50 protein-coding genes are annotated in these 56452 nt (G+C 71.4%); 29 read left to right on the top strand and 21 right to left on the bottom strand.

The window, feature by feature from the left end; genetic code table 11:
- The first annotated feature begins 25 nt into the window (after window positions 1-25).
- Entirely contained in the window at window positions 26-2062 is a 2037-nt protein-coding gene (gene ftsH, locus K7G59_RS24350) for an ATP-dependent zinc metalloprotease FtsH (protein ID WP_225837787.1), read from the top strand.
- Between the two features lie 146 nt (window positions 2063-2208).
- On the top strand, window positions 2209-2814 hold the full coding sequence (gene folE / locus K7G59_RS24345) for a GTP cyclohydrolase I FolE (protein ID WP_225837667.1): 606 nt from the start codon (window positions 2209-2211) through the stop codon (window positions 2812-2814).
- Between the two features lie 22 nt (window positions 2815-2836).
- Here folE and K7G59_RS24340 read toward each other — a convergent pair whose 3' ends face one another.
- The 6 genes from K7G59_RS24340 to K7G59_RS24315 all read right to left on the bottom strand — a co-directional run bounded on the left by K7G59_RS24340 (window position 2837) and on the right by K7G59_RS24315 (window position 7983).
- Entirely contained in the window at window positions 2837-3325 is a 489-nt protein-coding gene (locus tag K7G59_RS24340) for a DUF3180 domain-containing protein (RefSeq protein WP_225837664.1), read from the bottom strand.
- Between the two features lie 95 nt (window positions 3326-3420).
- Window positions 3421-4032, bottom strand: a complete 612-nt coding sequence (folK, locus tag K7G59_RS24335; protein WP_225837662.1) for a 2-amino-4-hydroxy-6-hydroxymethyldihydropteridine diphosphokinase — start codon at window positions 4030-4032, stop codon at window positions 3421-3423.
- A complete protein-coding gene (folB, locus tag K7G59_RS24330; RefSeq protein ID WP_225837660.1) occupies window positions 4029-4388 on the bottom strand; it encodes a dihydroneopterin aldolase in 360 nt (119 codons plus the stop codon). The genes folK and folB overlap by 4 nt, the downstream gene beginning before the upstream one ends.
- Before the next feature lie 265 nt (window positions 4389-4653).
- Window positions 4654-5193 carry a nuclear transport factor 2 family protein gene (locus tag K7G59_RS24325; RefSeq protein ID WP_225837658.1) on the bottom strand — a complete coding sequence of 180 codons (540 nt, stop codon included), beginning with the start codon at window positions 5191-5193 and terminating at the stop codon, window positions 4654-4656.
- Window positions 5190-6113 (bottom strand): dihydropteroate synthase, encoded by a 924-nt coding sequence (folP, locus tag K7G59_RS24320; protein ID WP_225837656.1) that lies wholly within the window; start codon window positions 6111-6113, stop codon window positions 5190-5192. Before folP ends, K7G59_RS24325 begins: the two co-directional genes overlap by 4 nt.
- A 55-nt stretch (window positions 6114-6168) precedes the next feature.
- Window positions 6169-7983, bottom strand: coding sequence for a phosphatidylglycerol lysyltransferase domain-containing protein (locus K7G59_RS24315; RefSeq protein ID WP_225837653.1), 1815 nt, complete (start codon window positions 7981-7983; stop codon window positions 6169-6171).
- 239 nt (window positions 7984-8222) lie between these two features.
- On the opposite strand from K7G59_RS24315, the gene K7G59_RS24310 reads away from it, so the two are divergent.
- The 3 genes from K7G59_RS24310 (at window position 8223) to K7G59_RS24300 (ending at window position 11950) form a co-directional block, all read left to right on the top strand.
- Window positions 8223-9350, top strand: coding sequence for an esterase family protein (locus tag K7G59_RS24310; protein ID WP_225837651.1), 1128 nt, complete (start codon window positions 8223-8225; stop codon window positions 9348-9350).
- 95 nt (window positions 9351-9445) lie between these two features.
- Window positions 9446-10639 (top strand): hypothetical protein, encoded by a 1194-nt coding sequence (locus K7G59_RS24305; protein ID WP_225837650.1) that lies wholly within the window; start codon window positions 9446-9448, stop codon window positions 10637-10639.
- A gap of 159 nt (window positions 10640-10798) precedes the next feature.
- A complete protein-coding gene (locus tag K7G59_RS24300) occupies window positions 10799-11950 on the top strand; it encodes an NADH-quinone oxidoreductase subunit D (protein WP_225837648.1) in 1152 nt (383 codons plus the stop codon).
- A gap of 27 nt (window positions 11951-11977) precedes the next feature.
- Here the strand turns inward: K7G59_RS24300 and K7G59_RS24295 are convergent, their stop codons facing one another.
- Window positions 11978-12985: an SAM-dependent methyltransferase gene (locus tag K7G59_RS24295; protein ID WP_225837785.1), complete on the bottom strand. Its 1008-nt coding sequence runs from the start codon at window positions 12983-12985 to the stop codon at window positions 11978-11980.
- 184 nt (window positions 12986-13169) lie between these two features.
- Here K7G59_RS24295 and K7G59_RS24290 point away from each other — a divergent pair, with 184 nt between their 5' ends.
- Together K7G59_RS24290 and K7G59_RS24285 are read left to right on the top strand one after the other, a co-directional pair.
- On the top strand, window positions 13170-14375 hold the full coding sequence (locus K7G59_RS24290; protein ID WP_225837646.1) for a sensor histidine kinase: 1206 nt from the start codon (window positions 13170-13172) through the stop codon (window positions 14373-14375).
- A gap of 72 nt (window positions 14376-14447) precedes the next feature.
- A complete protein-coding gene (locus tag K7G59_RS24285) occupies window positions 14448-15122 on the top strand; it encodes a response regulator transcription factor (protein ID WP_225837643.1) in 675 nt (224 codons plus the stop codon).
- A 257-nt stretch (window positions 15123-15379) separates the two neighbouring features.
- Here the strand turns inward: K7G59_RS24285 and K7G59_RS24280 are convergent, their stop codons facing one another.
- A complete protein-coding gene (locus tag K7G59_RS24280) occupies window positions 15380-16588 on the bottom strand; it encodes a low specificity L-threonine aldolase (protein ID WP_374114273.1) in 1209 nt (402 codons plus the stop codon).
- A 195-nt stretch (window positions 16589-16783) separates the two neighbouring features.
- Between K7G59_RS24280 and K7G59_RS24275 the strand changes: the two genes are divergently transcribed.
- The 10 genes from K7G59_RS24275 (at window position 16784) to K7G59_RS24230 (ending at window position 25168) form a co-directional block, all read left to right on the top strand.
- Window positions 16784-17767 (top strand): Rossmann-like and DUF2520 domain-containing protein, encoded by a 984-nt coding sequence (locus K7G59_RS24275; RefSeq protein WP_225837641.1) that lies wholly within the window; start codon window positions 16784-16786, stop codon window positions 17765-17767.
- The gene (gene panC / locus K7G59_RS24270) at window positions 17767-18768 is read left to right on the top strand and encodes a pantoate--beta-alanine ligase (RefSeq protein WP_225837639.1); all 1002 of its coding nucleotides are present in this window, start codon (window positions 17767-17769) and stop codon (window positions 18766-18768) included. The genes K7G59_RS24275 and panC overlap by 1 nt, the downstream gene beginning before the upstream one ends.
- The gene (locus K7G59_RS24265) at window positions 18765-20510 is read left to right on the top strand and encodes an L-aspartate oxidase (RefSeq protein WP_225837637.1); all 1746 of its coding nucleotides are present in this window, start codon (window positions 18765-18767) and stop codon (window positions 20508-20510) included. Before panC ends, K7G59_RS24265 begins: the two co-directional genes overlap by 4 nt.
- A 5-nt stretch (window positions 20511-20515) precedes the next feature.
- Window positions 20516-21493 carry a carboxylating nicotinate-nucleotide diphosphorylase gene (gene nadC, locus K7G59_RS24260; protein WP_225837635.1) on the top strand — a complete coding sequence of 326 codons (978 nt, stop codon included), beginning with the start codon at window positions 20516-20518 and terminating at the stop codon, window positions 21491-21493.
- 5 nt (window positions 21494-21498) lie between these two features.
- The gene (locus K7G59_RS24255) at window positions 21499-22296 is read left to right on the top strand and encodes a type III pantothenate kinase (protein ID WP_225837634.1); all 798 of its coding nucleotides are present in this window, start codon (window positions 21499-21501) and stop codon (window positions 22294-22296) included.
- A 198-nt stretch (window positions 22297-22494) separates the two neighbouring features.
- Complete coding sequence (locus K7G59_RS24250; protein ID WP_225837781.1) at window positions 22495-23193, top strand: hypothetical protein; 699 nt, start codon at window positions 22495-22497, stop codon at window positions 23191-23193.
- Between the two features lie 113 nt (window positions 23194-23306).
- Window positions 23307-23486: a hypothetical protein gene (locus K7G59_RS24245; RefSeq protein WP_225837632.1), complete on the top strand. Its 180-nt coding sequence runs from the start codon at window positions 23307-23309 to the stop codon at window positions 23484-23486.
- A 168-nt stretch (window positions 23487-23654) separates the two neighbouring features.
- A complete protein-coding gene (locus K7G59_RS24240) occupies window positions 23655-24083 on the top strand; it encodes a BlaI/MecI/CopY family transcriptional regulator (protein WP_374114272.1) in 429 nt (142 codons plus the stop codon).
- A 9-nt stretch (window positions 24084-24092) separates the two neighbouring features.
- On the top strand, window positions 24093-24626 hold the full coding sequence (locus K7G59_RS24235) for an amino-acid N-acetyltransferase (RefSeq protein ID WP_225837629.1): 534 nt from the start codon (window positions 24093-24095) through the stop codon (window positions 24624-24626).
- Between the two features lie 203 nt (window positions 24627-24829).
- Window positions 24830-25168, top strand: a complete 339-nt coding sequence (locus K7G59_RS24230) for an Lsr2 family protein (RefSeq protein ID WP_225837627.1) — start codon at window positions 24830-24832, stop codon at window positions 25166-25168.
- Here K7G59_RS24230 and K7G59_RS24225 read toward each other — a convergent pair.
- Entirely contained in the window at window positions 25147-25824 is a 678-nt protein-coding gene (locus K7G59_RS24225) for an SCO3374 family protein (protein WP_225837625.1), read from the bottom strand. The two genes, K7G59_RS24230 and K7G59_RS24225, sit on opposite strands and share 22 nt — an antisense overlap.
- Window positions 25825-26254: 430 nt before the next feature.
- On the opposite strand from K7G59_RS24225, the gene K7G59_RS24220 reads away from it, so the two are divergent.
- The gene (locus K7G59_RS24220; protein WP_225837624.1) at window positions 26255-28780 is read left to right on the top strand and encodes an ATP-dependent Clp protease ATP-binding subunit; all 2526 of its coding nucleotides are present in this window, start codon (window positions 26255-26257) and stop codon (window positions 28778-28780) included.
- 63 nt (window positions 28781-28843) lie between these two features.
- Here the strand turns inward: K7G59_RS24220 and K7G59_RS24215 are convergent, their stop codons facing one another.
- Together K7G59_RS24215 and K7G59_RS24210 are read right to left on the bottom strand one after the other, a co-directional pair.
- On the bottom strand, window positions 28844-31888 hold the full coding sequence (locus K7G59_RS24215) for an NACHT domain-containing NTPase (protein WP_225837623.1): 3045 nt from the start codon (window positions 31886-31888) through the stop codon (window positions 28844-28846).
- 61 nt (window positions 31889-31949) lie between these two features.
- The gene (locus K7G59_RS24210; RefSeq protein ID WP_225837622.1) at window positions 31950-32573 is read right to left on the bottom strand and encodes an HAD family acid phosphatase; all 624 of its coding nucleotides are present in this window, start codon (window positions 32571-32573) and stop codon (window positions 31950-31952) included.
- A gap of 412 nt (window positions 32574-32985) precedes the next feature.
- Between K7G59_RS24210 and K7G59_RS24205 the strand changes: the two genes are divergently transcribed.
- Entirely contained in the window at window positions 32986-33537 is a 552-nt protein-coding gene (locus K7G59_RS24205) for a M23 family metallopeptidase (RefSeq protein WP_225837621.1), read from the top strand.
- A 10-nt stretch (window positions 33538-33547) separates the two neighbouring features.
- Here K7G59_RS24205 and K7G59_RS24200 read toward each other — a convergent pair whose 3' ends face one another.
- Window positions 33548-34147 (bottom strand): TetR/AcrR family transcriptional regulator, encoded by a 600-nt coding sequence (locus K7G59_RS24200; RefSeq protein ID WP_225837620.1) that lies wholly within the window; start codon window positions 34145-34147, stop codon window positions 33548-33550.
- A gap of 142 nt (window positions 34148-34289) precedes the next feature.
- On the opposite strand from K7G59_RS24200, the gene K7G59_RS24195 reads away from it, so the two are divergent.
- Window positions 34290-35909, top strand: coding sequence for an MDR family MFS transporter (locus tag K7G59_RS24195; protein WP_263976706.1), 1620 nt, complete (start codon window positions 34290-34292; stop codon window positions 35907-35909).
- Window positions 35910-36132: 223 nt separating this feature from the next.
- On the opposite strand, the gene cseC is transcribed toward K7G59_RS24195, so the two are convergent.
- From cseC to K7G59_RS24170, 5 genes are all read right to left on the bottom strand, one after another.
- Window positions 36133-37491 (bottom strand): two-component system sensor histidine kinase CseC, encoded by a 1359-nt coding sequence (gene cseC, locus K7G59_RS24190; protein WP_225837619.1) that lies wholly within the window; start codon window positions 37489-37491, stop codon window positions 36133-36135.
- Between the two features lie 13 nt (window positions 37492-37504).
- A complete protein-coding gene (gene cseB / locus K7G59_RS24185) occupies window positions 37505-38209 on the bottom strand; it encodes a two-component system response regulator CseB (RefSeq protein ID WP_225837618.1) in 705 nt (234 codons plus the stop codon).
- A gap of 135 nt (window positions 38210-38344) precedes the next feature.
- Window positions 38345-39004, bottom strand: a complete 660-nt coding sequence (locus tag K7G59_RS24180; RefSeq protein WP_225837616.1) for a hypothetical protein — start codon at window positions 39002-39004, stop codon at window positions 38345-38347.
- A complete protein-coding gene (locus tag K7G59_RS24175; RefSeq protein ID WP_225837614.1) occupies window positions 38992-39531 on the bottom strand; it encodes a SigE family RNA polymerase sigma factor in 540 nt (179 codons plus the stop codon). Before K7G59_RS24175 ends, K7G59_RS24180 begins: the two co-directional genes overlap by 13 nt.
- Before the next feature lie 309 nt (window positions 39532-39840).
- Window positions 39841-40746, bottom strand: a complete 906-nt coding sequence (locus K7G59_RS24170; RefSeq protein WP_225837611.1) for an A/G-specific adenine glycosylase — start codon at window positions 40744-40746, stop codon at window positions 39841-39843.
- 262 nt (window positions 40747-41008) lie between these two features.
- Here K7G59_RS24170 and K7G59_RS24165 point away from each other — a divergent pair, with 262 nt between their 5' ends.
- Window positions 41009-41815, top strand: a complete 807-nt coding sequence (locus K7G59_RS24165) for a hypothetical protein (protein WP_225837609.1) — start codon at window positions 41009-41011, stop codon at window positions 41813-41815.
- Between the two features lie 102 nt (window positions 41816-41917).
- On the opposite strand, the gene disA is transcribed toward K7G59_RS24165, so the two are convergent.
- A complete protein-coding gene (disA, locus tag K7G59_RS24160; RefSeq protein ID WP_225837606.1) occupies window positions 41918-43042 on the bottom strand; it encodes a DNA integrity scanning diadenylate cyclase DisA in 1125 nt (374 codons plus the stop codon).
- An 80-nt stretch (window positions 43043-43122) separates the two neighbouring features.
- Window positions 43123-44532: a DNA repair protein RadA gene (radA, locus tag K7G59_RS24155; protein ID WP_225837603.1), complete on the bottom strand. Its 1410-nt coding sequence runs from the start codon at window positions 44530-44532 to the stop codon at window positions 43123-43125.
- Window positions 44533-44900: 368 nt separating this feature from the next.
- Between radA and K7G59_RS24150 the strand changes: the two genes are divergently transcribed.
- A complete protein-coding gene (locus K7G59_RS24150; RefSeq protein WP_225837601.1) occupies window positions 44901-46592 on the top strand; it encodes a hypothetical protein in 1692 nt (563 codons plus the stop codon).
- 73 nt (window positions 46593-46665) lie between these two features.
- On the opposite strand, the gene K7G59_RS24145 is transcribed toward K7G59_RS24150, so the two are convergent.
- Window positions 46666-47514, bottom strand: a complete 849-nt coding sequence (locus tag K7G59_RS24145) for a hypothetical protein (RefSeq protein WP_225837599.1) — start codon at window positions 47512-47514, stop codon at window positions 46666-46668.
- A gap of 71 nt (window positions 47515-47585) precedes the next feature.
- Here K7G59_RS24145 and K7G59_RS24140 point away from each other — a divergent pair, with 71 nt between their 5' ends.
- The 3 genes from K7G59_RS24140 to ilvD all read left to right on the top strand — a co-directional run bounded on the left by K7G59_RS24140 (window position 47586) and on the right by ilvD (window position 51643).
- Window positions 47586-48518: a Ppx/GppA phosphatase family protein gene (locus tag K7G59_RS24140; RefSeq protein WP_225837597.1), complete on the top strand. Its 933-nt coding sequence runs from the start codon at window positions 47586-47588 to the stop codon at window positions 48516-48518.
- Between the two features lie 113 nt (window positions 48519-48631).
- Window positions 48632-49459, top strand: coding sequence for a sugar phosphate isomerase/epimerase family protein (locus tag K7G59_RS24135; protein WP_374114271.1), 828 nt, complete (start codon window positions 48632-48634; stop codon window positions 49457-49459).
- 330 nt (window positions 49460-49789) lie between these two features.
- Window positions 49790-51643 (top strand): dihydroxy-acid dehydratase, encoded by a 1854-nt coding sequence (gene ilvD / locus K7G59_RS24130; protein ID WP_225837593.1) that lies wholly within the window; start codon window positions 49790-49792, stop codon window positions 51641-51643.
- Window positions 51644-51713: 70 nt separating this feature from the next.
- Here ilvD and K7G59_RS24125 read toward each other — a convergent pair whose 3' ends face one another.
- The gene (locus tag K7G59_RS24125) at window positions 51714-53813 is read right to left on the bottom strand and encodes a serine/threonine-protein kinase (RefSeq protein ID WP_225837591.1); all 2100 of its coding nucleotides are present in this window, start codon (window positions 53811-53813) and stop codon (window positions 51714-51716) included.
- 179 nt (window positions 53814-53992) lie between these two features.
- Here K7G59_RS24125 and K7G59_RS24120 point away from each other — a divergent pair, with 179 nt between their 5' ends.
- From K7G59_RS24120 to proC, 4 genes are all read left to right on the top strand, one after another.
- Window positions 53993-54322, top strand: a complete 330-nt coding sequence (locus K7G59_RS24120; RefSeq protein ID WP_374114270.1) for an SH3 domain-containing protein — start codon at window positions 53993-53995, stop codon at window positions 54320-54322.
- A complete protein-coding gene (locus K7G59_RS24115) occupies window positions 54313-54600 on the top strand; it encodes a peptidase (RefSeq protein WP_225837775.1) in 288 nt (95 codons plus the stop codon). The genes K7G59_RS24120 and K7G59_RS24115 overlap by 10 nt, the downstream gene beginning before the upstream one ends.
- 44 nt (window positions 54601-54644) lie before the next feature.
- Complete coding sequence (locus tag K7G59_RS24110) at window positions 54645-55166, top strand: EamA/RhaT family transporter (RefSeq protein ID WP_225837587.1); 522 nt, start codon at window positions 54645-54647, stop codon at window positions 55164-55166.
- A gap of 107 nt (window positions 55167-55273) precedes the next feature.
- Entirely contained in the window at window positions 55274-56086 is an 813-nt protein-coding gene (gene proC / locus K7G59_RS24105; RefSeq protein ID WP_225837584.1) for a pyrroline-5-carboxylate reductase, read from the top strand.
- Window positions 56087-56452: the final 366 nt, after the last annotated feature.

Genomic DNA, 56452 nt, shown 5'->3' with positions numbered 1-56452 from the left:
GACGGGGCGGCACCGCTCCGTATGGATGGACGTGAAGCGATACTTCCGTGGGCCGGTCATGTGGATCGTGCTGGCCGTCCTTGCCGTGGTCGTGTTGATGCAGGTCGTCGGCTCGTCCGGCGGCTACAAGACGGTGGACACCGGCCAGGTCGTGGCGGCGATCAACGCCAACAAGGTCGATTCGGCCAAGCTCACCACCGGTGACGAGCAGAGCATCAAGGTCACGCTCAAGGACGGTTACAAGGTCGAGGGCAGCTCGAAGATCCAGGCGAGCTACATCGGCGACCAGGGCGTGACGCTCGCCGGCACGCTGCAGACCAAATACCAGGACAAGCAGATTCCGGACGGCTACACGGTTTCGCCGTCCAAGCAGAACCCGTTCGTCGGCGTCCTGCTCTCCCTGCTCCCCTTCGTTCTGATCGTGGTCGTTTTCCTGTTCCTGATGAACCAGATGCAGGGCGGCGGCTCCCGGGTCATGAACTTCGGCAAGTCCAAGGCCAAGCTCATCACCAAGGACACCCCGAAGACGACCTTCGCCGACGTCGCCGGCTGCGACGAGGCCGTCGAGGAACTCCAGGAGATCAAGGAGTTCCTGCAGGAGCCGGCCAAGTTCCAGGCCGTCGGCGCCAAGATCCCCAAGGGTGTGCTGCTCTACGGCCGCCCCGGTACCGGCAAGACGCTCCTCGCGCGCGCCGTGGCCGGCGAGGCAGGGGTCCCCTTCTACTCGATCTCCGGCTCGGACTTCGTCGAGATGTTCGTCGGTGTCGGTGCCTCCCGTGTCCGTGACCTGTTCGAGCAGGCCAAGGCGAACGCCCCGGCGATCGTCTTCGTGGACGAGATCGACGCGGTCGGCCGCCACCGCGGCGCCGGCCTCGGCGGTGGTCACGACGAGCGCGAGCAGACCCTGAACCAGCTGCTCGTCGAGATGGACGGCTTCGACGTCAAGGGCGGCGTGATCCTGATCGCCGCCACCAACCGTCCCGACATCCTCGACCCGGCGCTGCTGCGCCCCGGCCGCTTCGACCGGCAGATCGCCGTCGACCCGCCGGACCTGCAGGGCCGTCTGGAGATCCTCAAGGTCCACCAGAAGGGCAAGCCGGTCCAGCCGGACGTCGACCTGGCCGCCGTGGCCCGGCGCACCCCGGGCATGACGGGTGCGGACCTGGCCAACGTGCTCAACGAGGCCGCCCTGCTGACGGCCCGCAGCGACCAGAAGCTGATCGACAACAAGGCGCTGGACGAGGCGATCGACCGCGTGGTCGCGGGCCCGCAGAAGCGGACCCGGATCATGTCGGACAAGGAGAAGAAGATCACCGCGTACCACGAGGGCGGCCACGCCCTGGTCGCGGCGGCCTCGCCGAACTCCGACCCGGTCCACAAGATCACGATCCTGTCCCGCGGCCGGGCCCTCGGCTACACGATGGTCCTGCCCGACGAGGACAAGTACTCGACCACGCGCAACGAGATGCTCGACCAGCTCGCCTACATGCTGGGCGGTCGCGCGGCCGAGGAACTGGTCTTCCACGACCCGACCACCGGCGCCGCCAACGACATCGAGAAGGCCACCAACCTGGCCCGCGCGATGGTCACGCAGTACGGCATGACCGAGCGGCTCGGTGCGATCAAGTTCGGCAGCGACAACAGCGAGCCCTTCCTCGGCCGTGAGATGGCTCACCAGCGCGACTACTCGGAAGAGGTCGCCGCGCTGGTCGACGAAGAGGTCAAGAAGCTCATCGAGACCGCGCACAACGAGGCCTGGGAGATCCTGGTCGAGAACCGCGACGTGCTCGACAACCTCGTTCTCCAGCTGCTGGAGAAGGAGACCCTGGGCAAGGAGGAGATCGCCGAGATCTTCGCCCCCATCGTCAAGCGCCCGCCGCGGCCCGCCTGGACCGGCTCCTCCCGCCGCACCCCGTCCACCCGTCCGCCGGTGCTCTCCCCGAAGGAGCTGGCACTGACCAACGGCGCGAACGGCGCGACGGCGGCGATCAGCACGGCCAAGTCCACGGCCATGGAGTCCGCCCCGGTGACGGAGTCCCCCGAGGACCGCACGGAGCCCTGACGGGTTCCGGCCAACCGGACCGGAATGAATGCCGCGTCCCCCGGGTTCTAGCCTGGGGGCGCGGCATTCGTATGTCCGCACACGAGACGCCGTGGCCGCGAGACGCCGTGGCCGCACGCGCGCAAGGCAGAGGAACGAGGAACCAGATGACCGACCCCGTGACGCTGGACGGCGAGGGCCCGATCGGCGAGTTCGACGAGAAGCGCGCCGAGAACGCCGTGCGCGAGCTGCTGATCGCGGTCGGCGAGGACCCGGACCGCGAGGGCCTCCGGGAGACGCCGGCGCGGGTGGCGCGGGCGTACAAGGAGATCTTCGCCGGCCTGTGGCAGCAGCCCGAGGACGTCCTGACGACGACCTTCGACCTCGGCCACGACGAGATGGTGCTGGTGAAGGACATCGAGGTCTACAGCACCTGTGAGCATCATCTGGTGCCGTTCCGCGGTGTCGCCCACGTCGGCTACATCCCGTCCGAGGCGGGGAAGATCACCGGGCTGTCCAAGCTGGCCCGTCTCGTGGACGTCTACGCGCGCCGTCCCCAGGTGCAGGAGCGTCTCACCACGCAGATCGCGGACTCCTTGATGGAGATCCTGGAGCCGCGGGGCGTCATCGTGGTCGTCCAGTGCGAGCACATGTGCATGTCCATGCGCGGTATCCGCAAGCCCGGCGCGAAGACCATAACGTCGGCGGTGCGCGGACAGCTGAGGGACGCGGCTACGCGGAACGAGGCGATGAGCCTCATCATGGCCCGCTGAACGACCCCTGGAAGGTCGGCGGTCAGGCCACCGGCTCCGCGCCCTGGTGGTTCTGGTCGTCGTCCTCGGGGAGTTTGCAGACTCGTTCCAGGAACAGGGCTGCCGCTATCACGGCGAGGCCGGACAGGACCGAGAAGCCTGCGTAGATGGCCTGGTCGCGGCGGGCGGGGATGTCGAGGAGTTCCAGGAGGAAGACCCCGGTGCCGCCGTACATGCCGGCGACGAGGGCGGCGACCAGAGCGCTGGCCTGACCGAAGACGACCGCGCGGGCGGCCATCAGCGGGTCGACACCCTTTGCGCCGGGGCGGCGCTCGCGCTGGGCCTTGAGACGGGCGCGCAGCGAGAGCGCCGTCGAGAGAAGGACCGCGGCGATCAGGGCCAGGACGACGGGGGCGGCCAGGGGGACGCTCGGCAGTGTCCCGACCGAGTTCCACAGACGGGCGCCCGCCCAGGACAGGACGCCGGCCACGACGAACACGCCGACCAGCACCCTGATGCGCAGCTCTCTCACGGTGTCCCTTCAGCTTCCCCGGAACGCTCCCGGACTGTGCCGGACCCGGGGTCGTCTCGGCCTGTCGGTCGTCTTGACCGTCTTGACCTTAACGACTACTCGGGCAGTCGGAGTTCCAGATCCCCGCGGGGTTCGACGCCGTCGCGGGTGACGGCGGAGAGCAGTTCGGCCACCGTTCCGCGGCCGGGCAGCTGGGCCTGCGGGTCCACGTCGTGCCAGGGCGCCAGCACGAAGGCGCGTTCGTGGGCGCGCGGGTGGGGGAGGGTGAGGTGCGGGTCGTCGGAGGTGACGTCGGCATAGGAGACGATGTCGACGTCGAGGGTGCGCGGGCCCCAGCGCTCGTCGCGGACGCGGTTGAACGCCTCCTCGACGGCGTGCGCCCGCTCCAGGAGAGAGGACGGGGGGAGCGTGGTCTTCAGGACCACGACCGCGTTGTAGTACGACGGCTGGCTGCCCGGCTCCACGCCCCACGGCTCGGTCTCGTACACCGGGGAGACGGCCTTCACGCGGACGCCCGGGGTGTCCTCCAGGGCGTCGACGGCTCCCTGGAGCGTCTCCAGGCGGTTGCCGAGGTTCGAGCCGAGGGAGATCACGGCCCATTTCGGGTTCTGGAGGGTCGTGTCGGCGGCGTCGACCCGCTCGACGACCGAGGCGGGCACCGGCTGTACGGTCGGGTCGCTCTGACCCTGTGCGAAAGGTCGGGTCATACTCGGCTCCGGGTGATGGTGACGGTCACATCGTCGAAGGGGACGGTGATGGGGGCGTCCGGCTTGTGGACGCAGACCTCGACCTCCCGGACCCCTTCGTGCTTGAGGCAGGTCTGTGCGATGCGTTCGGCGAGCGTCTCGATGAGGTTCACCGGTTCACCCTCGACCACGGCCACGACCTCCTCGGCGACGATGCCGTAGTGCACGGTCTTCGCCAGGTCGTCGTCGGCAGCGGCCGGTCGGGTGTCGAGGCCAAGGACGAGGTCGACGATGAACGTCTGGCCCTCCTCGCGCTCCTTGGGGAACACACCGTGGTGCCCGCGGGCCTTCAGGCCGCGCAGCGCGACACGATCCACGCGAATCACTCCTGCAATCGTCGGGAACGGCCAGTGCCGCGTGCGGGCGGCACACCGGCCTCAGACGAATCTACCTGCGGGCGCTGACACGGCCGGGCCACGGGGGCGCGGGCCCGGCGTGGAGCCGGAAGGGTTCACCGCCCGTTTCCCCTGGCGAGCCGGGCCGTGTCATGGGCTGGTAGCCGCTCCTACCCCGAGGGCCGTGATTCCAACCACTTCGTGCGACGGGCCCCGTCCCCGTCCTGCCCGGTGGGGGTCCGCCCGGTCAGGCGAGGGGGTTTCCGTCCGGATGTATGCCGTTCGTGCCGTTCTGGTCGTCTTCGTCGCTTTCGTTGGTCTCCGCCAGGACGGGCGAGGCGTGGTGCGACCACATCTTCCAGCCGGAGGGTGTGCGCCGGAACACGTTCGTGGCGACGACGAGCTGGCCGACCAGGGGGCCGAGTTCCGCGCCGTCCTCGGGGGCCGGGCCCCCGCTGAGGATGTTCTCGGTGCAGGTCACGAGGGCGGTATCGCCGGTGACGGAGACGTGGACGTCGGTGAGGAAGAACTGGATGTAGTCGGTGTTCGCCATGATCAGCGCGTACGACCGGAGAACCTCGCCGCGGCCGGTGAGCACCGGCCAGCCGGGGTGCACGCAGGAGACCACGCCGGTGTCCGCCGGGTCGTGGTACTCCTCGTCGACGCCCAGGTCGGACGGGGTGAGCCAGAGCGAGGACAGTTCTTCGAAGTCGCCGCGTTCCATCGCCTCGTAGAAGGCGGTGTTGGCTGCCTCTACTTGTTCGACGTCGGTGTGGGGGGCGCTCACCGGGCTCCTTCCGGCGCGCCTCCGGCCGTACCCGACTCGTCACGCTCCCCTCCCGCAGCGGTACGCGCCCCTTCCACGGCCCGCGCAACCCGCACGGCGTCCGCGGTGGCGCGGACCTCGTGCACGCGCACCGCCCACGCGCCGGCCTGCGCCGCCAGCGCGGAGACGGCGGCCGTGGCGGCGTCGCGTTCCCGGGCCGGCGGGGGCGCGCCCTCGGGGCCGGCGAGGACACGGCCGAGGAAGCGCTTGCGGGAGGCGGCGACCAACAGGGGGCGGCCGAGGGCGTGCAGACGGTCGAGGTGGGCGAGCAGGGCGAGATCGTGCTCTGCCTCCTTGGAGAAGCCCAGGCCGGGGTCGACGACGAGGCGCTCGGGAGCGATGCCGCCTTCCAGTACGGCCTCCACACGCGCGCGCAGCTCGTCCACGACCTCGGTGACGACGTCCTCGTAGACGCCCCTGACGTTGCCGCCCTCCAGGAAGCCGCGCCAGTGCATGACGACGAAGGGGGCGCCGGCGTCGGCGACCACCGGGATCATCGCGGGGTCGGCGAGGCCGCCGCTGACGTCGTTGACGAGGGCGGCGCCGGCCGCGAGGGACTGCTCGGCGACCGAGGCGCGCACGGTGTCGACGGAGACGACGACGCCTTCGGCGGCCAGGCCGCGGATGACGGGGATCACACGCCGCAGTTCCTCGTCCTCGTCGACACGGGTGGCGCCGGGGCGGGTGGACTCACCGCCGACGTCGACCAGGTCGGCGCCCTGGGCGACCAGGTCGAGCCCGTGTTTGACGGCGGTGGTCGTGTCGAACCAGCGGCCACCGTCGGAGAAGGAGTCGGGGGTCACGTTGACGACACCCATGACCGCGCACCGGTCCCATGCCGGAAGGCCCGCCACGTGGCCGCGCCCGCTGAGGTTGTTCATACGTTCAGCGTAGGCCCAGGAGGGGGCCGCGAACGCGCTGCGGATGCCGCGCGGCTCAGGCGGCCCGGACGTCCCCCTCCGTCAGCGTGTGCGTGCAGGGGCGCTCGGCGGCTGCCCTGCGCCGCCGCAGGAAGCGCGGGAGCGGGAGGGCGAGGTCGACGAAGCCCTCGGCCTGCATGGCGGCGAAGCCGATGCGTGGCAGGTCGGCGGAGGCGCGGTAGACCACGAAGCGCGGTTCCCAGCGCGGCTGGAACTTGGCGTTGAACTTGTACAGCGACTCGATCTGGAACCACCGTGAGAGGAACACCAGCAGTCCGCGCCAGGCGCGCAGCACCGGGCCGGCGCCGATCTTCTCCCCGCGGGCGAGGGCCGAGCGGAACATCGCGAAGTTGAGCGAGATCCGGGTGATGCCGAACTTCGGGGCGGCCTGCAGGGCGGCGACGATCAGCAGTTCGTTCATGCCGGGGTCGGCGCCGCGGTCGCGGCGCATGAGGTCCAGGGAGACGCCGTCGGTGCCCCAGGGCACGAAGTGCAGGATCGCCTTCAGGTCGCCGTACTCGCCGGGTTCCTCGTCCTGCTTGTGGGCGGTGGCGATCAGACAGTCGCCGTCGGCGGGGTCGCCGATACGGCCGAGCGCCATGGAGAAGCCGCGCTCGGTGTCGGTGCCGCGCCAGTCCTCCGCCGCCCGCCGGATCCGCTCCAACTCGGTTGCGCCGAGGTCACGAACGCGCCGTACCCGGGTCTCGTAGCCGGCCCGCTCGATGCGCTTGACCATCTGGCGCACGTTGCGCATCGCGCGTCCGGCGAGCGAGAAATCCGCGACGTCCACCACCGCCTCGTCGCCCAGTTCGAGGGCGTCGAGGCCGGTTTCGCGGGTCCACACCTCGCCGCCGGTCTCCGAGCAGCCCATGACCGCGGGGGTCCAGGAGTGTGCCCTGGCCTCGTCCATGAAGCGTTCGATGGCGCCCGGCCAGGCCTCGACGTCGCCGATCGGGTCGCCACTGGCGAGCATCACACCGGAGACCACGCGGTAGGTGACGGCGGCCTTGCCGCTGGGCGAGAAGACGACCGCCTTGTCGCGGCGCAGCGCGAAGTGGCCGAGGGAGTCACGGCCGCCGTGTTTGGCGAGCAGGGCGCGCAGTCTGCTCTCGTCCTCCTCGGTGAGCCGGGCGGCCGGGTGTTCGGGGCGGAAGGCCAGGTAGATGGTGGTGACCGCGGTGAGCCAGCCGAGGGCGCCGAGGGAGAAGGCGACCGTCCAGGACGTGTTGCCGGAGTAGTCGACGGGACCTTCGAAGCCGAACAGGCCGTACAGCACGTGCGTCAGCCGGTCGGCCAGGCTCGGGTCACCGATCTCCCGGTCGGGGTGGACGCTGACGATGACCAGTCCGAGGGCCAGGGAACCGGCACTCATGAGGATGAAGTTCGCGAGCGCGCGCCACCGGCTGCGCGGATCGGGCAGCGCCGCGAACTCGTGGCGGTGGCGCAGCAGGGGTGCGAGGAGGGCCACCGCGATGAGCACGCCGATGAGCGAGTGCCGGTACGCGAACTGGGCCGCCGCGCCCGCCGGCAGCAGCGCGACCGCGGCGCGCCACGCCCGGCGCTTGCGCCGCCTGAGCCCGTGCGCGAGCAGCAGCAACAGCACACCGGCGCTGAGCGAGAGCGCCGCGGCGAAGGGACCGAAGGAGCCCGGCAGCACTTCGGCCAGGGCGTGCATACGGCTGTGACGGAACTCCGGGAACACACCCGCGGCAATGTCCAGGACGCCCACAAGGGCGCACGCCCTGCCGATCACGGTGGGGACGGCCTCGGGGCGCGGGCCGCGCAGTACGCGCCGCGCCCGGCTTGATCGGCCCGGAACCCCGCCCGACATTTCCCCATCTATCCTGACAGACATCGCATCCCGTAGTTCTGCGAGAGACCTTGAACCCGGTGCCGATCGGGGCATCCGGCGACATTGCGCCCTCTAGGACGGTGTCTCGGAGGGAGAGGTTCACTCCCCTGCGGAAAGTCGGGTCAAAGGCCAAGGAAAGCCCCGGGCAAGCTCTCGCAACGAACGTCGGGCGGTCACGGGAGTACGCGCGGACAGGAAGCGCAGACAGGAAGCAGCCGATGGGTCTCACGAGCAACAAACTGCTGGGGCTGGCGATTCTCTTCGCGGCGGTGCTGTTCATCGGCACCGTGTGGCTCTGGCCGCGGCTGGCACGCCAGAACTGGCGGACCGTCAGTGGCCGCATCGGCCTGCTGTTCGCGACCCAGCTGGCGCTCTGCGCCTCCCTGGGAATCGCCGTCAACCAGTCGTTCGGTTTCTATGCCAGTTGGGCGGACCTTTTCGGGCAGGAGACCGACCAGGGCGTGGTCGTCGACCACTCGGCCAACGGCAGCACCGGCGGCCCGCTCCAGGTGGTCTCCACCTCGGAGGTGCCGGGGACGGGCGGGGGCCGGCCCGAGACGGCCGGGCAGATCCAGAAGGTCGACATCGTGGGCCGCACGACCCACATCGCCACCCCGGCCTTCGTCTACCTGCCGCCGGAGTACTTCCAGCCCCAGTACCGCACACGAACGTTCCCGGCGGCCGTGGTGCTGACCGGCTACCCGGGTACGGCGCAGGCGCTGGTGAACAAGCTGAACTACCCGCACACGGCGCAGGAGCTGGCCAAGGACGGGCGGATGCAGCCGATGGTCCTGGTGATGATGCGGCCGACGCTGGCCCCGCCGCGCGACACGGAGTGCGTGGACATTCCGGGCGGACCGCAGACGGAGTCCTTCTTCGCCAAGGATCTGCCCGAGGCGGTCGACGCCCACTACCGGGTGGGCAAGCGGCCGGAGAGCTGGGGCATCCTCGGCGACTCCACCGGCGGCTACTGCGCGCTGAAGCTCGCCATGCACCACCCGAAGGTGTACGCGGCAGGTGCGGGCCTGTCGCCGTACTACAACGCGCCGATCGACCCCACGACCGGCGATCTCTTCCGTGGCGACAAGGCCCTGCGCAACCGTTCCAACCTGTTCTGGCTGCTCAACCACGAGCCGGCGCCCGACACCTCACTGCTCGTCACCAGCAGCAGGATCGGCGAGCACGACTACAAGAACACCCTCAAGTTCGTCCAGCGTGTGCAGGCCACGAACCTGACCCGCATCTCGTCGATCATCCTGGCCAGCGGCGGGCACAACTTCAACACCTGGCGCCGGGAGATCCCGGCGACGCTGCAGTGGCTGAGCGGACGGCTGACCGATCGCTGAGGCCGAGGCCGCCGTACCCGGGAAAGCCCGCGGTGTCGCTGCGTTTTTACGGGGCGGGGGTCCGCGATTCGCCTGCACCCGGTAAGTTTCTGGCCATGCCACGTGGACGCCACCGCCATTCCCCGCCTCTGCACCGGCTGTTGCCGCCGTCGGCGATCGCCGGTGTCTCCGTCGTCTGCGCGCTGGGTCCCTGGGTGTTCTCCGAGGCCACGGTGTTGCGCGCGCTGGCCGCCGCCGCGGCGGCCACGGCGGCCGTCGGCGCGGTCGTGATGCGCCGCTGGGACGCTCATGCGGGCAAGCAGGTCGCCGACCTCGTGCGCGCGCGTGCCGGCGACGAGTGGCGGTACGAGGAACGGGTCGCCGAACTGGAGACCGACCTGGAGGAGTCGCGCGAACTGCGCGCCCGTCTGGAGCAGCGGCTGCGCGCCAAGCGGGCCGAGCTGGCAGGCCTGCGCAACGAACACGCGGCCCTGCTGCGCCGCTACGCCACCGCGGAGACCGAGCGCGCGAGCGCCCTGGAGGGACGCCGGCTGCTGGAGGTCGAGTCGGCGGCACCCTCGTCCGCGCCCGCGTTGCCGCCCGCGCGCAGCGCCGAGCCGGAGCCTGCGAAGCCCGGTGCGGACGCGGAGGCGTCCGGCACCGAGGTCCCGAAGACGGCCGCCGTGTTCTCGCCCGAGGGCGCCCGGCTGTACCAGCGGGCCCTGTCGGCGCTGGGCCGCCTCGACCGCGACGGCGGCGCCGGGCCGAAGGCTCTGGGACCCGCGGGGCCTGCCGCCAAAGGGGCCGGAGGAGAGCGCGCCGCGGCCGGTGTGATGGACAGGACCGAGGCGCCGCGTGCCCTGGCCGGTGCGCAGCCTGCCCGGGAGGAGGAGGCGCAGGGGCAGTCCGAGGCGGCCGAGGCGCACGCGCGCGAGGCCGCCGCCCCGACGGCGCCGGTCCGGCCCGAGTTGCCCGCGGGGCAGCAGCCCGCCGGGCAGTTCATGGTGCCGGCCGCCGTGGCCGTGGTCCCGGCCGTGTCCGCGCGGCGCCCGGTGGTCCAGGGCGGGTTCGACTTCTTCGGGACCCAGAAGCACACCTCGTCCGCCGCGCTGGACTCCGTGCAGAACGAGGACCTCGCCGACGTCGTCGGCCAGGAGGCGCTCGCGCTGCACAAGGCCGAGACCGAGGCCGCGTTCAAGCCGGCCGGCGACCGCGACCCTGCGGAGCACGTGGGCCAGGTCATCGATCTGACCACGCACGACGAGACCGAGCAGATCGACGTCCAGGGGCTGCGCAGCGCGGCTTCCTGAGACCGGCGGGCGCCCCCGCCGGACACGACGTGGATCCGGCGGATACGACACCGAGCCCGGCTCACCCCGAGGGGTGAGCCGGGCTCATGTCGTCCAGCGGCCCCTCCTGGGGGGCTCCCCGTCTCCATGGGGTCGGCGTACGTAGGGGAAACTGGGTCCATGACTGCTACGACCGAGACCACGATCGGGATCGGCGGTGCCGCCGAGAGCACCGACATGGTGCTCAACATCGGCCCTCAGCACCCGTCCACGCACGGCGTGCTGCGGCTCAGGCTGGTGCTGGACGGGGAGCGCATCCGGCACGCGGAGCCGGTGATCGGCTATATGCACCGGGGCGCGGAGAAGCTTTTCGAGGCGCGCGACTACCGGCAGATCATCATGCTCGCCAACCGCCACGACTGGCTGTCGGCGTTCTCGAACGAGCTGGGCGTGGTCCTCGCCGTGGAGCGGATGCTCGGCATGGAGGTGCCGGAGCGCGCGGTGTGGACGCGCACGCTGCTCGCCGAGCTGAACCGGGTGCTCAACCACCTGATGTTCCTCGGTTCGTATCCGCTGGAGCTGGGCGGTATCACCCCGGTCTTCTACGCGTTCCGGGAGCGCGAGGTGCTCCAGAACGTCATGGAGGAGGTCTCCGGCGGGCGCATGCACTACATGTTCAACCGCGTCGGTGGCCTCAAGGAGGACCTGCCGGCCGGCTGGACCGCACGCGCGCGTGCCGCCGTCGCCGCCGTGCGCTCGCGCATGGACGTCTTCGACGACCTGGTGCTCGGCAACGAGATCTTCCGGGGGCGTACGCGGGGTGTGGGGGCGCTCACCGCGCAGGCCGTGCACGCCTACGGTGTGAGCGGACCCATCGCGCGCGCCTCGGGCGTCGACTTCGACCTGCGCCGCGACGAGCCCTACCTGGCCTACGGCGAGCTGCAGGACACCCTGAAGGTCGTCACCCGCGGTGAGGGGGACTGCCTCGCCCGCTTCGAGTGCCTCCTGGAGCAGACCCACAACGCGCTGGACCTGGCCGACGCCTGCCTGGACCGGTTCGCCGAGCTGCCGCCCGGTCCGATCAACCAGCGGCTGCCGAAGGTGCTGAAGGCCCCGGAGGGCCACACGTACGCGTGGACCGAGAACCCGCTCGGCATCAACGGCTACTACCTCGTGAGCAAGGGCGAGAAGACGCCGTACCGGCTGAAGCTGCGCTCGGCGTCGTACAACAACATCCAGGCGCTGACGGAACTGCTGCCGGGCACGCTGGTGGCGGACATGGTGGCGATCCTGGGGTCGATGTTCTTCGTGGTCGGGGACATCGACAAGTAGGCGGCCCCTGCGCCGACTGCCGGCCTCTCAGGCGAGCGGGTCCGGAATTCCCACCGGCTGGAGCAGCCAGCCGAAGTCGCCGAGGCCGCCCGGTGCGGTGAGTTCGGCAGCCTCACCGGCGCCCGCGAGAGCGCGCACATACGCCGAGGGGTCCGTGGAAGCCAGCGCGAGCGGGGGGCGTGCGCCGGTTACGCCGAGAGCGCGCAGGGCGTCGCGTTGCGTGAGCAGGCGCGCGGCCGAGAGCGTACGCGCCGGGGCTGAGGCCATAGGCGTGGCACCGGGGAGCGCGTACGCCGTGGACGCCGCCGCGCACGCGTCCAGTGCCACGTGCGCCGTGATGTCGCACGACCCGTCCGGCACGGGCGCCGTCCCGCGGCCCTCCCGGAAGCCGGTGAGCGTGCCGAACGGGGGGCGCGCGTCGAGGGTGTGCGCGTAGTCGACGGCCACCGCGAGCCCCCGCGCCACCCGGTCCACCGCGGAAGCCCACGCCAGGTCCCGGGGCAGGCCGACCTCCGCCCGCAGTCCCTCCCGCGCGGGCAGCGGCCACCAGCGTGCCAGCCAGTCCGCGTCCGGGCCGGTCACCGCCTCGCCGAGCCGCTCGGTGCCGTCGTCCGCGACGAGCACCAGCCGGGGCACGCCCGCTGCGTCCACTTCGGCGACGTCCACGGGTACGTTGTCCAGCCACTCGTTGGCGAACAGCAGCCCGGTGACCGCCTCCGGCGGTTCGCTCAGCCAGGTGATCCGCTCGTCCAGGACCGCCGGGCGGTCGGCGATCTCGACGGCACACCCGCGGGTGCGGGCGGCCACCGCGGCCGGCAGGGCGGCGAGCACTCCGGTCACCAGTTCCCCCCGTCCGGCCCCCATGTCGACGAAGTCCAGCGCCGCGGGCCGCCCGAGCGCCTCGTCGACCCGGCACAGCAACCCGGCCACCGCCCGCGCGAACAGCGGTGACGCGTGCACAGACGTACGGAAATGGCCGGCCGGGCCCTCCGGGAGCCGGTAGAAGCCACTGGGCCCGTACAGCGCCTCCCGCATCGCCGCCCGCCAGCCCCGGGCGCCCTCGGGGACGGGTTCCGTTTTCCCTGCCGTCTCGTCCGTCACCGGGCCAGACTAGGCGCACAGATGATCAACTCCTCCACCTTGCGGAGTATGCGTGCCGGACGTGGATCGACCCTCCGGTTGACCCCCGCACCCTGCGGGTTTCCCTACGCTGGGTTGCGTGCAGCGCCTCTATGACTTCCTCCGCCGCCACCCGACCTGGGTCGACACCGCTTGGGCCGTCGTCCTGTTCGGGCTGTCCGGCGTGAGCGTGGTCAATATGAACGGGATGCCCGATCATCACGGCACGATCGCCTCCGGACTGTCCGTGTCCGCGGTGCTGTGCCTGGTCGTCGCGCTGCGCCGCCGGTTCCCGGAGCCGATGCTGCTGCTCGCCCTCGGGACCGGACTGGCCCAGCTGATCGTCGATGTCGAGACGACCGTCGCCGACTTCGCCATGCTGGTGATCACCTACACGGTGGCCACGGTCGGCGCGCGCTGGGCCTCCCGGATCGCCCTCGCCGCCAGCCTCGTGGCGGCGACAGTGGCACAGATACGCTGGCCGGCCGGGCACAGCAGCTTCTTCGGGCATGTCGCCCTCGCGGTGTTCCAGACGGTGCCCTTCGCGCTGGCCTGGGTGCTCGGCGACTCCATGCGCACCCGGCGCGCCTACTTCGCCCAGCTGGAGGAGCGCGCCGCCCGCCTGGAGAAGGAGCGCGAGGCGCAGGCCAAGGTGGCCGTCGCCGCTGAGCGTGCCCGGATCGCGCGCGAGCTGCACGACGTCGTCGCGCACAACGTGTCGGTCATGGTGGTGCAGGCCGACGGCGCCGCCTACGTCCTCGACGCCGCCCCCGACCAGGCGAAGAAGGCCCTGGAGACGATCTCCTCCACCGGCCGCCAGGCCCTGGCCGAGATGCGCCGCCTGCTGGGCGTGCTGCGCACCGGGGAGCACCAGGAGAGCGGGGAGTACGTCCCGCAGCCCGACGTCGAGCAGATCGAGGATCTGGTCGAGCAGTGCCGTGACGCCGGCCTGCCCGTCGACTTCAAGGTCGAGGGCACCCCGCGCCCGCTGCCCAGCGGCGTGGAGCTGACCGCGTACCGGATCGTGCAGGAGGCGCTGACCAACACCCGCAAGCACGGCGGGCCCAACGCCGGCGCGAGCGTCCGGCTGGTCTACTTCGACGACGGGCTGGGCCTGCTCGTCGAGGACGACGGCAAGGGCGCCCCGCACGAGATGTACGAGGAGGGCGGCGCCGACGGGCAGGGACACGGTCTGATCGGCATGCGTGAGCGGGTCGGCATGGTCGGCGGCACCCTGGACGCCGGGCCGCGCCCGGGCGGAGGGTTCCGCATCAGCGTGCTGCTGCCGCTCAAACCGGCGCGCTGAGCGCCGGCACTGACCCGCACTGTTCAAAACGACCGGAAACACCGAAAACAAACGGAAACAGAAGAGGACCCGATGACGATCCGCGTGATGCTCGTCGACGATCAGGTGCTGCTGCGCACCGGTTTCCGGATGGTGCTCGCCGCCCAGCCGGACATGGAGGTCGTCGCGGAGGCGGGCGACGGCGTCGAGGCCCTCCAGGTGCTGCGCTCCACCGCTGTCGACGTCGTCCTGATGGACGTGCGCATGCCCAAGCTGGACGGTGTGGAGGCCACCCGGCGGATCTGCGTCGAGCCCGACCCGCCGAAGGTACTGATCCTGACCACCTTCGACCTGGACGAATACGCCTTCTCCGGGCTGAAGGCGGGCGCCTCCGGGTTCATGCTCAAGGACGTGCCGCCCGGTGAGCTGCTGACCGCCATCCGCGCGGTGCACAGCGGCGACGCGGTGGTCGCGCCCTCCACGACCCGGCGGCTGCTGGATCGTTTCGCCCCCATGCTGCCCTCCGCGAACAGTCAGCCCCAGCACCAGGAGCTGGGGCGGCTCACCGAGCGGGAGCGCGAGGTGATGGTGCTGGTCGCGCAGGGCCTGTCCAACGGGGAGATCGCGGCCCGGCTGGTGCTGTCCGAGGCGACCGTGAAGACCCACGTGGGCCGCATCCTCACCAAGCTCGGCCTGCGGGACCGGGTGCAGGTGGTGGTACTGGCGTACGAGACCGGCCTGGTCCGGGCGGGCGGCGGCTCCGTCTGAGCGGCGCCCCGCATCCTCCGGCCCGGCGACGGCGCGCGGCCCCTGCCCGCTCAGCGCTGACGCCTCCGGGCCCCACGCGACGAGCGCGCACCGCCCGGTCCGGGCGACACGGCCCGGACCGGCCCTGCGAGCGGCGCGAGCCGCGCGCCTGCCACCGGCTGCACCGCAGGCGCACCACCGGCTGCACCGCAGGCGCACCACCGGCTGCACCGCAGGCGCGTCACCGGCGGCACCGCGCGCCGCACCTGCCGCGTCGGCTAGCCCCGGTTCGGCAGGCGGCTCGCGAAGTCCCGGGCCGCTGCGCGGACCTCGTCGGCCGTCCACTCCAGGCCCGCCGCGCGGACCGTGACCTCGGTGCAGGCCATGCCGGGGCCCCTGCCGTCCCAGGCGTCCTGGAAGAGCATCACCGAGGTTTCCTCGGCCTGGCGTACGGCCGCCTCCGCCGTCACGTCGGGCTCGTACGGCAGCCAGAGCTGGAACTCGTGGGTGTGCGGCACCTCGGGGTGCACCCGTGCCCACGGCAGCCCGGCCTCCGCGAACCCCTCGCGCAGCGCGGCGGCCACCACGCGCGCGTGCCGCACGTACTCAGGCAGCCGGGGCAGCTCACGCTCCAGCCCGACGAACGCGGACAGGGCCGTCGGGAACTGCTGGAAGACCATGCCGCCGTACCGGTGCCGCCAGGTCTTCGCCTCCTCGACCAGCGTGCGCGGACCGGCCAGCGCGGCGCCGCCGAAGCCGGCGAGGGACTTGTAGAACGACACGTAGACGCTGTCGGCCAGGCCCGCGATCTCCTCCAGGGAGCGGCCGAAGTGGTCCGTGCTCTCCCACAGCCGGGCGCCGTCGAAGTGCACGACCGCGTCGCGCTCCCGCGCCGCCTCGACGACCTCGGTCAGCTCCTCCCAGGAAGGCAGCACGAAACCGGCGTCCCGCAGAGGCAGTTCCAGCATCAGCGTTCCGAAGGGCTCGGGGAAGTCGCGTATCTCCTCGGCCGTGGGCAACCTCGGCTCGCTGGTCACGCGGACCGGGCGCAGGCCGCTGACCTGGCTGAACGCATGCCGTTCATGCACCTCGGGGTGAGCGAGGGCGTGCAGGGCCACCCTGGGGTCGCCGGTGCGGGCCGCCCAGCAGCGCAGGGCCACCTGCTGGGCCATCGTGCCGGTCGGGAAGAACGCGGCGGCCTCCGTGCCCAGCAGCGCGGCGACCCGCTTCTCCAGGGAGGCCACGATCCCGTCGCCGTAGACGTCCGTCGGCTCCTCCAGGTCGTACACCTCGGGTGCCGCCTCCACCAGCTGCGCGAGCCGTTCGCGGAGCGGATCCCGCCAGGACGCGTGCGACAGGACCCGCCGCGCCGCCCGGTTGGCGGCCATGCGCCGCTCCCGCATCCGCTCCGGCGCCGACCGCTCGTCGGCCGGCTGCTCGTCGCACCGTTCACCCATGCCGCTCATGACCTCGTCCGTCTCGCTCATGGCGGCGATCCTTCCGTGCCGGCGCCGCGCGGGCAGCCGGTTTTCCGCACGGCGTACACCTGGACGGGCCGGGAGCGGGAACGTGGGGAAGCCCACAGCCTGTGGACAGCCGAATGCCGCCGAACCGGATAGCGTTAACATGACGAGAAATCGTCCGGTACCCAGAGCGGACTGGAACGGGAAGGCCACCGTCGCGTGAGTACAGTCCACCAACCAGACCTCAAGGACCGCCCCGCGCGGCTCACCGTCGGCGTCGTCGGCGCCGGTCGCGTGGGCCCCGCGCTGGCTGCGTCCCTCCAGCTCGCAGGGCACCGCCCGGTGGCCGTGTCCGCCGTCTCCGACGCCTCCCGCAGGCGGGCCGAGACCATGCTCCCCGACGTGCCGGTCGTGCCGCCCGCCGAGGTCCTGCAACGTGCCGACCTGGTGCTGCTCACCGTCCCCGACGACACCCTGCCGGGGCTCGTCGCCGGGCTCGCCGAGACCGGGGCCGTACGGCCGGGCCAGCTGCTCGTGCACACCTCCGGCCGGTACGGTGCCCGCGTCCTCGACCCGGCCCTGCGCGCGGGCGCGCTGCCGCTGGCCCTGCACCCGGCGATGACCTTCACCGGCACCCCCGTGGACATCCAGCGCCTGGCGGGCTGCTCCTTCGGGGTCACCGCGCCCGAGGAACTGCGCCTGGCCGCCGAGGCCCTGGTCATCGAGATGGGCGGGGAGCCCGAGTGGATCAGCGAGGAGAACCGCCCGCTGTACCACGCGGCCCTCGCGCTCGGCGCCAACCACCTGGTCACCCTGGTCGCCCAGTCCATGGAGCTGCTGCGCACGGCGGGTGTCGAGGCGCCCGACCGGATGCTCGGCCCGCTGCTCGGCGCCGCTCTGGACAACGCGCTGCGCTCCGGCGACGCGGCACTGACCGGACCCGTCGCGCGCGGGGACGCCGGTACGGTCGCCGCGCACGTCACCGAGCTGAGCAAGCACGCCCCGCAGACCGTCGCGGGCTATCTGGCGATGGCCCGCGCCACCGCCGACCGGGCCCTGGCGCACGGCCTGCTGAAGCCGGAACTCGCCGAGGACCTGCTCGGCGTGCTCGCCGACGGCGGCGCCGGCGCGAGCCCCGGCTACGGCCCGGGCCCCGGCACGAACGGCACCGACGGCACGAACGGCCCCGAGGGGAACGCCTGATGACCACCGCCCTGCTCAGCACCGCCGAAGAGCTGCACACGCGCGTGCGCGTCGGCCGCCGTGCCGTCGTGATGACCATGGGCGCCCTGCACGAGGGCCACGCCACGCTGATCCGCACCGCACGCGAGATCGCCGGACCGGACGGCGAGGTCGTCGTCACGGTCTTCGTCAACCCGCTGCAGTTCGGCGCGGGCGAGGACCTGGACCGCTACCCGCGCACCCTCGAAGCCGACCTGAAGATCGCCGAGCAGTCCGGCGCCGACGCCGTGTTCGCGCCCTCCGTGGACGAGGTCTACCCGGGCGGCGAACCCCAGGTGCGCATCACCGCGGGCCCCATGGGCGAACGCCTGGAAGGTGCCTCGCGGCCCGGCCACTTCGACGGCATGCTCACCGTCGTCGCCAAGCTGCTCCACCTCACCCGGCCCGACGTGGCCCTGTACGGGCAGAAGGACGCCCAGCAGCTGGCCCTGATCCGGCGCATGGTGCGGGACCTGAACTTCGGCGTCGAGATCGTCGCCGTACCGACCGTGCGCGAGGAGGACGGGCTCGCCCTCTCCAGCCGCAACCGCTACCTGTCACCCGCCGAGCGCCGTACCGCGCTCGCCCTGTCCCGCGCGCTCTTCGCCGGCCGCGACCGGCACGCCGCGCAGGAGGCACTGCGGGCCCGGGCCCGCGAAGTGCCCTCCACGCGCGCGCGTGCCGAGGCGCTGAGCGCCATAGGGGAGTCCCGCGCGGCAGCCGACGCGCATGCCGTGGCCGCCTCGGCGCCGGGCTTCCCGGGGGCCGTCCGTGCCGCCGCCCGGCAGGTACTGGACGAGGCCGCCCGCCTCGACCCGCCGCTGCGGCTGGACTACCTCGCCCTGGTCGACCCGTCCGACTTCACCGAGATCGGCGACGACTTCACCGGTGAGGCCGTGCTCGCCGTCGCCGCCCGGGTCGGCGCGACCCGGCTGATCGACAACCTCCCGCTCACCTTCGGATCCCTCGGAGCCGCCTCGTGACCAGCACAGGCATACGACTGCACGCGCCCGCCCCCGGCTGGGCCATCTCCGCGGACGTGGTCGTCGTCGGCTCCGGGGTGGCCGGCCTCACCGCGGCGCTGCGCTGCCAGGCCGCGGGCCTGACGACGGTCGTCGTCACCAAGGCCCGCCTGGACGACGGCTCCACCCGCTGGGCGCAGGGCGGCATCGCCGCCGCCCTGGGCGAGGGCGACACCCCCGAGCAGCATCTGGCCGACACCCTGGTGGCGGGTGCGGGCCTGTGCGACGAGGAGGCCGTGCGCATCCTCGTCACCGAGGGTCCCGACGCCGTCCGGCGGCTGATCTCCACCGGCGCCCACTTCGACACCGACGACGAGGGCGACATCCACCTCACCCGTGAGGGCGGCCACCACCGCCGCCGGATCGCGCACGCGGGCGGCGACGCGACCGGCGCGGAGGTATCCCGGGCGCTCGTGGAGGCCGTACACGCGCGCGGGCTGCGCACGATCGAGAACGCGCTCGTCCTGGACCTGCTCACCGATGCCGACGGCCGCACGGCCGGCGTCACCCTGCACGTGATGGGCGAGGGCCAGCACGACGGCGTGGGCGCCGTGCACGCCCCCGCGGTCGTCCTCGCGACCGGCGGCATGGGCCAGGTCTTCTCGGCGACCACCAACCCGTCGGTGTCCACCGGCGACGGCGTGGCGCTGGCGCTGCGCGCGGGCGCGGAGGTCAGCGACCTGGAGTTCGTCCAGTTCCACCCGACCGTGCTGTACCTCGGCACCGACGCGGAGGGCCAGCAGCCGCTCGTCTCCGAGGCGGTGCGCGGCGAGGGCGCCCACCTGGTCGACGGCGACGGCGTGCGCTTCATGGTGGGCCAGCACGAGCTGGCGGAGCTGGCGCCGCGCGACATCGTCGCCAAGGGCATCCTGCGGCGGATGCTGGAGCAGGACGCCGAGCACATGTTCCTCGACGCCCGGCACTTCGGGGCCACGATGTGGGAGCACCGCTTCCCGACCATCCTGGCCGCCTGCCGCGCCAACGGCATCGACCCGGTCACCGAGCCCATCCCGATCGCCCCGGCCGCCCACTACGCCTCCGGAGGCGTGCGCACCGACGCCCACGGCCGGACCACCGTGCCCGGTCTGTACGCGTGCGGCGAGGTGGCCTGTACCGGCGTGCACGGCGCCAACCGGCTCGCCTCCAACTCCCTCCTCGAGGGCCTGGTCTACGCCGAGCGCATCGCCGCCGACATCGCCGCGACCCACGCGGAAAGCGGCCTGCACGCGCGCGTGCCGGTGCCGGTCCCCGACCCGGAGAAGCCCGCGCACCCGCTGCTCGCCCCCGAGGCCCGGTTCGCCATCCAGCGGATCATGACCGACGGCGCCGGAGTGCTGCGCTCGGCCGAGTCGCTGCAGAAGGCCGCCGACCAGCTCCAGCGGCTGCACGCCGAGGCCCGTGACGCCCTGGAGGAGAACGGCAAGACCGCCGAGCCCGGTGTCGACACCTGGGAGGCCACCAATCTCCTGTGCGTGGCCCGCGCCCTGGTGGCCGCCGCCCGGCTGCGCGAGGAGACCCGCGGCTGCCACTGGCGCGAGGACCGCGCCGACCGCGACGACAACGACTGGCGGCGCCACATCGTCGTACGGCTGAATCCGGACCGGTCGCTGGCCGTACGCACCACGGACACCGCAGAATTCCCCCCTACCGTCCCCCGAGCGGCAGCGGGCACCCCCATCCACCAGCGCCCCCAGGAGCAGTGACAGACGTGAGCACCGACGACCTTCCCCTCGTCCCGAACGGCGGCTGCGGCGACGGCTGCGCCTGCGGCGCGGAGGGCGACGAGGAGTACCTGGAGTGCGGTCTCGACCCCGCGCTCGCCCAGCTCCTGGCCGAGGCCGGACTCGACCCCGTCGAGGTGGAGGACATCGCCACCGTGGCCATCCAGGAGGACCTGGCCGGCGGCGTGGACGTGACGAGCGTCGCGACCATCCCCGAGGAAGCGGTGGCCACCGGCGACTTCACCGCGCGCGAGGCGGGCGTCGTGGCGGGCCTGCGGGTCGCCGAGGCCGTGCTCTCCGTGGTCTGCACCGACGAGTTCGAGGTCGAGCGGCACGTCGAGGACGGCGACCGCGTCGAGGCCGGGCAGAAGCTGCTGTCGGTCACCACGCGCACCCGTGACCTGCTCACCGCCGAGCGCAGCGCGCTGAACATCCTGTGCCGCCTGTCCGGCATCGCGACCGCCACGCGCGCGTGGGCGGACGTCCTGGAGGGCAGCCGGGCCCGGGTCCGTGACACCCGCAAGACCACCCCGGGCCTCCGGTCCCTGGAGAAGTTCGCGGTGCGCTGCGGCGGGGGCGTCAACCACCGCATGTCGCTGTCGGACGCGGCCCTGGTCAAGGACAACCACGTGGTCGCCGCCGGCGGTGTCACGCAGGCCTTCAAGGCCGTACGGGAAGCGTTCCCGGACCTGCCGATCGAGGTCGAGGTCGACACCCTGCACCAGCTGCGCGAGGTGGTCGACGCGGGCGCCGACCTGATCCTGCTGGACAACTTCACGCCCGGGGAATGCGAGGAGGCCGTCGCGCTCGTGGGCGGGCGGGCCCTGCTGGAGGCCTCCGGCCGGCTCACGCTCGGCAACGCGCGCGCGTACGCCGAGACCGGCGTGGACTTCCTGGCCGTCGGCGCCCTCACCCACTCCTCGCCGATCCTGGACATCGGCCTGGACCTGCGCGAGGCGGAGTAAGGCCGATGCTCCTCACGATCGACGTCGGCAACACGCACACCGTCCTCGGGCTGTTCGACGGCGAGGACATCGTGGAGCACTGGCGCATCTCCACGGATGCCCGCCGCACCGCGGACGAGCTGGCGGTGCTGCTCCAGGGCCTGATGGGCATGCACCCGCTGCTCGGTGAGGAGCTGGGCGACGGCATCGACGGCATCGCGATCTGCGCGACCGTGCCCTCGGTGCTGCACGAACTGCGCGAGGTGACCCGGCGGTACTACGGGGACGTCCCCGCGGTGCTGGTCGAGCCGGGCGTGAAGACGGGCGTGCCGATCCTCACGGACAACCCCAAGGAGGTCGGCGCGGACCGGATCATCAACGCGGTCGCGGCCGTCGAGATGTACGGCGGCCCGGCGATCGTCGTGGACTTCGGTACGGCGACGACGTTCGACGCGGTCTCCGCGCGCGGGGAGTACGTCGGCGGTGTCATCGCGCCCGGTATCGAGATCTCCGTGGAGGCGCTCGGCGTCAAGGGCGCCCAGCTGCGGAAGATCGAGGTGGCCCGGCCGCGCCACGTGATCGGCAAGAACACGGTGGAGGCCATGCAGGCGGGCATCGTGTACGGCTTCGCCGGGCAGGTCGACGGGGTCGTCAGCCGGATGGCGCGGGAGCTGGCCGACGACCCGGACGACGTGACGGTGATCGCCACGGGCGGGCTCGCGCCGATGGTGCTGGGAGAGTCCTCGGTGATCGACGAGCACCAGCCGTGGCTGACGCTGATCGGGCTGCGCCTGGTGTACGAGCGCAACATGTCCCGCATGTGAGGCGCACGCCCCGCGCACACCCGGAGTGAGGCGCACGCCCCGAAGGTGAGGTGTGCGCATGGCCCCGGCCAGGGGAAGGCGGCCCCGGTCGGGGGAAAGCCGTGGCGACACGCGGCGACACGGCGGTCCGATCCGTCACTTTTGTCCGATTAGCGGTAGCGTCGCCGCATGCCCACGCCATACGGATCCCGCGGCGGCATGGCGTTCGGCGTGGAGGAGCTGCGTGTGCTCCGCCGCGCTCTCGCCCTAGCCGTTCACCCAGGCCCCGCGTCCGCCGAGGACGTCCAGGACTGCTTCCGGCTCGCCGAGTCGCTCGACGATGCGATGCGCGAGGGCGCCCGGCTGCGCGCCTTCCTCGTGGCCGACCTCGGCCGCTACCGCGCCGCCCTGCCGGGCACCGCCGTCGGCTACCTCGCCCTCCTGGAGGAGGTCCTGGGCGCCGGGTACCGGCCGGCCCCGGACGATCTCGCCGCGCTCCGCGCCCTGCGGGGGAACCCGGTGGCCGCCGCGCTGCTGGACCGCTGCCAGGTGCTCGCCGAGCAGGATGTGCGGGCCCGGTTCGCCCAGGGCGCGCGCAGGGGTTCCGTGCCCGCCGTACCCCCGTCCAGAACCCGCCTGCTGGCCCTTCCCGGCGGTGCGGCCGAGTCGGTGGCGGAGCAGGCCGACGACCCCGGGAAATCCCCGCAGAGCCCGGCCCAGGACCCTTCCCGCAACCCCGAACGGAAGCCCGCGCCCAAGCCCGGACAGACCCCTGCGACGCGCCCCGCCGAGCGCCCGGCCGGCGAACCGGAACGCCCCAAGCGCCCCATCCCGACGCCGGGCGAGGTCTTCCCCCGCCGCAAGCCGCCCGCGCCGCCGGCCCCGCCGGCCGAGACGCGGCAACTGGTGGCGGGCTGAGCGTCCGGCCACCCAGCCTGCCCCCGGCCGTCCTGCCCACCCCACCCCACCCCGTCCCTCTCCCCTCCCCACCCCTCCCCATTCGTCCGTTCCCGCATGGCTACTCTGGACGCATGGACTACGTCTCCGCGCTCGTGCCCCCGGTCGTCATGGCCGTGTTCTTCGTCGGTTTGGTCCGGGTGATCGTGAAGACCCAGGGCGGTGCCGCCAAGGCCAAGGAGGATGCGGCCGTCGACGCCGCCCTCGCGCGCACGGAGAGCGCGCGTCAGGCCTCCGCCGCCGGCGACGCCTGACCAGGACCACCCGCACCCGAGGGCGTACGACTCCCCGCACTTCGCGAGTCGTACGCCCTTTTTGTCCCCACTTGTTGCCATAGAGCACGCCTGGCACGCCATTGCTCAGATTTAGCACTATTATTGTGAGCTGTGCCTCGCCCATTGGGAGAACTCGAAGACGCGGTCATGACGCGGGTGTGGAAGTGGAACCGCCCGGTGACCGTTCGAGAAGTCCTGGAAGACCTTCAGCAGGAACGCTCCATCGCGTACACCACCGTGATGACCGTTTTGGACAATCTCCATCACAAGGGCTGGGTCCGCCGTGAGGCGGAAGGGCGGGCCTATCGATATGAAGCCGTGTCGACACGAGCCGCCTACGCGGCTGCCCTGATGAACGACGCGTGGTCGCAGAGCGACAACCCGGCCGCCGCTCTCGTGGCCTTCTTCGGGATGATGAGCGAGGAACAGCGCCAGGCGCTCAGCGATGCCGTACGGATCGTCCAGGGACCGGAACTCCAGTCGCCGGAAACCCGGGAAGCGCCGGAAGCCCGGCAGGTCCGGGAAGCCCCGCAAGAGGAGAACCCCGGCTCGGCCGGGGAGGCCACCGGGCGATAGCGTCCGCTCATGTCAGCAGAGCATCCCGAAGTCCCCGCAAAAGCCATCACTGTCCGGCGGGCCCGGACCAGCGATGTCCCGGCCGTGCGCGCGCTCCTCGACGCCTACGTCCGAGACCGCATCCTGCTCGACAAAGCCACGGTCACGCTTTACGAGGACATCCAGGAGTTCTGGGTCGCGGAACGCGACGACAACGCCGAGGTGGTCGGCTGCGGTGCGCTGCACGTCATGTGGGAAGACCTGGCGGAAGTCCGCACTCTGGCGGTGAAGCCCGGGCTCAAGGGTGCCGGCGTGGGCCACCAGTTGTTGGAGAAGTTGCTGCAGACCGCGCGCTGGCTCGGCGTTCGCCGGGTATTCTGCCTGACCTTCCAAGTCGACTTCTTCGGGAAGCACGGCTTCGTGGAGATCGGTGAGACGCCCGTCGACACCGATGTGTACGCCGAGCTGTTGCGTTCCTATGACGAGGGCGTCGCGGAGTTCCTCGGTCTCGAACGAGTGAAACCGAACACCTTGGGCAACAGCCGGATGCTTCTGCATCTGTGATCGCCATTGCCCCGGTTCCCTATGTCCGAAACGCGCATGTTTCCGGACGGGAGCGGTCCCCGAGGTCTCTCCCGGGGGTTTGTGTTTTTCCGGCAAAAGCGGTTTGCTTTCCGACGTACTGCAGTACTGCATATAACAGGGGGCGGCGAAACGGGTGGACGCCGTACACCCCGGTCCTCACGTTATCGATGAAAGGAAAAGCCGTGGCACAGAAGGTTCAGGTCCTTCTTGTCGACGACCTCGACGGCGGCGAGGCGGACGAGACCGTCACGTTCGCCCTGGACGGCAAGACGTACGAGATCGATCTCACGACCGCCAATGCTGACAAGCTGCGCGGCCTTCTCGAGCCCTATGTGAAGGGTGGCCGTCGTACCGGAGGCCGTGCCGCGGGCGGGCGTGGGAAGGCGCGTGTCGCCCCCTCCGCCGGCAGCCAGGACACCGCGGCGATCCGTGCCTGGGCCAAGGAGAACGGTCTCGAGGTCAATGACCGCGGCCGTGTTCCCGCGTCCATCCGCGAGGCCTACGAGAAGGCCAACGGCTGATTTCGCCGACCGGCGGACGGCCCGGCGCAGGCGCGCCGCAGCCGGATCCGGTGGCACCGCGCTGCCACCGTGTCGACCAGCCGTACCAGATCGGGGGCGCTGCCCACGCGCCCCGCACCCCCCAGCGCCGACAGTGCCGGCAGCGAGGCCTCGACCTCGCACCCCGGCTCGGGGGGCCGCAGCCATACGGCGGCCCCCTCCACGCAACCAGCACCGTCGCGAGGGCATCGGCCGGGCGGGGCAGGAGCCTCGATCAGGCCGCCCGCGCCCAGGACCCGCAGGTCGAGCGCCAGCACGCTCCACTCCAGCCAGTCCAGCAGCCCCGGCAGTTCCTCCGCGCTGCCCGCGGCCACCAGCAGCCGCATCCGGTCCCCGCACAGGGCCACCGGAGAGCCCGGCGCGAGATGCCTCAGCGCCCCGGCACCCGCCTCGACCGGCACGTCCAGCACGTCGAACCGCACCCCCGTGAGCAGCCGCGGCGGCTGTCCGACGGGTCCGGGCACCATCGCCCAGCCCAGCTCGTTCTCGTACCAGCGCCGGGCCTCGGCCCAGCGCCGGGCCGCAGCCTCCGGGGCGTCCTGCGGGCCGCAGAAGTCGAGAGGCTGCCGGGGAAGGGGGACGATGGGAGTCGGGGGCGTGGAGACCGAGCCAACCATGACAAGTGCAACAGGTGAAGAGACCTACAAGTTACGGTGGGTGCCCGAACGGATACGCACAGCGCCCAGGAGGGGGGCGTGCGGCGCTCGGGGGAGGCGCAAGGTTGTTCGCCCATAGCGGAGGGAACCGGTGCGCGCCGCATGGAGTGTCAGTCCCTGCGGGTAAGACATGCCTAGTGGGAGGGGGCGACACGCAGAACGGGCCGTCTCACGTTCGCCATCGGCGTACTGGCGACTGGGATAACTGCCTGGCCTGCGGGAACATCGTCTCGCACCATCGGGTTGGAGCAGATGTCGGCGTTCGGGGTCAGGAGGCCAAGGACGGTGTCGGCAGTTGGAATGAGCGGTCCCCGCTTGCGGGACTAAGCTGCGGAAGGACAGGGAGGGGAAGTTCCCCCCACTGCCTGACCGCTCTGAGGAGCGATTAACGATGTTCGAGAGGTTCACCGACCGCGCGCGGCGGGTTGTCGTCCTGGCTCAGGAAGAAGCCCGGATGCTCAACCACAACTACATCGGCACCGAGCACATCCTCCTGGGTCTCATCCACGAGGGTGAAGGTGTCGCCGCTAAGGCCCTGGAGAGCCTCGGCATTTCGCTTGAGGCGGTCCGCCAGCAGGTGGAGGAGATCATCGGCCAGGGCCAGCAGGCCCCGTCCGGGCACATCCCCTTCACTCCCCGTGCCAAGAAGGTCCTGGAGCTGTCGCTCCGCGAGGCCCTTCAGCTGGGCCACAACTACATCGGCACGGAGCACATCCTGCTCGGCCTGATCCGAGAGGGCGAGGGCGTCGCCGCCCAGGTCCTGGTCAAGCTGGGCGCAGACCTCAACCGGGTGCGGCAGCAGGTCATCCAGCTGCTCTCCGGTTACCAGGGCAAGGAGACCGCCACGGCCGGCGGGCCGGCCGAGGGCACGCCCTCGACCTCCCTCGTCCTGGACCAGTTCGGCCGGAACCTCACCCAGGCGGCTCGTGAGTCCAAGCTCGACCCGGTCATCGGGCGCGAGAAGGAGATCGAGCGGGTCATGCAGGTGCTGTCCCGCCGGACCAAGAACAACCCGGTGCTGATCGGTGAGCCCGGCGTCGGCAAGACCGCCGTCGTGGAGGGCCTCGCCCAGGCCATCGTCAAGGGCGAGGTGCCCGAGACCCTCAAGGACAAGCACCTCTACACCCTCGACCTGGGCGCGCTGGTCGCCGGCTCCCGCTACCGCGGTGACTTCGAGGAGCGCCTGAAGAAGGTCCTCAAGGAGATCCGCACCCGCGGCGACATCATCCTGTTCATCGACGAGCTGCACACGCTGGTCGGTGCGGGTGCCGCCGAGGGCGCGATCGACGCCGCGTCCATCCTGAAGCCGATGCTCGCCCGCGGTGAGCTGCAGACCATCGGTGCGACCACGCTGGACGAGTACCGCAAGCACCTGGAGAAGGACGCGGCCCTGGAGCGCCGCTTCCAGCCCATCCAGGTCGCCGAGCCGTCCCTGCCGCACACGATCGAGATCCTCAAGGGCCTGCGTGACCGGTACGAGGCGCACCACCGCGTCTCCATCACCGACGAGGCCCTGGTCCAGGCCGCCACCCTGGCCGACCGCTACATCTCGGACCGCTTCCTGCCGGACAAGGCGATCGACCTGATCGACGAGGCCGGTTCCCGGATGCGCATCCGCCGGATGACCGCTCCGCCGGACCTGCGCGAGTTCGACGAGAAGATCGCCGCCGTCCGCCGGGACAAGGAGTCCGCGATCGACTCGCAGGACTTCGAGAAGGCCGCCTCCCTGCGCGACAAGGAGAAGCAGCTCCTGGCCGCCAAGGCGAAGCGGGAGAAGGAGTGGAAGGCCGGCGACATGGACGTCGTCGCCGAGGTCGACGGCGAGCTGATCGCCGAGGTCCTCGCCACGGCCACCGGCATCCCGGTCTTCAAGCTGACCGAGGAGGAGTCCTCCCGCCTGCTGCGCATGGAGGACGAGCTCCACAAGCGGGTCATCGGCCAGAACGACGCCGTCAAGGCGCTGTCGAAGGCGATCCGCCGTACGCGTGCGGGCCTGAAGGACCCGAAGCGCCCGGGTGGTTCGTTCATCTTCGCCGGCCCCTCCGGTGTCGGTAAGACGGAGCTGTCCAAGGCGCTCGCCGAGTTCCTCTTCGGCGACGAGGACGCGCTGATCTCCCTCGACATGTCGGAGTTCAGCGAGAAGCACACGGTCTCCCGTCTCTTCGGTTCCCCGCCCGGATACGTGGGCTACGAAGAGGGCGGCCAGCTGACGGAGAAGGTGCGCCGCAAGCCGTTCTCGGTCGTCCTCTTCGACGAGGTCGAGAAGGCCCACCCCGACATCTTCAACTCGCTGCTGCAGATCCTGGAGGACGGTCGCCTGACCGACTCCCAGGGCCGGGTCGTGGACTTCAAGAACACGGTCATCATCATGACGACCAACCTCGGCACCCGGGACATCTCCAAGGGCTTCAACCTGGGCTTCGCCGCCTCGGGTGACACGAAGACCAACTACGAGCGCATGAAGAACAAGGTCCAGGACGAGCTGAAGCAGCACTTCCGGCCCGAGTTCCTCAACCGCGTCGACGACGTGGTCGTCTTCCCGCAGCTGACGCAGGCGGACATCCTGCGGATCGTCGACCTGATGATCAGCAAGGTGGACGAGCGCCTGAAGGACCGGGACATGGGCATCGAACTGTCCCAGTCCGCCAAGGAACTGCTGTCCAAGAAGGGCTACGACCCGGTGCTGGGCGCGCGTCCGCTGCGCCGCACGATCCAGCGCGAGATCGAGGACAGCCTCTCCGAGAAGATCCTCTTCGGCGAGCTGCGCCCCGGTCACATCGTGGTCGTGGACACCGAGGGCGAGGGCGAGTCCCAGACCTTCACCTTCCGCGGTGAGGAGAAGTCGGCACTGCCGGACGTCCCGCCGATCGAGCAGGCGGCCGGTGGGGCTGGGCCCAACCTGAGCAAGGACGCGTAAGCCTTCGGCCCGAAGGCCGAGAAAGGGGGCCGGTGCTCTTGGCACCGGCCCCCTTTCCGTTGCTCAGCGCTCCAGGGTGACCTCCGCCTCGGGGAAGAGGCGGGCGACGTCGGAGGCGGCGTAGGAATGCCCGGGGCGGTTGGCCAGAGCGACCGAGCGCAGGCCCGGCAGCCGGGCCGCCAGCGCGGAGAGGTCCTCGTCGCCGCGCAGAAGGGGGAGCCGCAGCCATGTGATGCCGGGAAGCTCCGGCATCAGGTCGAGGGAGTGCGGAGAGAAGAGCCACGCGTTCAGATACAGGTGGGTCAGGGCCGGCATTTCGGCAACCACCCGCCAGTCGTCGGCCGTCAGCTCCGTGGTCAGCGGTCCGAGGCCGAGCGTCCGCAGACCGGTCCAGTGATCCAGCCCGCGCAGCCCCGTGTTCTCCAGTGTGTTCCCGCCGAGGAAGAGGTATTCCAGCGGAGCGTCGAGCGGCAGCGCTGAGGTGAGGCGGGGGCCCGGCAGCTCCTGGGCCAGGGAGAGGCGAGTCAGCGATGTCAGCGACCGCAGCTCCGTCACGACGGCGATGTCGGAGACGAGGAGAGTGTCGAGTGAAAGCGCGGAGAGCGGGCCCAGGTCCATGACGGGGCAGCGCGCCAGCCACAGGGACGTCAGAGACCGGAACGGCACCATGGCGCGCAGGTCGGTGAGGTGGGGATTGTCCAGTACGTTGAGCTTCTCCACCGCCTCGGGCGACGGGACGGCGGCCACGATGTCCTCGATCCGGTGCGGCCCCTGGAAGGAGAGGTCGGTCCAGGGGCGCATCCCGGCCAGGGCCATGCGTTGTCCGGCCGACGTGCATTCCAGACGAAGGTCGTCGCGGGCCAGGTGGTCCAGCACTTCGGCCGCGTACTCCTCGCTGTCGAACCGGCGCCAGGTCCCTGCCAGCTGACGTCGTACGTCCAGATCCGGATGGTCCCGGAACCGCCGCAGCACCGCCAGCGCCCCCTCCGGTTCCGTCTCTCCGAGGACCGATGCGGTGACCGTCACCCCCAGCGCCTCCTCGTCCGACAACCCCTCTGGCCCCGGCAACAGCTCCAGCACCAGCGGGCCGGCCTCCGCCAGCACCCGCGCGTCCTCCGCCGTGCGCGGTGGGATCAGCGCGCCAGCCCGCGTCTCGACCTCCGCTCGTACCCCCGGATCCAGGGCCGCCGCATGCTCCAGGGACGCCAGTGCGAGCAAGGTCAGCCGAGGAGTGTCCCGGTCCAGCAACTGCCTGAGCAGAGCCGCCCGTTCCTTCGGCCGCGCATGGGCCACCGCCATGCGGATGACGTCCTCCCACTGGGTGTCGTCGGCGTGGCTGACGAGGACGTCCAGATGCCCCTCCTCCACCGCGTACCGCGCGCCCAGATAGTCCTGGAACGTGCGGTGGACGAAGTCCACCGCCCCGGCGGCCGGTTGGCGCAGCAGGCCGCTGCGGAGCAGCAGCACCCGCAGTACGGCCGCCGCGTCCCCCTGCCCAACCGCCGACGCCACCGCGGGCAGGCAGCGCTCCACGATCCCCTCGGCGGTGCTGAGGTCCATCTCCGTACGGCCACTCAACACCAGTGCGTAAGCGAGGCGTTGCAGCAGCTCCAGCTGGACCTCCTCGCTCATCTCCACGCCGTCCACCGCACCCATGCCCCGCTCCCGGTCCCGGCGCGCGAGCAGCATCGCGAGGGCGGCGTCGTACAACTCCTTGCGTCCGGTGGGGAGATAGCCCCGGCGTTCCCGGTGCAGGGCGCAGATCAGGCCGCACATCAGGGGGTTGGTGGCGAGGCGGGCGAGGTCGCGCTTGGTGCGCAGGGAGTCCAGGAGCGGGCCCTCGTACTCCTCCGCCCGGGCCGCCGTGTGCCAGCGGTGCACGAACGTCGCCACCTCGGAGCGGCGCATCGGGGCCAGGGTCAGCTCCCGGAAGCCCTCCTCGGCCAGCCAGTCGGCGCGTACGGCCGTGGGGCGGGAGGTCAACAGCCAGTGGTTGCCGGGGTAGGCGGCGAGCAGCGCGCGCAGCCAGTCGCGGGTGCGGTGGCGGTCGGCGGCCGGGATCTCGTCCAGGCCGTCCACGAGGACCAGGCCGCGGCCCGCCGTCAGGACGCGGTCGGCCCAGCTCTCCGGCGGGGCGAGCGGGCAGCTCACCGCCTTCAGGAAGTCGGCGGGTGGCGGCAGCGGGCCCGTGCGGACCAGGGTGCGCAGGGGGAGGACGTAGGGGATGCGGTCCCCCGTGCGGGCCGCCGTGACCGCCAGCCACTGCACCAGGGTCGTCTTGCCGGAGCCGGCGTCGCCGCGCAGCAGGACGCGGGAGTCGGTGAGCAGCGCCTCCTCGGCGGGCAGCCGGCCCGCGGCGGGCGGCCGTTCGTCGGGTGCGGTGTCCGGTACGGGCTCCTCGGCCGCGGTCGCCTCCAGGCTGAGGTAGGCGACCTCGAGGGGCCAGCGGTCGGGGGAGTCGCGCAGATCGATGCCGTAGATGGTGATGTGGTTGTGCCGGTCGGCCGCGTAGGGCAGGTAGCGGCGCTCGAAGGCGGTGTCGCGGGCGTCGGGGCGCGGGACGCGGCCGATCAACTCGTCGACACGGGCGATCAGGTCCCGCTGGCTCCTGCTCTGCTCGACCAGGGTGCGGGCCACAAAGGTGGAACGGTGGCTGAAGAACTCCAGGATGTGCAGGCAGGCCCACTGCGTCGCGGAGTCGAGGAAGACGCACGCGTCGGCGGACAGGCCGTCCGGGGGCGGGGCGTGGCGGTGCAACTGCCGGGCGAGTTCGTGGCTGCCCATGCGGACGGCCTGGACGTCGTCCATGTCCAGGTCGCCCAGGGCGAGCAGCCGGCCGGCCAGGGTGTCGGTGACGGCCGTCTCCTCGTCGGCCGGGAACGGCCGCTCCCCCGGGGAGGCCACGGCCTCCGTCACCAGCCGGCTCGCGAGCTTGCGTACGTCCTTCTCGCCCAGCGTGCGCTTCTCGCCCCGGAAGGACACCAGCGCCGACAGCCGCACCGGCTTGTCGACCAGCCCGGCGCCCGGCCCGTCCGGGACGAACAGCTTCTTCACCAGCGGTCCGATCAGCCCGGACGCCAGCTTGCTGCCCAGTACGGTCGGTTCCATCGCTCCACCCCCGTGACTCCTGTGGACCGGAAGGAGCCTAGCCGGACGTCCCGGCCTGCCGTCAGGACAACTGGCCGTTGTAGTCCGGGAGCTTGAACGTCTTCTCGGCGTGGCCGCCGGACAGGTCGGTGGCGCTGTTGCCGATGTTCGCGATGATCGTGTAGCCCTTGTTCTCGATATCGACGCGCTGGGCGGTCTTGTAGGCGGCGACGTCCTTGAAGAGGTCGAACAGGCCGCGGACGTAGAGACCGGAGACGCCGTAGCCGTCGTGCTCGAGGTTGTACTCGGTGGGCCAGTAGATGATCCCCGGGCGGGCCGTGACGAAGAAGAGGGAGACTCCGTGCTCCTGGGCGTACCGGGCGACGTCCAGGACGGGTTTGTTGGCCGGCTGCGGGTAGGTGAAGCCGAAGTCGGTCTCCAGGGTCGTGTTGTCGATGTCGAAGACGATCGCCTGCTTCTCCCCGGGCCTGGCCTCGGCGATGCGCTCCTGGAGGTACGGAAGCGCCTGGTCCATGACGGCCTGGCAGTCCTTCTGCCACGTGGCGTAGTCGACCTGCGCGGCGGTGCTGTCCGTCGTGGCCGTGCCGTCGGCGGTCGCGGCCTGGGCCGGGGCGGCCACGGCGGCCAGGGCGGCCACGGAGACGGCGGTCGCGGACATGCGGAGCGTCCAGGGGCGTCGGGTCATCGGTGGGGGGTCCTCTCACGTCCGTGCACATGCCTGTTTTTGTCAGGCACATGTTCTGCAGTGATGGTGGCGCGAAGGGAACCGTAGGGTTACCGAACGGTAGGTGGACAGGGGTGTGCGTCACATTTCTCCGCGCCGGGCCGGGCGGTGATAGTGATGTGCCGCACAGGCGATTTGTCCGTTACTACCTTTGGTAGTGGCATGTGGGACGGAATGCGATAGGGCGCCACCCAGGGCAAACGCCCGTTTTGTCCGTCAATACCCCGGATCGTTTTGGTGCGACCTACTACGAGATGCCGTAGTTGGGGGGCTTTGGCTGCGGATGGGTGGCTGGGTTACCAAGAGATGGCCACCGCGGCGAACGTCTGTGCGCCGGGTGGCTCTTCTGTCCCTGAACCCCCCAGAGGTGTCCATGTTCCAGCGCTTCACGTCCCGTTCGTCCCGTACGTCCTCGCTCCGCACCCGCGTGGCCGTCCTGGCTGCCGGAATCGGTGCCACGGCCGTAGTGGGGGCCGGGGTCGCAAGCGCAGCCGCGCCGTCCGCCGCGGCCTGGGTCGACCCGGTGAAGAAGTACACGCTCTCCGCGAGCTTCGCGCAGGCCGGCAGCCACTGGATGCACAAGCACAGCGGCCAGGACTTCGCCGTGCCGACCGGCACCGAGGTCCTCGCCGCGCACGGCGGCACCGTCGTCAAGGCCGGCCCCAACGGCGCCGGTGACGGCCCCGCGTACGGCAACGCCGTCGTCATCAAGCACGGCAACCGCACCTACTCGCAGTACGCGCACCTGTCCCGGATCGACGTCAAGGTCGGCCAGGTCGTCCGGACCGGCCAGCACATCGCCCTGTCCGGCAGCACCGGCAACTCCACCGGCCCGCACCTGCACTTCGAGATCCGTACGACCCCGAACTACGGCTCCGCCGTCGACCCGGTCGCCTTCCTGCACGCCAAGGGCGTCAAGGTCTGACCCGAGGGTGTCAACGGCCCTTGCGGGCGCCCTCGTACGCTTGCGTGACGAGGTCCACGGCGACTTCGAGAACGGCCTGGCGCCGCTTCTCGGGGTCGCCTTCCATGTCCTGCATGACGAACATCCCCGCGTGCAGCGTGAAGATGGCGCTGACGAAGCGGACCTGTTCGACGAGGGGTGCCTCGGTGTCGATGATGGTGTCCCGCAGGCGGCGGACCAGATCCTTGAAGGTGTCCCCGATGCGCAGTTCGCGTACCGTCGCCTGGTTCTCCTGCATGAACCGGAAGAGCGGCTCGGCGCCCGTCAGGGCCTCGCTGTAGCGCCGGACGATCTCCTGCTTGGTCTCCAGCGTGTGCGGCTGCTGCCGGCCCCACTCGATCACGGCGTCGATCGGTACGGTCAGATCCTCGAAGAGGCTGACGACGATCTCTTCCTTGGTCTTGAAGTGGTAGTACAGAGCTGCCTTGGTGACGTCGAGGCGCTCGGCGATCTCGCGTAGCGAGGTCTTCTCGTAGCCCTGCTCGGCGAAGAGTTCGAGCGCGACGTCCTGGATGCGCTGGCGGGTGTTGCCGCGGCGCTGCTGCTTGGTGCCGTCCATGGTGACACTCATTCTCGTACTCCTTGCGCTGCCGCGGGAAATGCGCGTGAGGCCTCTCAAACTTACTTGACGCCCGGCTAGTGCCACGTCTACCGTCCCAGTGTAGTCAACTAGCCGGGCGTCAAGTAAGTGGCGCTGCGGGGGGAGTTCGAAGATGGCGGACACGCTGACGGGCGCGGCGGACGGCGCCCCCACAGTTGCGGGGCCCAAGGCCACGGGCCGGAACGCGGGCGAGAAACAGCCCAAGAGCGTGCGGGTCGTCGTGCTCGCGCTCATGATCGCGATGATGCTCGCGATGCTCGACAACATGATCGTCGGTACGGCGATGCCGACGATCGTCGGCGAACTGGGCGGCCTGGAACACCTGTCCTGGGTGGTCACCGGCTACACCCTCGCCACCGCGGCCTCCACCCCGCTCTGGGGCAAGATCGGCGACATGTACGGGCGCAAGGGCGCCTTCCTCAGCTCCATCGTGCTCTTCCTGATCGGCTCGGCGCTGAGCGGCATGGCGCAGGACATGGGCCAGCTCATCGGCTTCCGGGCGGTGCAGGGTCTCGGCGCCGGCGGTCTGATGGTCGGCGTCATGGCGATCATCGGCGACCTGGTTCCGCCGCGTGAGCGCGGCAAGTTCCAGGGCATGATGGCCGGTGTCATGGCGCTCGCCATGATCGGCGGCCCGCTGGTCGGCGGCACCATCACCGACAACTGGGGCTGGCGCTGGGCCTTCTACATCAACCTGCCGCTCGGCGTGGTCGCGCTCGGGCTGGTCACCGTGGTGCTCCAGCTGCCGAAGAAGCGGGCCAAGGCGCGCATCGACTACCTGGGCGCGCTGCTGCTGACCCTCGGCATCACCGCGATCGTGCTGGTCACCACCTGGGGTGGCAGCGAGTACGCCTGGACCTCCGCGCGGATCATGGAGCTGATCAGCATCGGCGTGGCCGCGCTCGTCGGGTTCGTGTTCTGGCAGACCAAGGCGGTGGAGCCGGTGCTGCCGCTGCACATCTTCCGCAGCCGCAACTTCACCCTGATGTCGGTGATCGGCTTCATGACCGGCTTCGTGATGTTCGGCGCCACGCTGTTCCTGCCGCTGTACCAGCAGTCGGTGCAGGGCGCGTCCGCGACCAACTCCGGTCTGCTGCTCCTGCCGATGCTCGGCGCGATGCTCGTCACCTCGATGGTCGCCGGGCGCGTCACCACCGGCACCGGTCGCTACAAGGTGTTCCCGATCGCGGGCGGCGCGCTGATGATTCTGGGTGCGTACCTGCTGTCGCTGATGGACACCGGGACCACGCGGCTCACGTCGGGTCTGTACATGGCCGTGCTGGGCGCCGGCATGGGCTGCCTGATGCAGGTCACCATGCTGGTCGCGCAGAACAGCGTGCAGATGAAGGACATGGGCGTGGCGTCCTCCTCGGCCACCCTGTTCCGTACGCTCGGCTCGTCCTTCGGCGTGGCCATCATGGGTGCGCTGTTCAACAACCGGGTCAAGGACGTCATGACCGAGCGGGCCGGTGCGCTGGGCAAGGGCATCACCGACAAGTCGGCCCAGCTGGACGCGGCCGGCCTGGCCAAGCTGCCGGCCCAGGCGCGGGACGCCTACCAGCACGCGGTGTCCGCCGGTACGCACTCGGCGTTCCTGCTCGGCGCGGCGGTCGCGGTGACGGTGCTGATCGCGGCGCTGTTCGTGAAGGAGGTCCCGCTCAAGGGCGGACCGCAGAAGCCGGTCGAGGACGGCGCGGAGGTTCCTCCGATGCCGGTGGTCGAGGTCGCCTGATCCGGACCTCGTGAACGAGAGCCGTAGGCCCCCGGTCGGTGTCCGCCCCGGGGGCCTACGGCATGCCCCGGGGGTGGTCCGGGCGCGGCCGCTCCTCCACGACACCCGCTGCTGGCCCCGAGCACCGACGCCGGGCCCCGAGCACCGTCGCCCGCCCCTCGCACCGCCGCCGCCGTCGGCAGGCAGCCCGCCCTCGGGCCGCAGGTGCCCTGGGTCGGTGAGCTCAGTCGGTGGTGGCGGGCAGCGGCAGTATCGGGTAGCTGCCGGTGTTCGTGGGCGCGTGTTCGGGGAGCCAGAGGACGGCCACCGCGCCCTCGGCGGGGAGGTGGGCGGGGGTGCCGGCGGGGCGGATGTTGCGGAACGTGAGGCGGGCGCCGAGGACGCGGGCCTGGCCGGCTGCGATGGTCAGGCCCAGGCCGTGGCCCTGCCCGGCGCGGTCCTTGCTGCCGGTACGGAAGCGGCTCGGGCCCTCGGCCAGCAACTCGTCGGGGAAGCCGGGGCCGTGGTCGCGCACCCGGATGACCCGGCCCTCGATGGTGACCTCGACGGGCGGTCTGCCGTGCCGGGCGGCGTTGGCGAGCAGGTTGAACAGCACGCGCTCCAAGCGGCGCGGATCGGTGGTGACCTCCGATTCGTGCACCACCCGTACGGTGATGTCCGGGTCCTTCGCGGCGACGCGCCGGGAGACGAACTCGCCCAGCATGATGTCCTGCAGCTCGGCCCGTTCGGAGGCGCTGTCGAGGCGGGCCACCTCCAGGACGTCCTCGACCAGGGTGCGCATCGCCTTCGCCCGGTCCAGGACCAGTTCCGTGGGGCGGCCGGGGGGCAGCAGTTCGGCTGCCGTGAGCAGGCCCGTCACGGGGGTGCGCAGCTCGTGCGCGATGTCGGCGGTGACCCGCCGCTCGGCCTCCAGGCGCTGCTGCAGCGCGTCCGCCATGGCGTCGACCGCGCGCGCGAGATCGTCGGTCTCGTCCCGTACGACCCCGCCGATGGCGTCCCGCACCCGCACGTCGGTCTCGCCCTTGGCGACCTGGTTCGCCGCTGCCGCCGCCTTGCGCAGCCGACGGGACAACTGTCCGCCGATGAGCACACCGAGCGCGCTGCCGCCCAGCACGACCGCGATGGAGCCGATGACGAGGGCCTGGTCGAGGTCCCTCATGACGTCCGCGCTGCGGTTCGGGAAGTGGCTGTGCAGGGACAGCACATGCCCGTCCTTGGCCGGTACGGCCGCCCAGATGTCCGGGGGTGAACCGGCGTGCTCCGAGACGTCGCTGGCCCGGCGGCCTTTCTCGACCTTCTCGCGCAGCGCCGGCGGCAGCCCCGGGTCGTCGATCTTGATGCTGGGGAAGTTGGGCCGCCCGGAAAGCTCGTAGTTGCGCTGCGCGAGCTGCACCCGCTCGTTGGCCAGCTCGCGCGCGTTGTCCAGCATCGACACACGCGCCGCGTTGTGCACGACCAGGCTCAGCGCGATCGCCACCAGCCCGGCGACCAGGGCGATCGCCGCGCTGAGCTTCCATCTCAGCCCGGTGTGCAGGCCCGCGCGCTCCACGCTGCGGACCGGGTGCCGAAGGATCCTCTGCATGGCGCCGCCCCGTTCAGGCCTTCAGCTTGTAGCCGAAGCCGCGGACCGTCTCGATCCGGTCCTGGCCGATCTTCTGCCGCAGCCGCTGCACATGGACGTCGACGACCCGGGTGTCCCCGCCCCAGCCGTAGTCCCACACGCGCTCCAGCAGCTTGTCGCGGGAGAGCACGGTGCCCGGCGCGGAGGAGAACTCCAGCAGCAGCCGCATCTCGGTCGGGGTGAGCGCGACCGGCTGCCCGGCGCGGCGCACCTCCATGCCCTCGGTGTCGACCTCCAGGTCGCCGAAGGTGAGCCTGCCGCCGTTCACCGACGTACCGGACTCTTCCTGAGCGGCGGACCCGCCCGCGTGTCCGAAGCGGCGCAGCACCGCACGGATCCGGGCGACCAGGACGGCACCGTCGAACGGCTTGGTCACATAGTCGTCGGCGCCCGCCTCGAGGCCGAGCACCACGTCGATGGAGTCGGCGCGCGCGGAGAGCATGATCACCGGCACGGTGGACTCGTCGCGGATACGACGGCACAGGCTGACCCCGTCGAGGCCCGGCACCATGACGTCCAGCAGTGCGATGTCGGGGCGGTGGGCCCGGAACGCTTCCAGGCCGGACAGCCCGTCGGGCATGGCGGTCACCGCGAAGCCGACCCGCTCCAGGGCGAGCTGGGTGGCCTCGCGGATGACGTCGTCGTCCTCGACGAACAGGACGTGGGTCTGGTCTGCCATCCGGGTGCTCTCAGTCCTCATGTGCCGGTGGCCGGCGTGGCTCGTGCTCGGTGTGTGCTGGTGGTCGGTCTGTGCTCGTGGTCGGTGCGTGCCGAGGAGCGGTGTGTGCTCGTGGCCGGTGGTGCCGGTCGTCCGTCAGTTGTCCGGCGCGGGGACCGTGCTCAGACCGGCCTTGCTGTAGTCGGTGCGGTGGGCGTGCCTCTGGACGAAGTGCCCCGCTCGCGCACTCCAGTCGTAGGTGATCACGTTCTCGGTGGACGGGTTCGACATCTGGTCGTCGGTGGCGTACACCTGCATGGTCACGGTCAGCTCGGCCCCGTCTATCTCCGCGAAGACCGGGGACTCCTCGCTCTCGAACACGTTGGTGTACGTGCCGTTCTCGTCCCGGTAGACGTACGCGCCGATGCCGACCTGGTCGCTGCAGCTCAGGACGTTGACGAGGACGTCGTTCACCGGTCCGCCGGTCAGGTCGCCGTAGGTCACCTGCACCGGGTACTCGTCCTCGCCGCTGCACGGCTTCAGCTCGCGTTTGACCGCCGTGGAGACCGCCGGATCCCGCCTCAGCAGCGCCACGGCGTCCACGTGCCGGTAGGTCTCGGTGGGGCTCGGCGACGGTGAGGCGACGGCGCCCGCCACCGCCGAGGCGTGCGCCGGGCCCTCGTCCCGGGCGCCGGTGCCGCCGGTGCCGCACGCGGCGGCGAAAAGGGCGAGGGCGGCGAACACGGCCGTCGCCGCGATCACCGCCTGAGAACTGCTTCGGGCCCGGCTGGGCCCGGCCCCGGTCAGGCCGCGCAACGCTCCCGCTCCTCACGCTCCAGCGCGCGTGCGTCCAGGTCGCGGGCCTCCAGCTCCTCGCGGAGCCGGGCGAGCGCCCGGTGCAGCGTGCTCTTGACCGTACCGGCCGACATGCCGAGGGCGGCGGCGGTCTCCTCTGTGGACATCTGCTCCCAGTGTCGCAGCACCACGACGCTGCGCTGCTTCGGAGCCAGCACTTTCATGATGTCCATGAGGAGCGCGCGGTCGGCGTGCTGCTCGGTGGAGTCGGCGACCGACGCGTCGGGCAACTGCTCGGTCGGGACCTCCTCGAGCTTGCGGGCCCGCCACCACTCGGTCCGCGTGTTGATCATGACCCGGCGCAGGTAGGCGTCGGCGAGCCGCTTGTCGGCGATGCCCTCCCAACGGCCGTACGTCCGCACGAGCGCGGTCTGCAGCAGGTCCTGGGCGTCGACGGGGTCCGGGACCAGTCGCCGCGCGCTGCGCAGCAGCGCGTCCTGCCGGGTGCGGACGTATTCCTCGAACTCGAGCACCTCGCCCTGCGTCATGATCAGCCGCCTCCGTTCCCCGTGTTCTCCGGCTCATGCCTGAAGTCCTGCTGCTGTGCCGGTGGTCCGCCGGGCACGGGGAAGAAGCTACGGAGCTGTTGTCACGGCGTTGTCCGGGGCAGCCTGCGGCTGGCAATCGGCTGTCCGTCGGTTGTGTAACGGAAGTAGGTTCTGGGTAAGGGGGCCGAGGTGTATGCCCCTTTATGTCATGGTTTGTTGGCCAGGGGTGGCCAGAGCCGTTCCGTAACAAGGGTGTGTGCGCCATGACTTGGCGGTGTGTCAGTCAGCCGGGTGAGCCGGGTGGGCCGGTCAGGTCAAGTCAGGTCGGGTCAGATCCGGTCCGCTCAGCGGCAGTCGGTAGCGTCTGCCCGGCAGCGGCTCCACCAGACCGTCCGTCACCAGTCCGTCGAGCGCGCGGGCACGCTGGACCGGCTCGTGCCAGACCCGGTCCAGTACCGCTTGAGGCACCGGCGCGTGCGCCTCCCGCAGTACGGCGAGCAGCTTGCCGCGCACCTGACGGTCGGTACCGGCGTACGTCTGCCCCCGGCGTGGCGGCCCCTCGTGCTCCGGTTTGCCGGCCAGTCGCCAGGCGCACTGCGCGGCGATCGGGCACCGCGAACACTCCTCGTTCTTCGCCGTGCACACCAGCGCGCCCAGCTCCATGGAGGCCGCGGCCCAGCGGGCGGCCGTCCCCGCGTCCTGCGGCAGCAGCTCGCGGGCGAGCCTGCGCTCGGCGGCCGTGGTCGCGTTCGGCGGGTACTGCACCCCGGTCACCGCCCGTGCGAAGACCCGGCGGACGTTCGTGTCCAGCACCGGGTGCCGCTGCCCGTAGGCGAACGAGGCCACCGCGGCGGCCGTGTACTCGCCGATGCCGGGCAGCGCCAGCAGCTGTGCGTGGTCCGTCGGTACGTCCCCGCCATGCCGTTCCGTTATGGCCGCCGCGGCACCGTGCAGGCGCAGCGCGCGGCGCGGATAGCCGAGCCGGCCCCAGGCGCGGATCGCCTCGCCGGGGGCCTCCTTCGCGAGGTCGGCGGGGCGCGGCCAGCGGGACAGCCACTGCTCGTAGACGGGCAGGACTCGGTTGACCGGGGTCTGCTGGAGCATGAACTCGCTGACCATCACCCCCCACGGGCCCGCCTCCGGGCGGCGCCAGGGGAGGTCGCGGGCGTGGGCGTCGAACCAGGCGATCACGGGGGCGTGGAGCTTCTCAGTCATGGCCTTCCGATCCTGCCACGACTCGGCCGGGCCCGGGCCGGTGGCGGCGCGGCGGCGCGGCGGCTTGGCGGCGTGGCGATGTGGTGGCGCGGTGGTGTGCGGTGTGACGCTCAGGATGCGGCGACTGAATGCTCACCGCTCGTGACGATGGGTGAAGGCGCCTGGCTCTGGCGACAGTTGCCGGGATGATGATCCGGAAAAGTTGGAGTTCGCGCGGCGGGTGGGGCAAGACAGCGCGCCGATCTCTCGTACAGTTTGCGCCGTGGGATCTCTGCGCAATCCGGTCGGGCCGCTTCCCTCCTCCATCTACTGGCGAAGGAGGGCCCTCATGCTGTCGGTGGTCGTCGTGTTGGCGCTGCTGACCACCTGGATCGTCACGTCCGGCGGCGGGAGCGGCAAGAAGAACGCCGGCGGTTCCAATGGCAAGAACCCGGCACCCACGATCACCCCGGGCCCGTCCGCCTCCGGGCCCGCCATCAGTCAACACCCCGGCGGGCGCGACGAGTCGGGCCACTCCGGTGGGTCCGGCGCGGGTGACGGCTCCGACTCCGGCGCCGGTTCCGGCGACACCGGCTCGGGTGGCTCCGACGGCGCCTCGGACGGCGGCTCCGGCTCCGGCGGCGGCAGCGTCGGTACGGGCGACGCCCTGCCCGCATCCACCACACTGCCCGACTGCACCGCCGGAGCGGTCACATTGGGGCTGCGCAGCCTGCACAACTCCTACTCGCCGGACCAGACACCGACGTTCCAACTCACCGCGAAGAACGCGTCGTCCGCCGACTGCAAGGTCGATCTCGGGCCCAGGAACGCGGTGTTGACGATCACCCCGGCGGGTGACGACGTGTTCTGGTCGTCGGCCGACTGCCCGAAGGGGCCCGGAAGCCTGGTGTTCCGGGTGCCGGCGGGCAAGGGCATCACCTACACCGTGACGTGGGACCGCAAGCCGAGCGCTCCGCATTGTGCGACGCCGTCCGGGGGTGCGGCGAAGACGGGGACGACGTATCTGCTGGAGGCGAAGACGCCGGGGTTCACGAAGGCCCAGGCGTCGTTCGTGCTGTCGGCGGACTAGCGGACAAAGGGCCTTCGGCCGACGCGGAGTTGGCAGGGGTGCGGGGAGCCGAGCTAGCGGCTTCCTAGGGCCCGCGGTGACGGCGAACCGAAGCGCCGCGGGTCAGACGTACCGCTCCAGGATCGACGACTCGGCCAGCCGGGACAGGCCTTCGCGCACGCTCCTCGCCCGGGCCTCGCCCACGCCGTCCACCGCCTGCAGGTCGTCCACGCTGGCGGCGAGCAGCTTCTGGAGGCCGCCGAAGTGCTCCACCAGGCGGTCGATGATCGCGCCCGGGAGGCGCGGAACCTTGGCCAGAAGGCGGAAGCCGCGCGGGGAGAGCGCCGAGTCGAGCGTCTCGGGGGAGGCGGTGTAGCCCAGCGCACGCGCCACCGTGCCCATCTCCAGCAGTTCGGCATGGCTGAGCGCGTCCAGCTCGGACAGCGCCTCCTCGACCGTACGGGAGCGCTTCGCCGTGGGCTCGGGGACGTAGTCCCGCACCACCAGTTCGCGGTCGGGCTCCACGCCGGCGATCAACTCCTCCAGCTGGAGCGCCAGAAGACGGCCGTCCGTGCCCAATTCGACCACGTATTCGGCGATTTCGGTGGCGATGCGTCGGACCATCTCCAGCCGCTGGGCCACCGCGGAGACGTCCCGGACCGTGACCAGGTCCTCGATCTCCAGCGCGGACAGCGTGCCCGCGACCTCGTCGAGGCGCAGCTTGTACCGCTCCAGGGTGGCCAGCGCCTGGTTCGCGCGGGACAGGATCGCCGCGGAGTCCTCCAGCACGCGCCGCTGGCCGTCGACGTACAGCGCGATCAGCCGCATCGACTGGGAGACGGAGACCACCGGGAAGCCGACCTGCTTGGAGACCCGGTCCGCCGTGCGGTGCCGTGTGCCCGTCTCCTCCGTGGGAATCGTCGGGTCCGGGACCAGCTGCACGCCCGCGCGCAGGATCTTCGACAGGTCCGACGACAGCACTATGCCGCCGTCCAGCTTGCACAGCTCCCGCAGCCGGGTGGCGGTGAACTCGACGTCCAGGACGAAACCGCCCGTGCACATCGCCTCGACCGTCTTGTCGGAGCCGAGGACGATCAGCCCGCCGGTGTTGCCGCGCAGGACCCGCTCCAGGCCGTCACGCAGCGGCGTACCAGGAGCCACGGCGCTCAGCGAGGCGCGCATCAGGCCATCGGAACCGGCACTCCCACCGGACTTTCCGGGAGCTGCTGCCCGGTCGTTGGCTGCCACTGCACTCCTCCGGTCGCAGGTTCTGACGCGCTCCCGCACCCGCACGCGGTTCGTACGGACGGGCGAGACCAGGGCAAAGTCTACCGGCGGTCCTCCGGCTCCCGCGGGGCCTCTCGGCGACGGGAGCGCGGCAGGACCCTGAGCGCGTCCCCCATGTCGGCGACTTCCATGACCTTCATCCCGGGCGGGACCTTGCCCGGATCGCCCGGCACCAGCGCGTGCGTGAATCCCAGCCGGTGTGCCTCGGCGAGCCTGCGCTGCACGCCCGTGACCCGTCTCACCTCGCCCGCGAGACCGACCTCGCCGATGGCCACCAGGTTCTTGGGCAGGGGGGTGTCGCTGGCCGCCGAGGCGAGGGCGAGGGCGATCGCCAGGTCGGCGGCCGGTTCCGACAGCTTCACGCCGCCCACCGTCGCCGAGTAGATGTCCCGCTTGCCGAGCGCGCTGATCCGGCCGCGCTGCTCCAGCACCGCCAGCATCATCGACACCCGGGAGGTCTCCAGGCCCGAGGTGGTACGGCGCGGGGAGGGGATCTGGGAGTCCACGGTCAGCGCCTGCACCTCCGCCACCAGCGGGCGGCGGCCCTCCAGGGTGACCGTCAGGCAGGTGCCCGGGACCGGCTCGTCACGCCGGGTCAGGAAGAGCCCGCTCGGGTCCGCGAGGCCCGTGATGCCCTCGTCGTGCAGCTCGAAGCAGCCGACCTCGTCCGTGGCGCCGTAGCGGTTCTTCACGCCCCGCACCAGACGCAGCCGCGCGTGCCGGTCGCCCTCGAAGTGCAGGACGACGTCCACCAGGTGCTCCAGGAGGCGGGGGCCCGCGATCGCGCCGTCCTTCGTGACATGGCCCACAAGGAGCGTGGACATCCCGCGCTCCTTGGACGCGCGGATGAGCGCCCCGGCCACCTCCCTCACCTGGGCCATGCCGCCGGGCGCACCGTCGATCTCCGGGGAGGCCACCGTCTGCACCGAGTCGAGGATCAGCAGGGACGGCTTGACCTCGTCCAAGTGGCCGAGGACGGCGGCCAGATCGGTCTCCGCGGCCAGATAGAGATGGTCGTGCAGGGCGCCGATGCGGTCGGCGCGGAGCCGGACCTGGCTCGCCGACTCCTCACCGGTCACATACAGGGTGGGGTGCTCCGCGCTCGCCGCCTTGGCCGCCACGTCCAGCAGCAGGGTGGACTTGCCGACGCCGGGCTCGCCCGCGATCAGCACGACCGCGCCGGGCACCAGCCCCCCGCCGAGCACCCGGTCCAGTTCGTGCACGCCGGTGGAGCGGGCGGTGGCCTGGCGGCCGTCGACCTGGCCGATGGGCAGCGCGGACGTCGTCACGCGGCCGGGCGCCGTCGTCCGCACCGCGGGTGCGCCGTACTCCTCGACCGTGCCCCAGGCCTGGCACTCGGGACACCGCCCGAGCCATTTGGCCGTCTGCCAGCCGCACTCCGTGCAGCGGTAGGACGGTCGGTCCTTGGTGGTCTTGGTACGGGCAGCCATGCGGAAACCGTAGCGGAGCCCACTGACAGCGCCCCTCCGGTTCGGGCCGCGCGGGCGGACCACGGACCGGAGGCCCGAGCGGGGCCCCGGCGGGGCCGGACCGGGGCAGTGCGCCTTTCCCACGCGGCGGACCCTGCGACCGGCGCTTCGGCCGGGAGGAACTGCGCCACGGCGCGGACCGGCGGACCACGTCCCGGCCGCTCCTCGTCCCACCGACCCTCGGGGCGCCCGAACCGGCCACCACCCGGTGGTATCGAGCCATGGATTCCGGCGCCCGTGTCCCCTTATGAGGGCTCGTTTCACCCGTACGGATTAAAAGTGCTCAAGGTGCCAGAAGCGGTACTCCGCCGCCGCCTACGGTCGCACGGGTGACCAGCAGCAGCCCCCGGACCACGACCCGCACCACCGGCACGCACCGGGCACACCGTGAGGCGCGCGACCGCGCCGCCGCGCGCACCATCGCCCGTCACCCGCCGGCCCGCTACGAGCCGTACCTGGACGGTCTGTTCACCTACTGTCTGTCGGTGCTGTGCGACCACGACGCGGCCACCGCCGCCCTCGGGGACGCCCTCGCGCTGGCCGAGCGGCGCGGGCAGCGCGTGCCACAGGCCGCCGCCGACCGCAGGGCCTGGCTGTACGCGCTGACCCGCTGGGCGTGCCTGCGCAAGCTGGCCGAGCTCAGGCAGAGACGTCAGGCCACCCACGCGGCGGGCCGTCCCGCAGCCGCGCAGCAGGCGCCCGAACCGTCCGTCGACCCGGAGGCGCAGGACCAGCGGCGACGCGAACTCGCCCTGCTCGCCTGGCCGGAGGCGGCCGGCACCAGCCCCGAGCAGCGCGAGGCACTGGAACTCGCCGTGCGCCACCACCTCGCCGCCCACGAGGTCGCCGCCGTTCTCGGCATGGACGACGCCGCCGCCCGCGAACTGCTCGCCTCCGCCGCCTGCGAGGTCGAACGGACCCGCGCGGCCCTCGCCGTGGTCGAGGCCGGCGGCTGTCCGAGCGTGGCGCACCTCACCGGCGACAGCCGGCTCGTCCTCAGCACCACCCTGCGCCGCGAACTCGTCCGGCACGTCGACGACTGTCCGCGCTGCCGCCGCACCGCCGAGCGCGCCGCCCCCGGCCGCTGGCCCGGGGCCACGGTCACCCCCGCAGAACTGCCCGTCCTGGAAGCGCCCCGCGCGGCCCTGCACGTCGCGCTCGGGCACGCCCCGCGCGCGCGGGGCGCGGCCGTCCCCCGCTACGACCGGCGCGGTTTCCCGATGGACCCCAAGGACCGCGCGGCCCGCCGCGACCGTCTGCGCGCGCGTGCCGTCACCACGACCGTCGTCGCCACCGTCGTCGCCGCACCCGTGCTCGCCCTGTGGGCCGCGTACCGGGGCTCATCGGCCGGGGAGGACGACGGCCGCACCGCCACCGCGCCCGAGGCGCGCGGCCCGGAGAAGCTCGGCGGCGGCTCGCCCGGCGGCTACGAGAACGCCGGCAACGCGCGCGTGAAGCCTGGCCCCCGCCTCGGCAGAGACGGCAAGGCCGACGTCTCCGTAGAGGTCATCGGCGTCGCCGGAGCCGACAGGAAGGGCGCCGGACACCTTGCGGTCAGCGCCGGGAACGAGGGCGACACCACGCTGATCACCCTCACCGCCTCGGGCCCCTCACCGGTCCGCTGGTCCGCGTCCACCACGGCGGGCTGGCTCTACCTCAGCCACTCCTCGGGCACCCTGCGACCCGGCGAGACGACGACGATCAAGGTGTACGTCGACCACCTGCGCGAGCCCTCCGGTCACTGGCACGCCCAGGTGGCGATCGCACCCGCCGGCGCCGTCGTCTCCATCGACGGCTACGGCACCGCCCCCGCCGGCCGCCCCACGACCCCGCCGCCCGCGACCTCCAGCCCCGACCCGACACCCCCGCCGTCCAGCCCCAGCGATCCGCCCACCAGCCAGTCCCCGACTCCGGCCGACCCGAGCACCGGCCCCACCGACCCGGCTCCGTCAGACTCCCCGACTCCGTCCCCGACCGCCTCGCCGGCCGACAGCGAGACCCCGGGCCCGTCGGGCAGCTAGGGGGTGACTTCGGGCTTGCCCTTCCAGAGGGCCGGGACGGGTGGGCGGACGGGGAAGAACCGGCCGGCCGGTGCTAGGGCGCCGGATCAGCCGGGTGCGGTGCAACCATCGGCAGCTGCGACGCCAGCCGCGCTTCGCACAGCTCGACCAGACGGTCGTAGCCGGCCTTGCCCATCAGCTCCGTCAGCTCGGCCCGGTAGGAGACGTACACCGGCTCGCCCGCGCCGTGCGCCGACGTGGCCGACGTGCACCACCAGTGCAGGTCATGGCCGCCCGGTCCCCAGCCCCGGCGGTCGTACTCCCCGATGGACACCTGGAGCACACGCGTGTCGTCCGGCCGGTCGATCCAGTCGTACGTCCGCCGGATCGGCAGCTGCCAGCACACGTCCGGCTTGGTCTCCAGCGGCTCCCGGCCCTCCTTCAGGGCGAGGATGTGCAGCGAGCAGCCCGCGCCGCCGGCGAACCCGGGCCGGTTCTGGAAGATGCACGACCCCTGGAAGGGTCGCGTCTGCCGGGACCCCTCGTCGTCCTCGGAGACCCAGCCGCCGCGCGTGCCCTCGGCGTGGTGCTGCCAGATCTCCGGGGTGAGCCGTGCCACGTGCCCGGCGACCCGCTTCTCGTCGTCCTCGTCGGAGAAGTGCGCGCCCAGCGAGCAGCAGCCGTCGTCCGCGCGGCCCGCCTGGATGCCCTGGCAGCCGCTGCCGAAGATGCAGTTCCAGCGAGAGGTGAGCCATGTCAGATCGCACCGGAAGACCTGTTCGTCGTCCGCCGGGTCCGGAAACTCCACCCACGCCCGCGCGAAGTCGAGCCCCTTCTCGTCGCTCGCCTTCCGGGCCTTCTTGGACGCCTTCACCTGCGAAGAATCCTTCGACTCCTTGGCCTTGGAGGATTTGTCGGCCTTCGCCTTTTTCGTCTTTGGCACGCGTCCAGGGTAAGTGGCCCGGGACCGCTCCGGGGACCGATGACCGGCGATCTGGCAGTAGCGTTCCCTATATGAGACTCGGTGTCCTGGACGTGGGTTCGAACACGGTGCATCTGCTGGTGGTGGACGCCCACCCCGGAGCCCGCCCGCTGCCCGCCCATTCGCACAAGGCCGATCTGCGGCTCGCCCAGCTGCTCGACGACGCCGGCCACATCGGCACCGACGGCGTCGACAAGCTGATCGCCGTCGTACGGGACGCGCTCCAGGCCGCCGAGGACAAGGGCGTCGAGGACCTCCTGCCGTTCGCCACCTCCGCCGTCCGCGAGGCCGGCAACGCCGACGAGGTCCTCACGCGCGTGGCCGAGGAGACCGGCGTCCGCCTCCAGGTCCTCTCCGGCGAGGAGGAGGCCCGCCTCACCTTCCTCGCCGTCCGCCGCTGGTTCGGCTGGTCCGCCGGAAGGCTGCTGGTCCTCGACATCGGCGGCGGCTCCCTGGAGATCGCCTACGGCATGGACGAGGAGCCGGACGCCGCCGTCTCCCTCCCGCTCGGCGCGGGCCGCCTCACCGCCGGCTGGCTCCCGGGCGATCCGCCCACCCCCGACGACGTACGCGCCCTGCGCCGCCACGTCCGCGCCGAGATCGCCAGAACCGTCGGCGAATTCAGCCGCCGCGGCACCCCCGACCACGTGGTGGCCACCTCCAAGACCTTCAAACAGCTGGCCCGCATCGCGGGCGCCGCCCGCAGCGCCGACGGCCTCTATGTCCAGCGCGAACTCAAGCACGAGTCCCTGGAGGCCTGGGTCCCCCGCCTCGCCGGGATGACCACGGCCCAGCGCGCGGAACTCCCCGGAGTCTCCGAGGGCCGAGCGGGCCAGCTCCTGGCCGGTGCCCTGGTGGCAGAGGGCGCGATGGACCTGTTCGGCGTGGAGAGCCTGGAGATCTGCCCGTGGGCCTTGAGGGAAGGCGTGATTCTCCGGCGCCTTGACCACATGGACGGCGCGTGACCCCGTGAAAAGGGGCGCGGCGCGCGAGCAACGGCGGGGGCCCCGCACCCGCGGATGGCGAACGTCACAACGGCGAACAAGCACCCGGCCCCCGAGCCGCTCGACCCCGTAAGGTGACGGACGTGGCTGAACCAAGGGACGCTGCCGTATCCGTCGCGCTGTCCACAGCATCCGTCTACCCCGAGTCGACGGCGACGGCCTTCGAGATCGCCGCCCGCCTCGGGTACGACGGTGTCGAGGTCATGGTGTGGACCGACCCGGTCAGCCAGGACATCGACGCACTGCGCAGGCTGTCCGACTACCACGGCATCCCGATCCTCGCCGTGCACGCCCCCTGCCTGCTGATCACCCAGCGGGTCTGGTCCACCGACCCCTGGGTCAAGCTCCAGCGGGCCCGCGCGGCGGCGGAGAGGCTGGGAGCCGACACGGTCGTCGTGCACCCGCCCTTCCGCTGGCAGCGGCAGTACGCGCGCGACTTCGTCAGCGGCATCTGGCGGATGGCGAACGAGACGGACGTACGGTTCGCCGTCGAAAACATGTACCCGTGGCGCTACCGCGACCGCGAGATGCTCGCCTACGCCCCCGGCTGGGACGTCACCAAGGACGACTACCGTCACTTCACGGTCGACCTCAGCCACACGGCGACGGCCCGCACCGACGCCCTGGAGATGATCGACCGCATGGGCGACCGGCTCGGCCACGTCCACCTCGCCGACGGCCGGGGCTCGGCCAAGGACGAGCACATGGTCCCCGGCCGCGGCACCCAGCCCTGCGCGGAGCTGCTGGAACGGCTCGCGCTGACCGGCTTCGACGGCCATGTCGTCATCGAGGTCAACACCCGGCGCGCCATGTCCAGCGCCGAACGCGAGGCCGACCTCGCCGAGGCCCTGGCGTACACGCGGCAGCACCTGGCCTCCGCGGTGAAGGTGCCCCGGCGATAACGGCGGCGCCTCGCGCAGAAGCAGAAGGGACGGCCGCCCCGGAGGGAGCCGCCCGACACCCGCCCGGCGGTGAAGAGGCCGCTCGGAGGCGTGCCCGGTCCTGCGCCACGCGCCCAGGCTGGAGCCACTGGCCTCCGCCGGCCCGGAGCAGATCACCGCAGGGTGGCACCGGTGCTGCCGGACTCCTGACGCCACCCCTGACGGGCCGGGCGGTGCCATGAAACGGGTGTCCCGTATCCCGGACAGCCGCGTCCAGCCCTTGGAGCGGCGGCGTACTCTCGGAAGCAGTCAGAACTCTCTGGCAGTAGGTCTTCGAAGGAGCGAGCGACGATGCCCGAGCTGAGGTCCCGCACAGTCACCCACGGCCGCAACATGGCGGGCGCCCGCGCCCTTATGCGCGCCTCCGGTGTACCCGGTGCGGACATCGGCCGGAAGCCGGTCATCGCGGTGGCGAACTCCTTCACCGAGTTCGTGCCGGGCCACACCCACCTCCAGCCGGTCGGCCGGATCGTCAGCGAGGCGATCAAGGAGGCGGGCGGCATCCCGCGCGAGTTCAACACGATCGCGGTGGACGACGGCATCGCCATGGGCCACGGCGGCATGCTGTACAGCCTCCCCTCCCGCGACCTGATCGCGGACAGCGTGGAGTACATGGTCGAGGCCCACTGCGCCGACGCCCTGGTATGCATCTCCAACTGCGACAAGATCACTCCGGGCATGCTGCTGGCGGCCCTGCGCCTGAACATCCCCACGGTCTTCGTCTCCGGCGGCCCCATGGAGTCCGGCCGGGCCACCCTCGTGGACGGCACGGTCCGCACCCTCGACCTGGTCGACGCGATCTCCGACGCCGTCAACGAGAAGATCTCGGACGAGGACATCCTGCGCATCGAGGAGAACGCCTGCCCCACCTGCGGCAGCTGTTCCGGCATGTTCACCGCCAACTCGATGAACTGCCTGACCGAGGCGATCGGCCTCTCCCTGCCCGGCAACGGCTCGGTCCTCGCCACCCACACCGCCCGCAAGCAGCTCTACGTCGACGCGGCCCGCACGGTCATGGACCTCACCCGCCGCTACTACGAGCAGGACGACGACTCCGTCCTCCCGCTGAACATCGCCACCTTCCAGGCCTTCGAGAACGCCATGGCCCTGGACATCGCGATGGGCGGCTCCACGAACACGATCCTGCACCTGCTCGCGGCGGCCCAGGAGGCCGGCGTCCCGTTCGGCCTGGAGCAGATCGACGCGGTCTCCCGCCGAGTCCCGTGTCTGGCGAAGGTGGCGCCCAACGTCGCCAAGAACCGCACGTACTACATGGAGGACGTGCACCGCGCCGGCGGCATCCCCGCCCTGCTCGGCGAACTGCACCGCGCGGGCCTGCTCAACGAGGACGTGCACGCCGTCCACAGCCCGTCCCTGGCCGACTGGCTGAAGACCTGGGACGTCCGCGGCGGCAGCCCGTCACCCGAGGCCGTCGAACTCTGGCACGCGGCACCGGGCTGCGTCCGCTCGGCGGAGGCCTTCTCCCAGTCCGAGCGCTGGGAGGCCCTGGACGAGGACGCCGAGAACGGCTGCATCCGCAGCATCGAGCACGCGTACTCCCAGGACGGCGGCCTGGCCGTCCTGAAGGGCAACCTCGCGGTCGACGGCTGCGTGGTGAAGACGGCCGGCGTGGACGAGTCCATCTGGACCTTCGAGGGCCCGGCCGTCGTCTGCGAATCCCAGGAGGAGGCCGTCCAGCGGATCCTCACCCACGAGGTCAAGGACGGCGACGTCGTCGTCATCCGCTACGAGGGCCCCAAGGGCGGCCCCGGCATGCAGGAGATGCTCTACCCGACCTCGTACCTGAAGGGCCGCGGCCTCGGCAAGAGCTGCGCCCTGATCACCGACGGCCGCTTCTCCGGCGGTACGTCGGGCCTGTCGATCGGCCACGCCTCCCCCGAGGCGGCCTCCGGCGGCACGATCGCCCTCGTCCAGGACGGCGACCGCATCCGCATCGACATCCCGAACCGCACGATCGAGCTGCTGGTCGACGAGGCCGAACTGACCCGCCGCGAGCAGGCCCTGAACGGCGTCTACGCCCCCAGAAACCGCGACCGCAAGGTCTCCGCCGCCCTCCGCGCCTACGCGGCGATGGCCACCAGCGCGGACAAGGGCGCGGTGCGGGACGTGACCAAGCTGGGCTGACCCCGATGACCGGTCGAGGGGCCGCCTCCTGGGCGGCCCCTTTTCGCCGTCCGCGTGTGCCGCTCCCGCCCTACCAGGTCGACGGATTCCGCCCGTCGAGGGCGAAGACGGTGCCGTCGGGAGCGGTGGCGAAGACGTAAGTGCCGACGGTGATCGGCAAGGGCGGTGCTCCCATGACGCCGGCCGAGCGGGTGCCGAGACGGGCCTGCGTCTGCCCGACGAGCCTTCCCCACCGGGCGTCGACGGCGAGGAGCCTGCCGTCCCCCGAGCTGAAGTACACCTTCCTGCCATCGGTGACCGGTGCCGAGCCACGGCTCACCGCAGTTTCCAGGTGCCACAGTTGACGGCCCGCGTCCATGTCGACGGCCACCAGCGAACCACCGGTCGCCAGAATGTAGGCCATATGACCCCGCACCGTGGCTTGAGCGTCCTCGAGTGGTACGGGCAGCGTGACGCGGTGCGTCGCCCTCGAGGCCGGCGTATAGCGGACGACCCCCGTCGTGCCCCTGAAGACCCGGTCGGTGGCAAGGAGGAAGAGTGAGCCGTCCTGGCTGCCGAACGGCGAGAGCGACCCCTTCAGTCGATCCTCCCAGGCCACATGTCCCGTACGCGGATCCACGGCAGTCACGTGCGTGCTCGATCCGTCGTCGGACGTACGGGCCGCGTAGGCCAACGGGTCCGCCGGGAACGAGACGAACACCGGACTGCCCTGCCCTTTGAAGCGCCCCTGCCACTTCGTGTCGCCGGTCGCCGCGTCCACGCCGGTGACAGTGCCGTCGGACCGCACGAGCAGGGCCGTGCCGCCGACGTACCGCACCGTCGTGTCCGTACCCAGACGCCGGTGCCAGACCTCGTTGCCCGAGGCGGGGTCGAGGGCGGCGAGACGCGAGCCACCGCTGGTGTAGGGCTGCACCAGGCCGGCCGACAGCACCGGTGGTTCACCGGCGCGCTGCTTGGTGACCGAGTGCCGCCACAGCAGGGCGCCGTTCGCGGGGGAGAGGGCGAAGACCACTCCCGGCTGGCTGCAGAGCAGCTTTCCCGCCCCGTGCGAACACTGAGGCGTGCCCGTGCCCGGGACGACCCCGTCGACCGACCACGTGCTGAACGCCGCCGACTCCGTCTGCGGCTGCCCGGTTTTGTCAGGCTCGTGCCCGGTCTGGCCGAGCAGTTGGCCCGAGGCCAGCGCGCCGAGCAGGCACAGGCCGACAACTGCGGCACCCAGGACCGCTACGCGCCTCTTGCCCCGCCTTGCGGGCCGGCGCACCGCCTTCTCGGCAGGCGCAACGGACCCCGGCTCCGCGGGCCTGCGCTGTGCCGGTATGAACGCCTGCGTGTCGTACGAGGCAGCCACCGACCGCAGCTCCCGCATCAGCTCGTCGGGAGTCGGCCGCTCCTCGGGCTCCTTGGCGAGACAGCCGAGGATCAGTGGAACCAGGCTCTCCGGCACCCCGGTCAGATTCGGTTCGTCGTGGACTACCTGGTACGCGACGATGTACGGACTGTCGGAGTCGAACGGCCCCCGCCCGGTCGCCGCGTGCACCATCACCGACCCCAGGGCGAAAATGTCCGCCGCTGGCCCCACCTCACGCGGACGCCGGAACTGCTCGGGTGCCATGAACGGCGGCGTCCCGATCAACTTGCCGGTCTCCGTGCGCAGTTCACTGTCCTTCGGGCGGGAGATGCCGAAGTCGATGACCTTCGGGCCGTCCTCGGCGAGCAGCACGTTGCTCGGCTTGAGATCCCGGTGCACGACCCCGACCCGGTGGATGTCCCGCAATGCCTCCGCGAGTCCGGCCATCAGCCTGCGCAACTGCTCGGGCGCCATCGGACCGTTCCGTTTGACCTGTTCGGAAAGCGTCGGACCGGGAATGAACAGCGTGGCCATCCACGGCCGTTCACCGTCCGTGTCGGCATCCACGACGGGCGCGGTGAAGGCACCGCTGACCCTGCGGGCGGCGGCCACTTCCTGCCGGAAACGGCCCCGGAACTCGGGATCCCTGGCGAACTCGGCGTGTACGACCTTCACCGCGAGCTTCAGCCCGGAGGTGCTGCGGGCAAGGTGCACCACGCCCATGCCGCCGGACCCAAGACAGGACTCCAGACGGTAGTGACCGGCATACTCGGGAAGTTCCGCTTCCGCGCCCGCTCCAGTGCTGCGCTGTGGCGCCATGGACCACCCCCGTGCTGTTCGTCCGTGTGCGCGACGCACGGAGCCTAGTCGATGACTCGTACGAGACAGAGGCGGCTTGCTAACCTCCGCGTGCGAGTCGCGCACAGGTGTGCCGAGGCGCGATTCGGGAGAGTCGACAGGGCCCGTGGCAGCCATGGGTTCGAGGGGGGAAGTCTGTTATGTCTGCGGAACGCGCCGAAGCGACGGAGACCACTGCCGCCGGGCAGGAGGAACCGACCGCTATGGTCCAGACGGAGTCTCTGCGCTACTACTCGGTCGCCCCGGGGGTACGCCTGAACATCCGCAGCGGCCCCGGCACCAGTTACAACATCGTCGGCGTCCTGCCCGAGGGCGCCCAGGTCCATATCTACTGTCAGTCACCGGGCACCACGGTCACGGGCCCGTACGGCACCACCAACATCTGGGACAACATCAGCAACGGCCAGTACGTCTCCGACGCCTACGTACAGACCGGCACCGACGGCTACGTGGCTCCCCGCTGCATCTGACGTCGCCGGCAGTCGCGTCGACGCAGAGCCTTCCTTATTACTCCGTGGCCCCGGGCGTTCGCCTGAACGTCCGCAGCGGCCCCGGCACCAGTTACAACATCGTCTACGTCCTGCCCGAGGGCGTTTCCGTGCCGACCTACTGCCAGACACCCGGCACCACGGTCACGGGCCCGTACGGCACATCCAACATCTGGGACAACATCAGCAACGGCCAGTACGTCTCCGACGCCTACGTCCAAGCGGGCAGCGACGGCTACATCGCGCCCCGCTGCGGTTGACCCCGCCCCCCGACCCGCCCCCCGCCCGGAGCCATAATCGTCCCGTGAGCGACGAAACCGGCACCCCGGGCACCTCGGCGGGCACCCCTGGCGCGGTCCAGGGCGGAGGCCCCCGTCCCGAAGCCCTGCGCTTCTTCGGCACGTCCTGGGTGAACCACGACGATGGTTACCCGGCCCGCCGGGCCGCGGTGGCCGTCGGCTCCCTCGTCCTGGCCGTCGCCTCGTGCTTCGTGCTGCGCATCGCCTACGAGGGCATCCAGATCGCCGAGACCGGCGCCTTCGTGACCGTGCTGGTCGTCGCGATGTTCGCGATCTGCAGCGCGGTCGCCTTCCGTAACACCTGGGAAGGCTTCGGCAAGCGCCACGACCCCGCACGCCAGGCCTCCCTGCGCGGCCTGCTGGCCATCGGCTTCGTCGGCTCCCTGCTCGCCTACTTCGTCCGCTCCCTCACCGAGGCCCCCGGCGAGAAGCTGCACCGCGAGGAGTACGAGAGGGCCCGCGCGGAACACGAACGCCGCACCACCCGTCGCACGGGCAACCCGGCGAAAAAGAAGAAGCGCCAGTAGTCCGCGGAAGCAGCCGGCGGGAGCCGTGGGAGGCCGGGAACCTGGCGGCCCGTCCGCCCACCGGACAATCCCCCCGCACCCTTCCGTGCCGGTGCGAGGATGACCCCATGAGCCAGAAAGTCGCAGTCCTCGGCACCGGCAAGATCGGCGAAGCCCTGCTCAGCGGAATGATCCGGGCCGGCTGGGCCCCGGCCGATCTCCTGGTCACCGCACGCCGCCCCGAACGCGCCGAAGAACTCCGCGCCCGCTACGGAGTCACCCCGGTCGGCAACGCGGAGGCCGCCAAGACCGCCGACACCCTGATCCTCACGGTCAAGCCCCAGGACATGGGTGCCCTCCTGGACGAGCTCGCACCGCACGTTCCCGCCGAACGCCTGGTCATCAGCGGCGCCGCCGGCATTCCGACCTCCTTCTTCGAGGAGCGCCTCGCCGAGGGCACCCCGGTCGTCCGTGTCATGACGAATACCCCCGCCCTCGTCGACGAGGCCATGTCCGTCATCTCCGCCGGAAGCCACGCCACCGTCGAGCACGTCGCCCACGCCGAGGAGATCTTCGGCGCCGTCGGCAAGACGCTCCGCGTCCCCGAGAGCCAGCAGGACGCCTGCACCGCGCTGTCCGGCTCCGGCCCCGCCTACTTCTTCTATCTGGTCGAGGCCATGACCGATGCCGGCATCCTGCTCGGCCTGCCCCGCGACAAGGCCCACGACCTCATCGTCCAGTCCGCCATCGGCGCGGCCGTGATGCTCCGCGACAGCGGCGAGCACCCGGTCAAGCTCCGGGAGAACGTCACCTCCCCGGCCGGTACGACGATCAACGCCATCCGCGAGCTGGAGAACCACGGCGTACGCGCCGCCCTCATCGCCGCCCTCGAGGCCGCCCGTGACCGCAGCCGCGAACTCGCTTCCGGCAAGAAGGACTGAGCCGGGTCCGGAGCGTTCCGCAAGACGGGGTTGACACGCCCCATGCGGATGCGTAATGTTCTCCGAGTTGTCCGACGTGAGCACCGACTCCGGTCGGTCCCCGGACAGCCATTCCGCAAGTACCAGCCATGATTCGACGCTCCAACGTCGACCTCTTTGGCGCGTGTATTTGCGAATGAGGAATCCGCGTTCGAAAGGACGCAGCCCCGATTAGCTCGGGAGCGAGGAATCCGCTAAAGTCTCACTCGTCAGAACGGCCCAACAGCCGCGAGGACAAGCCCGACTGACTGGGAGTCAGACCCGAAAGGGTCTGATAGAGTCAGAAACGCCGGAAAGGAAACCGCGAGAGCGGGAACCTGGAAAGCA

It is taken from the genome of Streptomyces sp. NK08204 (assembly GCF_020400585.1).
Lineage (GTDB): Bacteria > Actinomycetota > Actinomycetes > Streptomycetales > Streptomycetaceae > Streptomyces.
This window is presented reverse-complemented; position numbering and strand designations above follow the sequence as displayed.

What these genes read in the sequence shown, in the direction of transcription:
- folK (WP_225837662.1), bottom strand. Translation starts at nt 4,032, where the DNA reads ATGACCCGACCTTTCGCACAGGGTCAGAGCGACCCGACCGTACAGCCG.
- K7G59_RS24215 (WP_225837623.1), bottom strand. Translation starts at nt 31,888, where the DNA reads ATGGAACCGACCGTACTGGGCAGCAAGCTGGCGTCCGGGCTGATCGGA.
- K7G59_RS24195 (WP_263976706.1), top strand. Translation starts at nt 34,290, where the DNA reads ATGGCGGACACGCTGACGGGCGCGGCGGACGGCGCCCCCACAGTTGCG.
- K7G59_RS24280 (WP_374114273.1), bottom strand. Translation starts at nt 16,588, where the DNA reads ATGAGCGAGACGGACGAGGTCATGAGCGGCATGGGTGAACGGTGCGAC.
- radA (WP_225837603.1), bottom strand. Translation starts at nt 44,532, where the DNA reads ATGGCTGCCCGTACCAAGACCACCAAGGACCGACCGTCCTACCGCTGC.
- K7G59_RS24295 (WP_225837785.1), bottom strand. Translation starts at nt 12,985, where the DNA reads ATGCGGGAGGCGCTGTACGGGCCCAGTGGCTTCTACCGGCTCCCGGAG.
- K7G59_RS24120 (WP_374114270.1), top strand. Translation starts at nt 53,993, where the DNA reads ATGTCTGCGGAACGCGCCGAAGCGACGGAGACCACTGCCGCCGGGCAG.
- K7G59_RS24245 (WP_225837632.1), top strand. Translation starts at nt 23,307, where the DNA reads ATGGACTACGTCTCCGCGCTCGTGCCCCCGGTCGTCATGGCCGTGTTC.
- ftsH (WP_225837787.1), top strand. Translation starts at nt 26, where the DNA reads ATGGACGTGAAGCGATACTTCCGTGGGCCGGTCATGTGGATCGTGCTG.
- K7G59_RS24305 (WP_225837650.1), top strand. Translation starts at nt 9,446, where the DNA reads ATGCCACGTGGACGCCACCGCCATTCCCCGCCTCTGCACCGGCTGTTG.
- panC (WP_225837639.1), top strand. Translation starts at nt 17,767, where the DNA reads ATGACCACCGCCCTGCTCAGCACCGCCGAAGAGCTGCACACGCGCGTG.
- folP (WP_225837656.1), bottom strand. Translation starts at nt 6,113, where the DNA reads ATGAACAACCTCAGCGGGCGCGGCCACGTGGCGGGCCTTCCGGCATGG.
- K7G59_RS24240 (WP_374114272.1), top strand. Translation starts at nt 23,655, where the DNA reads ATGACGCGGGTGTGGAAGTGGAACCGCCCGGTGACCGTTCGAGAAGTC.
- K7G59_RS24140 (WP_225837597.1), top strand. Translation starts at nt 47,586, where the DNA reads ATGAGACTCGGTGTCCTGGACGTGGGTTCGAACACGGTGCATCTGCTG.
- K7G59_RS24200 (WP_225837620.1), bottom strand. Translation starts at nt 34,147, where the DNA reads ATGAGTGTCACCATGGACGGCACCAAGCAGCAGCGCCGCGGCAACACC.
- K7G59_RS24220 (WP_225837624.1), top strand. Translation starts at nt 26,255, where the DNA reads ATGTTCGAGAGGTTCACCGACCGCGCGCGGCGGGTTGTCGTCCTGGCT.
- proC (WP_225837584.1), top strand. Translation starts at nt 55,274, where the DNA reads ATGAGCCAGAAAGTCGCAGTCCTCGGCACCGGCAAGATCGGCGAAGCC.
- cseC (WP_225837619.1), bottom strand. Translation starts at nt 37,491, where the DNA reads ATGCAGAGGATCCTTCGGCACCCGGTCCGCAGCGTGGAGCGCGCGGGC.
- K7G59_RS24315 (WP_225837653.1), bottom strand. Translation starts at nt 7,983, where the DNA reads ATGTCGGGCGGGGTTCCGGGCCGATCAAGCCGGGCGCGGCGCGTACTG.
- K7G59_RS24285 (WP_225837643.1), top strand. Translation starts at nt 14,448, where the DNA reads ATGACGATCCGCGTGATGCTCGTCGACGATCAGGTGCTGCTGCGCACC.
- K7G59_RS24225 (WP_225837625.1), bottom strand. Translation starts at nt 25,824, where the DNA reads ATGGTTGGCTCGGTCTCCACGCCCCCGACTCCCATCGTCCCCCTTCCC.
- K7G59_RS24175 (WP_225837614.1), bottom strand. Translation starts at nt 39,531, where the DNA reads ATGACGCAGGGCGAGGTGCTCGAGTTCGAGGAATACGTCCGCACCCGG.
- ilvD (WP_225837593.1), top strand. Translation starts at nt 49,790, where the DNA reads ATGCCCGAGCTGAGGTCCCGCACAGTCACCCACGGCCGCAACATGGCG.
- K7G59_RS24205 (WP_225837621.1), top strand. Translation starts at nt 32,986, where the DNA reads ATGTTCCAGCGCTTCACGTCCCGTTCGTCCCGTACGTCCTCGCTCCGC.
- K7G59_RS24210 (WP_225837622.1), bottom strand. Translation starts at nt 32,573, where the DNA reads ATGACCCGACGCCCCTGGACGCTCCGCATGTCCGCGACCGCCGTCTCC.
- K7G59_RS24250 (WP_225837781.1), top strand. Translation starts at nt 22,495, where the DNA reads ATGGCGTTCGGCGTGGAGGAGCTGCGTGTGCTCCGCCGCGCTCTCGCC.
- K7G59_RS24310 (WP_225837651.1), top strand. Translation starts at nt 8,223, where the DNA reads ATGGGTCTCACGAGCAACAAACTGCTGGGGCTGGCGATTCTCTTCGCG.
- K7G59_RS24235 (WP_225837629.1), top strand. Translation starts at nt 24,093, where the DNA reads ATGTCAGCAGAGCATCCCGAAGTCCCCGCAAAAGCCATCACTGTCCGG.
- folE (WP_225837667.1), top strand. Translation starts at nt 2,209, where the DNA reads ATGACCGACCCCGTGACGCTGGACGGCGAGGGCCCGATCGGCGAGTTC.
- K7G59_RS24255 (WP_225837634.1), top strand. Translation starts at nt 21,499, where the DNA reads ATGCTCCTCACGATCGACGTCGGCAACACGCACACCGTCCTCGGGCTG.
- K7G59_RS24170 (WP_225837611.1), bottom strand. Translation starts at nt 40,746, where the DNA reads ATGACTGAGAAGCTCCACGCCCCCGTGATCGCCTGGTTCGACGCCCAC.
- K7G59_RS24300 (WP_225837648.1), top strand. Translation starts at nt 10,799, where the DNA reads ATGACTGCTACGACCGAGACCACGATCGGGATCGGCGGTGCCGCCGAG.
- K7G59_RS24125 (WP_225837591.1), bottom strand. Translation starts at nt 53,813, where the DNA reads ATGGCGCCACAGCGCAGCACTGGAGCGGGCGCGGAAGCGGAACTTCCC.
- cseB (WP_225837618.1), bottom strand. Translation starts at nt 38,209, where the DNA reads ATGGCAGACCAGACCCACGTCCTGTTCGTCGAGGACGACGACGTCATC.